Below are 45,330 nucleotides of genomic sequence, written 5' to 3'. Positions count from 1 at the left end.
GCACCTTCACGTCGACCCCGTTCTCGCGCAGCGCGGCGAGCGCCGGCGCGGCCGATTCCTTCGGCGGATCGAGGAAGGTCAGGAAGCCGCGCACGGTGAGATCGCGCTCGTCGGCCGTGCGGTACTGCTCGCGTTCGTCGCCGCGCGGGATCGTGCGGGTGGCGACGACCAGCACGCGGAAGCCGTCCTCGTTGTAGGCGTTCGCCTGCTCGAGCAGGCGCTTGCGCGCGACGAAGTCGAGCGGGCGCACGCCGTTCTCGTCCTGCACATGGGTCGACACCGCGAGCATTTCCTCGACCGCCCCCTTGCAGACGAGGAGATGCTCGCCGCGCACGTCCTCGACGACGACCGACAGGCGGCGGCGCACGAAGTCGAACGGCAGCTCGTCGATCTTCTTGTAGCCTTGCGGCTTCACCCACTCGCCCAGTTCGTTCGCGCGGTTGACGATCGCGATGTCGATCAGGTTCTTCTGGCCGCTCTGGTGATAGCTGTTGAGCCAGCCGAGCCGCAGGATGTCCTCGTTCTTCTGGCCGAGGATGTCGAGATGGTGCTCGAGGATGATCTTGTCCTGGGTGAGCGTGCCCGTCTTGTCGGTGCAGAGCACATCCATCGCGCCGAAGTTCTGCACCGAGTTCAGGCGCTTGACGACGACCTTGCGGCGCGCCATCGCCACCGCGCCGCGCGCGAGGTTCGCGCTTACGATCATCGGCAGCANCCCGTCTTGTCGGTGCAGAGCACATCCATCGCGCCGAAGTTCTGCACCGAGTTCAGGCGCTTGACGACGACCTTGCGGCGCGCCATCGCCACCGCGCCGCGCGCGAGGTTCGCGCTTACGATCATCGGCAGCATTTCCGGCGTGAGGCCGACCGCGACGGCCAGCGCGAAGGTGAGCGCGCTCAGCCAGTCGCCCTTCGTCAGGCCGTTGATCATGAACACGATCGGCACCATCACCAGCATGAAGCGGATCAGCAGCCAGCTGACGCTCGACACGCCGCGGTCGAAGCTCGTCTCGATCCGCTTGTGGCTGACGACGTTCTTCGCGAGCGAGCCGAAGTAGGTGTTCTCGCCGGTGGCGACGACGACCGCGAGCGCGGTGCCGCTGACGACGTTGGTGCCCATGAAGCAGACGTTCGCGAGGTCGAGCAGCGCGCCCTCGCCGTCGTTCGCGGCGGGTTGCGGATGATGCGCGGATTTCTGCGCGACCGAGCCGAGCGTGTCGTACTTCTCGACGGGCAGCGCCTCGCCGGTCAGGACTGCCTGGCTGATGAAGAGATCGCGCGACGACAGCAGCCGCACGTCGGCGGGAATCATGTCGCCCGCCGACAGGTGGACGATGTCGCCGACGACGACTTCGCGCATCGGCACGTCGGTGCGGGCCGGCTCGCTCGCGTCGTTCATGCAGCGCTGCACGGTCGCGGTGGTGCGCACCATCGCCTTCAGCTTCTCGGCGGCGCGCAGGGAACGGAATTCCTGGAAGAACCGCAGCAGCGCGCTGATCGCGACCATCGCCGTCAGGATCGAGATCTTCACGTAATCCTGATCGCCCGGCTCGGCGAAATAGATGTCGGTGAAGTAGCTGATGGCGGTGAGCACCAGCAGCACGTAGATGAACGGATTGTTGAACGATTGCAGCAGCTGGCGGGTCCAGTGCGGCGGCTTGTCGTGCGCGATCTCGTTCGGACCGTCGAGCAGCAGGCGGTCCTCCGCCTGCGAGAAGGTGAGGCCGCGGGTGCTGGTGCGCAAGCTCTTCAGCGTGGCTTCGAGCGGCTGCGCGGCCTCTCGGGCGATGCGCATCGACGGTTCGTCACCGTCGCGATCGCGGCTGCCGTAGCTGAAGAAGCCACGCTGTTTCTTTTTCGAGGAGTGGTGCTGTTGTGACATGGGACGCTCCATGGCCGGGCGGGCCGGCGGGAGACGTCCGTCGCGCTAACGCGGCGCGAGCGTTTCCCGCCGCTTCGCGCCCGGCGCGTTCGGCTGAAATTCGGATTGAACGGGGTCGCTCGCCGGTGCGCATCGGGCAGGAAGGGCGAGCATTCGCTGCGCACCGGCGAGCAGTAATCGGCTACTGTCGTCTTCTTCCATCAGAACTCCTGTCGATTGTTTGCCGGATGCATCGGGCAGCCGGCATGGGGCGCATGGCGCCGGGCGTGCAGGGACATGCACGCGCCGGACGGCATGCGAGCGCGGGCGCACGCAGTGGCGAGACGCTGCGTGACACGAACGAGCGCCGCCGCTCACGCGGACGACATGCGTCGTTCAGAAAGAAAATGTCGCGGGAAGATCGGGCCGGAATGGCCGGAAAGACGCCGCATCCTGCTAACCGGGATGCGGCAGAGTCATGGCGCTCTGCGCGTTGCCTCAGTCAGCAGTTGAGTTGGTGCAGGACCAACTACAACTCGCATCGGTGTTCACAGAACACTCCATGTATTTAGACGGGGGCGATGGTAAAGGGTCGGCGTGCGAAGCGTCAACCCCTTTACGCAATGTTTACCGATTGTCCGATTCGTCACGGCAGTGCAAGTTTGGGCTTTACGCAGCGGCGGCGATATCGATACGCGAAATGCGCATTTGTGGATCGGAAACCGGCCGATATAGTCGCCACTGGTTTGCAATACGCGATGGAGTGCGACGCATGTCTTCCGTGATTCTCGAACCGGCCGCGCGGTCCGCCGCGTCCGCCGTGCCCGCCGGCGCGCCTGCCGTCATCCGCTCGGCTCGGGACGTCGCGCGGCTCGCGAACCAGGGCGCGGCGACGGGCAGCAACGCGCGCGCGGTGATCGCGATCGCGCTAGGCGGCGTGTTCCTCGACGCTTACGATCTGACCTCGCTCGCTTACGGCATCAAGGACATCGCGAAGCAGTTCGCGCTGACGCCGGTCGAGGTGGGGCTGGTGTCGTCGGCGATCACGTTCGGCGCGATCGTCGGTGCATTGTTCGGCGGCTATCTGACCGACCGGATCGGCCGCTACCGGGTGTTCATGGCGGACATGGTGTTCTTCGTGGTCGCGGCGCTCGCGGCCGGGCTCGCGCCGAATGCGTGGGTGCTCGGCATTGCGCGCTTCGTGATGGGTATCGGCGTCGGGCTCGACCTGCCGGTGGCGATGGCGTTTCTCGCGGAGTTCTCGCGCGTGTCCGGCAAGGGTAACAAGGCGGCGAGCATCGCGGCGTGGTGCCCTGCGTGGTACGCGGCGACGAGCGCCTGCTACCTGCTGATCCTCGCGCTGTATGCCGCGCTGCCCGACGCGCAACTGGGCTGGCTGTGGCGGCTCACGCTCGCATTCGGCGCGGTGCCCGCGCTCGCGATCATTTTCGTGCGCAGCCGCTACATCAGCGAATCGCCGGTGTGGGCCGCGAACCAGGGCGATCTCGACGGGGCCGCGCGGATTCTGCGGCGCTCGCACGGCATCGACGCTGTGGTCGCGCCGGACGCGGTGCGCACGGCCGGGCCGCGCAAGGCATCGTGGCGCAGCTATCCCGCGCTGTTCGGCGCACGCTACCGCCGCCGGACGCTGCTCGCGCTCGTGATCGGCGCCGCGTCGTCGTTCGGCTACAACGCGATCGTGTACGGCCTGCCGGTGATTCTTGCCAGCTTCCTGCAGCAGGGACCGCTGACCACGATCGTCGCGGCGCTCGTGCTGAATCTTGCGTTCGCATTCGTCGGCGGGCTGATCGGCGTGCGTACCGCGCACTCGATCGGCGCGTGGAAAATGACGGTCGCGGGCGTCGTGCTGCAGTTCGCGGCGCTGCTCGGCCTCGCGCTGATCGGCAAGCCCAGCGAGGCGGCATTCGTCGCGGCCGCGGTCCTGCTGCTTGGCGCCTATCTGTTCGGGCAGGGCTTCGGCCCGGGATCGCACTCGATGACGTTCGCGTCGCTCAGCTATCCGACCTCGCTGCGCGGTGTCGGCGTCGGCTTCAACCAGACGCTGACGCGCGGCGCGTCGACCGTCTCGCTGTTCCTGTTTCCCGTGCTCGCGGCCGCGCTGGGGCCGCGGGTGTTCTGGGTGATCGCGCTCGCGCCGCTCGCGTCGCTGACGGCGCTGCTGTTGCTGCGCTGGGAGCCGTCCGGCTACGACGTCGACGCGGAAGACTACGCGCCGCAGCCCGCGTCCTGACAGGGGGCGATTCGGCGCCGGCCTGAAAAGGCGTGTCCGGCCGACGGTTTGGACGGTAGCATGGGAGCCCGATGCGGCGCGCGCGGCCGGATGCACGAAGGCCCGCCGCGCGGCCGTCCCGATCCTCGTCGCGGAGACTCCATGCCGAACTTCGCCGCTGCACTGGCCGCCATGTCGCTGGCCGCCGCCGGCTGGGCCCTCGAAGCCCATGCGAAAGACCTCGCCCCCCAAACCATCGCGCTGCCCGGCTTGTCCCGGCCCGCCGAGATCGTCGTCGATCGCTGGGGTGTCGCGCATCTCTATGCGGACAGCGAAAGCGACGGCTTTTTCGTGCAGGGCTTCAACGCCGCGCGCGACCGCCTGTTCCAGATCGATCTGTGGCGCCGCCGCGGACTCGGGCAACTCGCCGAGGTGTTCGGGCCGGCCTATGTCGAGCAGGACAAGGCGGCGCGGCTATTTCTCTACCGCGGCGACATGGCGGCCGAATGGGCCCGCTACGGTCCGCAGGCGAAGGGGGCGGCGACCCGTTTCGCGGCGGGCGTCAACGCGTACATCGACTGGCTCGCCGACCATCCCGATCAGTTGCCCTACGAGTTCCGCCAGGCCGGCTACTGGCCGGCGAAGTGGTCGCCCGACGACGTCGTGCGCATCCGCAGCCACGGACTCACCCGCAACCTGAAAAGCGAGGTCGCGCGCGCGAAGGTCGCGTGCCGCGCGTCGCTCGCCGACGACGCGGTGCGCTTCGCGCTGCAGCCGCCGTGGCAGACCCGCGTGCCGGACGGGCTCGATCCGTGCCTGCCCGACGACGTGCTGAAGGTGTTCGATCTGGCGACGCAGGGCGTGAAGGTGTCGCGCAAGACGTTCCCGCACGCGGACGCCGGCGCGTCATCCGCCGGCACCGAACAGCTCGCGGCCGCAGGCGCCGAGGTGGAGGCGGGCGCGGACGCGGCGACGGAGGGCAGCAACAACTGGGTGATCGCGCCGCGCAAGTCGGCCACCGGCCGCGCGATCATGGCGAACGATCCGCACCGTGCGTTCGCGGCGCCGAGCCTGCGCTACATCGTGCAGATCAGCACGCCGACGCTCGATGTGATCGGCGCCGGGGAACCCTCGGCACCGGGCGTGTCGATCGGACACAACGGCACGATCGCGTTCGGGCTGACGATCTTCAACATCGACCAGGAAGATCTGTACGTGTACCAGACCGATCCGGCGCATCCGGGCGCCTATCGCTATCGCGGCGGCTGGGCGCCGTTCCGGATCGTCCGCGAGACGATCGCCGTGCGCGGCGCGCCGGCCGTGCCGGTCGACCTCGCGTTCACGCGCCACGGTCCGGTGATCTATACGGAAAGCGGCAAGCGGCGCGCGTTCGCGGTGCGCACCGCGTGGCTGTCGCCCGGCATGTCGCCGTATCTGGATTCGATGCGCTATCTGCATGCGAAGAACTATGCGCAATTCAAGGAAGCGCTGACGACCTGGGGCGCGCCGACCGTCAACCAGGTCTATGCGGACGCGAGCGGCAACATCGGCTGGGTGGCGAGCGGGCTCGCGCCGAAGCGGCCGAACTGGGACGGCCTGATGCCGGTGCCGGGCGACGGCCGCTACGAATGGGCGGGGTTCTGGCGCGGCGACGCGCTGCCTTCGGCGTACAACCCGCCCGCCGGCTACATCACGACCTCCAACGAACTGAACCTGCCCGCCGACTATCCGTACGCGGCGCGCAAACTCGGTTTCGAATGGACCAACGGGTCGCGCCACGCGCGCATCGACGAAGTGCTGAAGGGCGATCCGAAAATCTCGCTGGAGGCGTCGGAACGTCTGCAGAACGATGTCGAATCGATTCCCGCGCGGCGGCTCGTCGCGCTCGTCGCCCCGCTCGCGAGCGACGACGCCGATACGCGGGCGGCGCTCGCGCTGCTGAAGGGCTGGGACGGCCGCCTACGGGCCGATTCCGCGCCGGCGGCGCTGGAGGTAGTGTGGTTCAGCCGGCACCTGGGGCCGGCGTACAAGGCGGCCGTGCTGCCGAAGGCGGCGGCCGACGCGATCGGCGCGCCGCCGGACCCGGCCGCGATGCTCGATGCGCTGGAAGCGCCGCAGGCCCGCTTCGGCGACGATGCCGCCCGCAAGCGCGACGCGCTGCTGCTGACGACGCTCGGGCGCGCGTACGCGGAGCTGACGAAGCTGCAGGGCCCGGACGCGCGGCAGTGGCAATGGGGCAAGCTGCACACCAACCTGAACGCTCATCCGTTCGCCGACCTGGTGGACGACGCGCAGCGCGCGAAGCTCAACGTCGGGCCGCTGCCGACGGGCGGCAGCGCATTCACGCCGAATCAGTCGAGCTACCGGATCGCCGATTTCCAGCAGACGATCGGGCCGTCGTTCCGGATCGTCGTCGACGTCGGCAACTGGGACAACTCGCGCGCGGTGAACCTGCCCGGACAATCGGGCGATCCCGACAGCCCGCATTACCGCGATCTCGCGCCGATGTGGCTCGCGGGCGACTACTTCCCGCTGCGCTACACCCGGCAAGCGGTCGACGCCGTCGCCGAGCGCAGGATCCGCCTGGTCCCCGCGCCGCGCTGATGGGGTGCGCGCGCCGCCGGAGTCGGCCGCCTGCCTGCGGCGGGAACGGCGGCGAACCGATACCGCCCCGCCGCCGTTTCCGCGCTTACTTCGATGTCGACGCGGACGCCACGGCTGCCGCGGCGTCGAGGATCCCGGCGCCCGGCGGCAGCGCCGAGCACGACGCGGTGGCCGCTACCGGCGACGGACGGGCGGTCGCCGCGAGCTTCTGCGCGATCTGCGCGGGCGTCAGCAGCGGATTGACCGACAGCATCAGCGAGATCACGCCCGTCACCTGCGGCGCGGCGAGACTCGTGCCGCTGTCGGTCGCGTAGGCGTTCGCGACCGGCGACGTGGTGCCCGTGTTGGTCGTCGACAGGATGCTCGAACCGGGCGCGCTGAGCGTGATTTCCGGGCCGAAATTGCTGTACCACGCGCGCCGGCCGGTGTTGTCGGTGGCCGCGACCGAGACCACGCCCTTGCAGTTGGCGGGGCGGTCCTGCGAGGTCGACAGGCCGTCGTTGCCGGCTGCCACCACGACGCTCACGCCGAGTGCGTTCACGTCGTTGATCGCCTGCTGGAACGTGTCGCCGCACGGCCCGCTGCCGCCGAGGCTGAGGTTGATGACCTTGGCCGGCGTCGGGTTGTTCGGCACGCCCGCGACCGGTATCCCGGCCGCCCAGCGCATCGCGTCGGCGATGTCGCTGGTCGAGCCGCCGCACTTGCCGAGCACGCGCACCGGCAGGATCTTGCTGGACCAGTTGACGCCCGCGATGCCGATGCCGTTGTTCGCGCTGGCGCCGATGATGCCCGCGACCTTGGTGCCGTGCCAGGTGCTGTTGTTCGGTGCTTTTGCGCAGTTGTAGAACGGCCCGCTCGGGTCGCTCAGCTCCTGCTGCGTGACCCAGTCGCCCGGATCGGTCGCGTCGGGGCCCCGGCCGAGACCGGTGTTGCCCGCGCTGATGCTGGAGATGAAGTTGTAGCCCGGCAGCAGGTTGGCGGCGATGTCCGGGTGCGGACGGTAGCCGGTGTCGAGTACGGCGGTCACGAGGTTCGTCGCGCCGGTCGTCACGTTCCATGCATTGGGCAGGTCGATGCCGGCGGCCGGATCGAACAGATCCCATTGCTGCGAGTAGAGCGGATCGGTCGGCGTCGAGCTGACGAACAGCCGGCGATCGGGCTCCGCGTAGGCGACGTCGGCGTCGGCCGCGAAGGCCTGCGCGAGCGCGGCGGCGTCCGACGCGGCCATTTTCCGGCCGAGTGCCAGCAACGCCGCGCCGTCCGACAGGGTGCGCTCGACCTGCACGGCGGGCTGTGCAACGTTTGCGGCGTAGGCACGCGCCTGGCCGCCCTGGGTGCCTTGCGCATTCCACTGCGACATCACGCGCGCGATCACCGCGTTGACCCGGGTCGAATCGCTGCTCGCGGCCATGATGCGCGCGCCGGAGGCGGACGCCGACGCGGTGGCCGTGCCTTGCAGCTTGACGATCAGGTGATCGACCGGGGCGTCCTGGGTGGCGTTGCCGGGCGTCGACGAACTGGAAGCGGAAGACGACGTCTGGTTCGCCGCGCATGACGCGTTCGTGTTCGACGAGGGGACGGAGCCGGTGGGGGTGGGGGTGGTCGGCGCGGGCGCCGGGGCGGCGGTGGACGGCGTGGGCGACGGGCCGTCGCCGCCTCCGCCGCCGCATCCGGCGAGCGGAACCAGCAAGGAAACGGAAAGAATTCCGGCGAGCGTGCGTGCCTGACCGAAGCGTACCTGGGCGGGATTGAAACGTTTGACTTTCATGTTGGCACTCGATCCTATGGTTCGTAACCGCTGTCCCACGGTTAAGGCGGTCGAGACCCGGAGGCATGGAAGGGCCGGAAGCGTCCTCGTACTTAATTGGCATCCCGATACATCCGCCGGGTCTTTCCCGTGTCCCCATCGCGCTTGTCGGTGCTCGATTGGGGCTCTTGGATGTGGGTAACGGCGCCGTTTAACATTTCTTAATAGTTGCGGCGAAAATGATTCGTCGCGGGCCGTCGCACGGGGACGGCGCACGGCCGGCGGCGCCGCCGTTTATGCGGACACTGCATAGAAGGGGGCGGAAAGCGCCGGAACGAACGGAACGGCGGCGGTTCATCCGCGCCGAAACGACCGGAACGGGTGCTTCGCTTGTCCCGATACGCCGCTTTTTTTGACGGGATTACGATCGCTTTTCATTCGATTCATTCATCAGGAGAAAAGCATGCATCGTCGTCTCGGCTGGCTGGTCGCCGCCGCGTTTTGCGTCGCAGCCGGCACCGTCCACGCGCAGGCACTCACGGGCACACTGAAGAAAATCAAGGAAACCGGCGTGGTGGGGCTCGGAATTCGCGAGTCGTCGGTCCCGTTCTCGTACTCGGACAATCAGCAGAAGAACATCGGCTATTCGCGCGACATCGCCGCGAAAATCATCGACGCACTGCGCAAACAGCTGAATGCGCCGGGCCTCGTCGTCAAGGAAATCCCGATCACGTCGCAAAACCGGATTCCGCTGGTGCAGAACGGCACGATCGATTTCGAATGCGGCTCGACGACGAATACGCTCGAACGGCAGCGGCAGGCCGCGTTCTCGAACAGCATCTTCCTGTACGGTATCCGCTTCAGCACGCGCAAGGATTCGGGCGTGAAGGACTTTCCGGACCTGGCGGGCAAGACGGTGTCCACGACCGCCGGCACGTCCGACGAGCGGCTGCTGCGCAAGCTCAACGAAGAAAAGAACATGAACATGACGATCATCAGCGCGAAGGATCACGCCGAGGCGTTCCTGAACGTGACGTCGGGGCGCGCGGCGGCGTTCGTGATGGACGAGCCGCTGCTGTACGGCGAGCTGGCGAAGGAGAAGAACCCCGGCGCCTACACGGTGGCGGGGACGCCGCTCGTGCATGAAAACTACGCGTGCATGCTGCGCAAGGACGATCCGGCGTTCAAGAAGGTGGTGGATTCGGTGATCGCGCAGATGCAGACCTCGGGCGAGGCCGAGACGCTCTACGACAAGTGGTTCACGCAGCCGATTCCGCCGCGCGGCCTCAACCTGAACTACGCGTTGTCGCCGGAAATGCGCGCACTGTTCAGGAATCCGAGCGACAAGGCGCAGTACTGACGCACGGCGCGCGGCGGGGATGACGCTACGCGTCTTCGTGTTCCGTCGGCCGTGCCCGCGAGGCGCAGCGCAACGGCGCCGCGTTTGCCGCGTGGCGCTCGATGAGCGGCAGGCATCCGCGTCGCGGCGGCACGCATCGGTACGGGGTCAACGGGTCCGCTGCGCGCCCGGCGGCACGTCGGGACGAGCCACCGCGCCGCGCACCTCGAACTTCACGGTATCGGCGACCGCGCCCTTCGCATCGAGCAGTTCCAGCACGTGCCGTCCGGGCCACGGCAGCCACGCCAGACGCTCGCCGTGCCCGAGCACCCGACCGTCCAGCCGCCACGTGGAGCGCCCGCCGTCGCCGGCGTCGCGCTCGAACCAGACGCGCTGATGCCGAGGCGGAATGTCGGGGTCCAGCGCGAAGATCGTGCCGTCGGTCGGCGCGCCGATCGCAAGCGGCGCACGGCGGGCACCCGGCGCGGCGCCTGCCGCCGCGGCCAGCCGCACGGTGTCGACCTGCGTGCCGCGCACGAACCATTCGCTGCGCGCGGGCTCGATTCCGCGCTCGAACGACACGCGGGTCTGCACCACGCCCGTGGGCGGCTTCGGCGCGGCGCCGCCCGCGTCGCGCTGCAGGTAACCCACGATCGCGGCCCATACGGGCGCGGCGCCGGTGACGCCCGACACGTCCCACATCGGCGAGCCGTCGGCGTTGCCGACCCAGACGCCGACCGTGTAGCGCGACGTGTAGCCGATCGTCCAGTTGTCGCGCATGTCCTTGCTGGTACCGGTCTTCACCGCCGAAAAGAAGCGCGTCGCGAGCGGGCTGTCGAAGCCGAACGTGCGGGTGCGCGCGTTGTTGTCGGCGAGCATGTCGGTGACGATGAAACTCGCGTCCGGGCTGAACACGCGCGTGCCGGGGGGCGGTGTCGCCGCGCCCGTACCGTTGCGCGCGAGATCGACCGTCGGACGCGCGAGCCCGCCGTTGGCGAGCGCGCGGTACGCATTCGCGAGCGACAGCAACGTGACGTCGGCGCTGCCGAGCGCGAGGCTGAAGCCGTAGTAGTCGCCTTCCTGCGTGAGCGGCAGGCCGAGCGCGGTCAGGGTGCGCGCGAAGCGGTGCGGGGTCACGAGCACCAGCGTGCGCACCGCCGGCACGTTCAGCGACGAGCCGAGCGCGGTGCGCACGCTGACCCAGCCCTTGAAGTTCTTGTCGTAGTTCTGCGGGATGTAGAGGCCGCCGCCCGCCGCGAGATTGACGGGCGAATCGTCGAGCAGGGTGGCGCTCGTCAAGCGCCGCTCGTCGAGCGCCTGCGCATACAGGAACGGCTTGAGCGTCGAGCCGGCCTGCCGCAGCGCGAGCACCGAATCGACGTCGCGCGCGTTCGACAGCGCGCCCGACGATCCGACCCACGCGAGGACGTCTCCGCTGGCGTTGTCGATCACGACGGCGGCGCCGTCCTGCACGTTGCGCCGATGCGCGGGCGCGTTCAGTTCGGTCAGCGAGCGGGTCAGCGTGTCGCGCGCGAAGCGCTGCAGGCCGGCATCGAGCGTCGAGCGGACCCGCGCGCCGGCGGCGGGGTGCGCTTCGGCGGCGATGCGGCGCGCGAAATGCGGCGCGAGCGCATCGGTATCGGCCCAGGCGGCCCCGGCGGGTCGCGCGAACGCGAGCTGCACGAAGCCGTCGAGATTCGTGCAGCTCGCGGCGGCGCGCATGTCGCGCAGGATCCGGCACGCGCGGTCGGTCACCTTCGGATAGGGCGCGTTCGGCGCGCGGACCAGCGCGGCGGCCACCGCGGATTCGCGTTCGTCGAGTCCGGACGGCGCCTTGCCGAACAGCGTCTGCGACAGCGCGGCGAGGCCCACTGTTTCGCCGCGGAACGGCACCAGGTTTAGGTAGGCCTCGAGGATCTGATCCTTGCGCCACGAGCGCTCCAGCCATAGTGCATTGACCGCCTGACCGGCCTTCTGCGGCAGCGAACGCTGGCCCGAGCGGCGCGGCGTGTCGCCGAGCAGGCCCGCGAGCTGCATCGTCACGGTCGACGCGCCGCGGGTGCGCTCGTTCCACAGGTTCGCCCATGCGGCGCCCGCGATGCCGCGCCAGTCGACGCCGCTATGCGCATAGAAGCGCTTGTCCTCCGACACGACGATCGCCTCGCGCAGCGCCGGCGAGATGTCGGCGAGCGCGACCCAGTCGCCGCGCCGCGCCGTGCGGTCGACCCGGACGCGCTGCAGCGGCTCGCCGTCGCGCGCGAGCAGCACCCAGTCGGAGCTGCGCCAGCCGCCGCGCACGTCGTCGTAGCTCGGCACGGCGTGCGCGGCGAGCGGCGCGGCCACGCAGGCCGCGAGCACGGCCCGCAGGACGGCGGCGCCCGGGCGCCGCGAAACCGCGCGCTTCATCGCCCGCTCACGGCTTCGCGGCCGCCGCCGGTTTCACCGTGACGGACGGATTCGGCCACACGCCGTACGTCGACGGCGCATACAGCGCCTCGACGCGGGTCGGCGGCAGCCCGAAGGTGCCGACGTTGTTCAGCCGCATCGTGTACTCGATCGACAGCTTGCCCTTCGGCAGATAGTCGTAGTACGCGCGATACCCGTCGAAATCGCGTTCGATGAAGGCCGGCCAGGTGCCGTCGCGCGACGCGTTCTCGCCCTGCGTCGCGATCTCGGAGTCGCGGCCGAGCCCCGAACCGAGGATGGTCGCACCCGCCGGCACCGGATCGTTGACGGCCACCCAGGTCATGTCGGTCTGCGCATCGATGTCGAGCTTCACGCGCACCACGTCGCCGCGGCTGTAGACGCCCGGTACGGCCGGATCGACCGGCGTGACCGTCTTGACGATCCGGTAGCCGGCCGCGAACGGCGCCTTGAGCGGCACCGCCGCGAGGCTCTCGATCGTCGCCCACGGCTTGCCCGGGCCGTCCTGCGTCAGCAGCAGCGACGCCGGCGCGGTGCGCGCCGCCGGCCACGGCAGCATCAGGCTGCGCACCGCGCCGGTGCGCGCCGCCGGCGTGGCCGATGCGGCGCTCGCGGCTGTGGCGGCGGGCTGGCTCCACGCCACGGTCCTCTCGGTATCGCCGAGCCGGATCTTCGTCTGACCGCCGACCGGGGTGCTCTCGTAGGTGCGCGAGAAGCGTTCGACCGCGAGCGAGCCGAGCGCGTTGGCGGTCGTGGTCTGCCACGCGCCGTTGCGTTGCAGCGCGAGCAGGCCCGCCGTCACGCGCGGCAGTTCGTCCTTCCACGCGGGGTCGCCGGCGAACTCGAGCGCAAGCCGCGCGGCATTGGTCTCGTTGCTCGTCATCAGCCACCACAGATCGTCGTCGCGGGCGCTCGAGAAGGTCAACTGGGTGCCCTGGTAGGTCAGCCGCGCGCGCAGGATCTGCTCGACCTGAGCGCGTTTGTCGTCGCGCTGCGGGATGTCCTTCACGCGGGCGAGGATCGCGTGATAGTCGAGCAGCGCGGAGGTCGGCCACTGGTTCGGCGCCAGTTCGATCGAGCCGAGCATGCGGCCCTGCGCGGCGCCGTGGCGCGACAGCGCCTCGATCGCGGCCAGCTTGCGCAGGTCGAGATCCTTGCGCGGCGCCCAGCCGTCGCGCTGGATCCGACCGTCGACGAAGCGAGCCAGCCCGCCTTCGAGCTGGGTTCGCACGTCGTCGGGCAGCGCGAAGCGCGGATCGAGCCGGGCGGCTTCGTCGGACAGCACGAGCAGGTACGACGATAGCGTCGGGCTGCCGTTGCGGCTGCTGTCGGAGGACGGCGGGAAGTAGTTCGCGAGACCGTCGCGGTCGAGATAGACCGGTATTTTCGCGATCAGCGACTGCCATTGCGCGGGATCGCGCAGGCCGATCGCGCGCGACGCCTGCTGTTCGAGGCAGCGGTACGGATAGCGCTCGAACCAGCGCTGCACGCCGGGCAGGCCGTCGGCGAGCTTCGGCTGCAGCGAGATCGCGATGCCGCCGCGCGGCAGCTTGGATTGCGTGAGCGCGGCGCCCGCCGGCGCATCGACCGGTACCGACAGCGAGCCGTCGATCTGCGCGAGCGTTGCCTGCTGGACGGTGACGGGCAGCGCGGGCGCGACCTTCTGCGTGATCGACAGCGCGTCCGCCGCGCGCGCGCCGCCTTGCTCGGCCGCGCCGACGGACCAGACGAGGGCGCCTGCCGCGTCGGCGAGCCCTTCGGGCACGGCGGCGCTCCAGACGATCTCGCGCGACGTGTCCGCCGGCAGATCGACGGTCTGCGCGGCAAGCGCGAGGCCCGCGACCTTCGGCGTGACGACCACCTTCATCGCGCGCTGCGTGGTGTTGCGCAGCGTGAACTGCGCGTTGAAACCGTCGCCTTCGCGGACCAGCGGCGGCAGCCCGGAAATCAGCTGCAGATCCTGGGTACTGCGGATCGTTGCGCTGCCGGTGCCGAACTTGTCGGCGCCCGCCGAGGCGATCGCGACGATCCGGAAGCGGGTCAGCGAATCGTTGAGCGGCACGTCGAGCGACGCCTCGCCGTTCGCATCGAGCGTAACGCGCGGCTTCCACAGCAGCAGCGTGTCGAACAGCTCGCGGGTGGGCGCCATCCCGCCGCCGCCGCCCGCGGGCACCGCCTTGCGTCCGAAGTGGCGGCGTCCGACGATCTCCATCTGCGCGGTCGATGTCTCGACGCCGTACGCGCGCCGCTGCAGCATCGCGTCCAGCAGATCCCAGCTCTGGTTCGGCATCAGTTCGAGCAGCGCCTCGTCGACGGCGGCCACGGCGATCTGCGTGCCGGCGGGTACCGGCTTGCCGCCGGGCAGCGCGACCTTCAGTTTCACGCGCGCGGTGCCGCGCACCGGGTAGCTGGCCGCATCGGGCGTCACCGTGACGCCGAGGCGGTGCGATGCGGTACCGACCTTGATTTCGGCGAGACCGTAGCGGAACGCCGGTTTCGACAGGTCGACGAGCGGGGTGGGCGCCTCGTAGTGGCGGCCCTCGCGCCAGAACGCGCGCGCCCATTCGATCGGCGTCTTCCAGCCCCACGTGAAGAACGAGTACCACGGCACTTCGCGCAGCCGGCCGCGCAGCGCGAGGACCGACACGTAGACGTTCGGCCCCCACGACTCGCCGACCTTCAGGTCGATGGTCGGGTTCTTGCCGTTCAGCTTGACGACCTGGGTTTCCATCACGCCGCCGCGTTCGACGGCGACGAGCGCCGTCGCATAGCGGAACGGCATCCGCACCTGGAAGCGGGCGGTATCGCCCGGCTCGTACGCGGTTTTCTCGGGAATCACGTCGATGCGGTCGGTATTGTCGCCGCCGAACCAGAGTTCGTCCTCGCGGGTGACCCACACCGAGGTGGTCGCGTTCGCGGTGTTGCCCGCGCCGTCCTTGACGATCGCCACCAGTTGGATGTTGCCCGCCTCGCCGAGCGTCGCGTCGCACGACACGATGCCCTGCGCGTCGGACTTGCCGCTGCACAGCGTGCCGAGATCGCGGGTTTCGTTGCGGTTGTCGTACGCGTAGAAGCCGCCGACCATCCGCTTGCGCGACGTCGTGGTGATCCGCGCATAGCCCTTGATCTCGACCGGCGCGGACGCGCGCGGCTTGCCCTGCAGATCGACCACCAGCGCCTGCACCGGCACCTTGTCGCCCACCGATACCCAGTGGCCGGCCTTGATGCCGGTCGCGAGCGCGGCGGGCCACAGCATCGCGTCGCCGCGCAGCGTCTGGATCTCGCCGTTCGGGTCGGCGAACGTCGCCTCCAGGCCGAGCCGCTTCGGCGCGCTGACCTTCGGCAGCGACTTCAGCACCAGAGACCCCGAGCCGTTGCGGTCGAGCGTCAGCGGCTCCTTGTCGGCGATCAGTTTCGCGGCGTCGGGGTCGGGCGACGCGCTGCTGTCGGCGTCCGCGTCGTCGTCGCCCGTGTCGTCGGCGCCGGAAGCCGCCGTGTCGGCGCGGTACGGCTCGAAGCTGTAGTCGGCCCAGGTGTCGGCGAACGGCGGCGGCGCGCTCTTGACGAGGGCCGACACCTGCACCGGCAGGCTGGATGCGCCGCCGCCCGCGACGTAATCGATCTGCACCGCGAGCGGCGCTTCCTTCGTGGCGATCAGCGGGCTGGTCTTGACGTTGCGCACGCCGATCGACCCCTTGAATACCGGCAGCCGGAACGCCTCGACCCGGAAGCTGCCGCTGTCGTAGCTCATGTGCGGCGAGTCGTCGTCGCCGCTGCCGTCGTCGAGCGACACGTCGTATTCGCCGAGCTTCGCGGCCACCGGCAGCGTGAAGCTCGAATCGGCCGAGTGGTCGGCCGCCCAGGCGAGCGGCAGGTGATAGGTCTGGCCGCTGCCGAGGTGGCGGATCGTCACGCGGGTCGGGTAGCGCGGCGGGAACGCGAGCGTGTCGAGCGTCTCGACCCGCAGGTAATGCTTCATCGACACGGTTTCGCCGGCACGCAGCAGCGTGCGGTCGAATACCGTGTGCGCGCGCTGCGTCGCGTCGCGGCTGGTGTCGGTCGGCACGTTGAAGCGCCACGATTCGATCCCGCGATTCCAGTCCGAGCGCACGAACGCCATGTCGGGACCGGTCTTCGGATTGTCGACCCGGGCCGACACGAAGTAGTCGCCGAAGCCCGCCGAATCGCCGCACGCCCGGCGCGGCGCAAGCGTCTCGTCGATCCGCAGCAGCCCGCGCGCGTCGGTCTTGCCGGCCGCGATCTGCTCGCCGTTGCAGTCGGACACGCGCACGTCGGCGTTCGGCACCGGCTGGCCCTTGTCGAGCGTCGTGACCCACACGACGCTGTTGTCGCGGCCTTGCTTCAGATGCACGCCGAGATTGGTCACCAGCACGGCGGTGCGCACGTACAGGGTGGCGGGCCGCGCGAGCAGCGAACCGCCGAGCGCGGGCGACGCGAGTTCGAGCACGTAGAAGCCCGGCTTGTCGATCGGCACGCCGACCACCTCGAACGGCCGCAATGTGTTCGGATCGGCTTTCGGCAGCGTCAATGCCTGCACGCCCGGTTCGCCCGCGAGCAGCGACAGCGAGCGGATATCGACGATCCGGTTCCCGCCCGTCAGCGCCGGCTCGCCATGCTGGCGCGGCACGAATACCGGGTTCTTCGCGCGGGCCAGCAGGCCGGGGCGCGCCTGGTCGATATCCTTGACCGGCATCGACCAGCCGTCGAAGCGATCGACGAGCCGCATCCATTCGCGGATCTGCGTGTCGTTCTCGACCTTGAGGTTGGCGAATTGCGCGCCGCCCGTGTTGAGGCCGGCGATCTTCAGGTCCGCCTCGACGTTGCGCAGCGTAACCGGTACCAGCGCGGGCGCGCCCGGCTCCGCGAAGCGCTCGATGATGCCGAACGTGCCCGACGAGAACTTCGCGAGCGGCGGCATCGGCGCGGTGCGGGTGGCGAGCGGGAACAGATCGGGGTTGTTGAGCGGGCGTCCGCTCACGTCCTTCAGACCGGCGGGCAGCGCGATCGTCAGATCGGCCTGCGCGGGCAGCGGCGCTGCGAATTCGACGCTCGAGGTCTCGGGATCCTTGTCGTCGGGCTTGAAGGTGGGGGCGATCTTGCCTTGCGGGCCGGCGAGCGTGATCTTCTCGGCATCGGCGCGCGCGATCGGCGCGTTGAAGGCGATGCGCAGCGGCCGCAGCGGCGTGCACGGCGCTTTCGCGTTCTCGCGCTCGCACGAGAAATTCGCGGCGAAGGGCTCGCGCACCGTGTAGTCGAAGCGCCGCTCGGTGTCGTTCGCGATGCCGCTCGGGCTCGCGATGCCCTTGCCGTAGACGAGCTGCATCTTGACGCCGGCCGGCAGCGCTTGCGCGCACGTGACGGTCAGCACGCGGGCGGCATCCTTCTTCCAGCGGAAATGATCGAGCAGCACGGCGCGGGTCGATGCCTCGGCGGCCTTGACCGGAATCCGGTTGCCGATGCCGGCGGCTTCGCACCACATGCCGGCGAGCACCGACGCGTCCGTGGCCGGGCCGTTCAGCTTGAGCACGAAGACCTGCTGTTCCTCGATCTGCTCGTCGTCCGGGCGCACGGTGACCGGGAACGGGCCGCCTGTTTGAAACGAGAAGTGGCGCGGGCCGGCGGCCGCGTGACCCGCGACCGAACTCAATCCCGGGTTCAGTTCCACGGAGCAGCGCACGCCGGGCGGGAGATCGTGCTCGAAATCGTACGCCCAGGTCTTCTCGTCGATCCAGCGGCCCTGGCCGCGTCCCGCTTCCGGGTCGGTGCACGCGACGCGCGCCGGATTCGGCGCCGACGCGGAGCCGAACGCGACCATCGCCTCATCGAACTTGACGACGGTCTGGCGGATCTGCGCGACCGTGCCTTGCGGCGACACGCTGGTCACGCGCGCCGCATCGGCGCGCCATGAGCCCGTCGAGAGCGCCCCCGCTGCCAGCGCGGCGACCGCGCCCCAGAGCCGGATTTTATTTGACGTGTTGTGCTTCATCGATCGATAGCCCTCGGAGGGAAGCTTTTCTGAATGCAGCCGATTCTAACTGACGGCCATGACCGGCCTGTTGCCCGCGACGCGTCGGGCAGGATCGCGACATGATGATTTAACGAATCCGCATGCTGAACTAACAGAATTTCGTACAAATGCAGATTGTGTGGGAATACGGAATATTTAATGGACTATAAAGGGATTGTTCTATCTGTAATGAACGCGTACATTTCGGGTCCACGCCGAAGTTTGCGAAAGATCAAGACTGGTTTTCCCGAATCCGGCGTCTGAGAGAAGGAACGATGAATAACGACTTGACTCCCCACTCGCGTCGCATCGACGACGCTGCCGCGAACGCGGCCTCAGGCATCACCCGGCGTCAGTGGCTGCAAGGCGCGCTTGCGCTGACCGCGGCCGGCCTCGCCGGTTCGCTCGCGCTGAAGGCCCTGGCCGACAGCCCGGGCGGCGCGCCCCTCGATGCTTTCATGACCCTTTCGCAATCGCTGACCGGCAAGACGGGCTTGAGCCGCGCGGTCGGCGAGCGCCTGCTGCAGGCGTTGCAGAAGGGCTCGTTCCAGATCGCCGACAGCCTGCCGCAGCTCGCGGGCGCACTGGCGTCCGGCGGCGCGTTGACGTCCGACCAGGAAGCGCTCGCGTTGCGCATTCTCGAAGCCTGGTACCTCGGCATCGTCGACAACGTCGTGATCACCTACGAGGAAGCGCTGATGTTCGGCGTGGTATCCGACACGCTGGTGATCCGTTCGTACTGCCCCAACAAACCCGGCTTCTGGGCCGACAAACCGATCGAGAGGCAAGCCTGATGGCCGATACACAACAAGCCGACATCGTCGTCGTGGGCTCGGGCGTTGCGGGTGCGATCGTCGCGCACCAGCTCGCGATGGCGGGCAAGTCGGTGATCCTGCTCGAAGCGGGGCCGCGGATGCCGCGCTGGGAAATCGTCGAACGCTTTCGCAACCAGCCGGACAAGATGGATTTCATGGCGCCGTATCCGTCGAGCGCGTGGGCGCCGCATCCGGAGTACGGTCCGCCGAACGATTACCTGATCCTGAAGGGCGAGCACAAGTTCAATTCGCAGTACATCCGCGCGGTCGGCGGCACGACGTGGCACTGGGCCGCGTCCGCGTGGCGCTTCATGCCGAACGACTTCAAGATGAAGACGGTGTACGGCGTCGGCCGCGACTGGCCGATCCAGTACGACGATCTCGAGCATTACTACCAGCGCGCGGAAGAGGAGCTGGGGGTGTGGGGCCCGTCGGCCGAGGAAGATCTCGGTTCGCCGCGCAAGGAACCGTATCCGATGGCGCCGCTGCCGCTGTCGTACAACGAAAAGACGATCAAGGCCGCGCTCAACGGCTACGACCCGACGTTCCACGTGGTGACGGAGCCGGTGGCGCGCAACAGCCGGCCGTACGACGGGCGGCCGACCTGCTGCGGCAACAACAACTGCATGCCGATCTGTCCGATCGGCGCGATGTACAACGGCATCGTGCATGTCGAGAAGGCCGAGCAGGCGGGCGCGAAGCTGATCGACAACGCGGTCGTGTACAAGCTCGAGGTCGGGGCGCAGAAGAAGATCGTCGCGGCGCTCTACAAGGATCCGAAAGGCGTCGAACACCGGGTCGAGGGCAAGTATTTCGTGCTGGCGGCGAACGGGATCGAAACGCCGAAAATCATGCTGATGTCGACCAGCGCCGACTTTCCGAACGGTGTCGGCAACAGTTCGGACATGGTCGGCCGCAACCTGATGGACCACCCGGGCACGGGCGTGTCGTTCTACGCGGACGAGAAGCTGTGGCCGGGGCGGGGCCCGCAGGAGATGACGTCGCTGATCGGCTTTCGCGACGGCGCGTTCCGCGCGACCGAGGCGGCGAAGAAGATCCATTTGTCGAACCTGTCGCGGATCGATCAGGAAACCCAGAAGATCTTCAAGGCGGGCAAGCTGCTCAAGCCGGCCGATCTCGACGCGCAGATCCGCGACCGCTCGGCGCGCTACGTGCAGTTCGACTGTTTCCACGAGATCCTGCCGCAGCCGGAAAACCGCATCGTGCCGAGCAAGACGGCGACCGACGCGATCGGCATCGCGCGTCCCGAGATCACCTATGCGATCGACGACTACGTGAAGCGCGGCGCGGTGCACACGCGCGAGATCTACGCGACGGCGGCGAAGGTGCTGGGCGGCACGGAGGTGGCGTTCAACGACGAATTCGCGCCGAACAACCACATCACCGGCGCGACGATCATGGGCAAGGATGCCCGCGATTCGGTGGTCGACAAGGACTGCCGCACGTTCGACCACCCGAACCTGTTCATCTCGAGCAGCTCGACGATGCCGACGGTCGGCACGGTCAACGTGACGCTCACGATCGCGGCGCTCGCGCTGCGGATGTCCGATCAGATCAAGAAGGAAATCTGACGTGTTGAAACATACTCTCTCCTTCATCCTGGCCGGCTGCCTGGCATTGCCCGGCCTCGCGCGCGCCGCCGACGCGCCCGCGCCCGCGGCTTCCACCCACGATGCGGCGCTCGTCGCGCGCGGCCAGTACCTGGCCGTCGCGGGCGACTGCATGGCTTGTCACACGGCGAAAGGCGGCAAGCCGTTCGCGGGCGGCCTGCCGATGCCGGTGCCGATGCTCGGCACGATCTACACCAGCAACATCACGCCGGATCCGGATACCGGGATCGGCAAGTGGACCTTCGACGACTTCGAGCGCGCGGTGCGTCACGGGGTGTCGAAGGACGGCGACAATCTGTACCCGGCGATGCCGTACGTGTCGTATGCGAAGGTCAGCGACGACGACGTGAAGGCGCTGTATGCGTACTTCATGAGCGGCGTGAAGCCGGTTCAGCAGCCCGCGCCGAAGAACGACATCCCGTGGTATCTGAGCATGCGCTGGCCGCTCAAGATCTGGAACGCGCTGTTCCTGAAGACGGGCCCGTACCAGCCGAAGCCGAGCCAGAGCGTCGAATGGAATCGCGGCGCGTACCTGGTGCAGGGGCTCGCGCACTGCGGCACCTGCCACACGGCGCGCGGCGTCGCGATGCAAGAGAAGTCGCTCGACGAAACCGGCGGCAGCTTCCTGTCGGGTTCGGTGCTGGCGGGCTGGGACGGCTACAACATCACGTCGGACCCGAACGCCGGGATCGGCGCGTGGACGCAGCCGCAGCTCGCCCAGTACCTGCGCACGGGCAGCGTGCCGGGGCTTGCGCAGGCGGCCGGTCCGATGGCCGAGGCGATCCAGCACAGCTTCTCGCTGATGACCGACGCGGACATCGCCGCGATCGCGGCCTACGTCCGCACCGTGCCGGCCGTGAGCGACGGCAGCACGCAGCCGCGCTCGGCGTGGGGCAAGCCGTCGGACGACGGCACCCGGCTGCGCGGCGTGCCGCTGGCCGCGACGGGCATCGATCCCGCGCGCCTGTATCTCGGCAACTGCGCGACGTGCCACCAGATGCAGGGCAAGGGCACGCCGGACGGCTACTACCCGTCGCTCTTCCACAACACGACGGTGGGCGCATCGAACCCGATCAACCTGGTCCAGGTGATCCTGCACGGCGTGCAGCGCAAGGCGGGCAGCGAGGATGTCGGCATGCCGGCGTTCCGCAACGACCTGTCCGATGCGCAGATCGCCGCGCTCGCGAACTATCTGACCGGGCAGTTCGGCAATCCGGCCGCGAAGGTGACCGAGCAGGATGTGGCGAAGCTGCGTTAAGCTCCGTCAGTCGGAGTCGGAGTCGGAGTCGGAGCGGTACGCTCCTCGCGGTCGCTGACCGCCGGGGAGGGCAGGCATCGCACCGGGCAGCGCCCCGGTGGCAGGTTGCGGCAGAACGGGAAGCGGGGGGGGGGCCTACCCCCCCGCCCGGGGGGGTGGGGGGGCAACCCGGGCAGGCGCGCGGCGCTAGCCGGGCCGCGCGCTTCGGATCGGCAACGGCGGTGTGCGGAATTTCGCGTACTGCGCTCAATTTCTATCCAACATGACATCGAGACAATCTTTTCTCGCGTCCCAAAAAGACGTACTTCTTCTCCTTTCCCGCGTCTTCATCGTCATCCTGTTCATCCTGTTCGGCTGGGAAAAACTGCTGAATTTTTCCGGCACGACCCAATACATGGCGAGCACCGGCGCACCGCTGCCCGTCGTCGCGGCGGCGGTCGCGGTCGTCATGGAGTTCTTCGTCGGCATCGCGCTGCTGGTCGGTTTCCACACGCGGCTGCTGGCGCTGCTGCTGGCGCTCTACACGATCGGCACCGCGCTGATCGGTCACCACTACTGGTCGATGCCCGGGCCCGAGCAGATGAACATGATGATTCATTTCTACAAGAACCTGGCGATCACGGGCGGGCTGTTCGCGCTGTGCGCCGCCGGTCCGGGGCGCTATTCGCTCGATCGCGGCTGATCGGCGGGGCGTGTCATTCAACCTGAGAGAAAACAACAGGCAGGAGATATGAACTTGCGTTTGACAATGATCCTGGCGCTCGCGGCGGCCGGACCGGCCGCCGCATTGGCGCAAACGAGCGTGACCCTGTACGGGCGCGTCGACGGCGGCATCGAATACCTGAACCACATCGCGAATCCGTCCGGCGGCAGTTCGACGCGCTGGAGCGCGGAAAGCGGCGATTGGGGCACCAGCATGTTCGGCCTGAAGGGCGTCGAGGATCTGGGCGGCGGCCTGTCGACGATCTTCAACCTGGAGACGGCGTTCCAGGTGATGAACGGCAACACGGGCGGCGGCAAGATGTTCTCGCGGCGCGCGTTCGTCGGCCTGAAGAGCAACGACTGGGGCACGTTCCAGGCCGGCCGCAACCTGTTCATCGACAGCGACGGCGTGTGGGAATTCGATCCGTTCGTGCAGCAGGCGTTCTCGTCGGCGTCGCTCGTGCGCGGACGCAACTGGCAGCAGACCAGCAACAACGTCGAGTATCACAGCCCGGTGTTCGGCGGCTTCGACATCCAGGGGCAGTACGCGTTCGGCAACCAGTCGCGCGGCTTCAACTACGGCGCGCCCGACGATTTCGGCCGGTCCGACGGCATCATGATTTCGTACCACTCGCCGGTGCTCGACGTGCGCGGGATCTACGACGAGCTGCGCGACGCCAACGGGCGCTTCAGCAACGTGTTCACCAGCTCGCGCGAGTACTTCGTCGGCGCGAACGTGAAGGTGCAGAAGTTCAAGATCCAGGGCGCCTATACGCATTACTCGGCGCCGGACACGCCGGCGGGGCTCGCCGATCGCGCCGATCACTTCTGGCTCGGCGCGACCTACCAGGCGGATCCGCAATGGGCGGTGACGGGCGGCGGGTATTACATCCGGGTCGGCAGCGGCGGCGGCGACGCGTCGCACGACCCGTCCGGGCACGCGATGCTGTACGCGCTCGGCACGACCTATAACCTGTCGAAGCGGACCTTCCTGTACGGCACGGTCGCGTACGTACGCAACGGCGGGAACTCGAATTTCTCGCTGCTCGCGACGCCGCGCGACGCCACCTCGGGCACCAGTCCGATGACGGGCGAGTCGCAGACCGGCGCGTACGTCGGGATGATGCACACGTTCTGAGTCCGAGCCGGCAAGCGAGGATGAGCCGGCCCGGGCAGCGGCGTCGCCCGGGCCGTTTTTGCAGGCGGCATGGACGCGGCGGGCGGATGCCGCCGTCTTGATCCGATGGAGTTTCACGATGCGTCTCGACAACGAATCCGAAAGCCAGAACGTGGAAGATCGCCGGGGCGGCGGCGGGTTCGGCGGCCGGCGCGCAACCGTGGGTATCGGCACGATCGTGGTCGCGCTGGCCGTTTCCTATTTCTTCGGCGTCGACCCGCGCGTGGTGATCCAGGGTGCGTCGGTGCTGCAGGGTTCCGCGCATCCGGATCCGGGCGCCCAGCCTTCGGCCCAGCGCGCGCCCGCGGCAGACCCGCAGGCGGTATTCACGCGCAAGGTGCTCGGCAATATCGAACGCACGTGGCAGACCGTCTTCCAGACCCAGCTGCACGCGCAATATGTCCCGCCGAAGCTGGTGCTGTTCACGAATTCCACGCCGACGGCGTGCGGCAACGGGCAGTCGGCGATGGGGCCGTTCTACTGCCCGGTCGATCAGAAGGTCTATATCGATCTCGCGTTCTACAACGAACTGCGCCAGCGCTTCGGCGCCGGCGGCGACTTCGCGCAGGCCTATGTGATCGCGCACGAAGTCGGTCATCACGTGCAGAAGCTGCTCGGCATCTCGGACAAGGTGGACGCGGCGCGCGCCCGCGCCGGCAAGACGCAGGCGAACCAGCTGTCGGTGCGGCTCGAACTGCAGGCCGACTGCTTTGCCGGCGTCTGGGCGAACAACGCGCAGCGCGCCAACCGACAGTTGCTTGAACCCGGCGATATCGAACAGGGGCTGAACGCGGCGGCCGCGATCGGCGATGACCGGCTGCAGCGCCAGAGCCAGGGTTACGTGGTGCCCGAGGCGTTCACGCACGGCACCAGCCAGCAGCGCGTGTATTGGCTGAGGCGCGGCCTCGAAAGCGGCGACGTGCGCCAGTGCGACACGTTCGCGGCGAATCAGGCGCCGCAAGGCTGACGCGCGCTGCGCTCAGGTTCGCGGCGGCGGACCGGCATGAGGACAAGGGTTTCGGCGGTGCGCCGAAGCCCTTTTTTCATGACGCGCGATCGGCCGCGGGACGGCCGCTCATCCGGCATCGACGCGCCGCTGCGGCGACGGCTCCGACATCACGACGCGGCATCGGCCGGCGCGAATTCCCCGACCACCGCGCCGATCAGCGCCTGCACGCGCGCGGTCTTGTACAGGTCGGTATGCGCGACGAGCCAGATGTCGAAACGGTCGCCGCGTTTGGGCATCAGGCGGACCAGCTCCGGCTCCGTATCGGCCCGGAAGCGCGGGAGTTCCGCGACGCCCAGGCCGGCGATCGTCGCCTCGACCAGCATCATCGTCGACGAGGTCTGGAACATCACGCGGCCGCGCGACGTCGGCTCCCCGCATAGCGAATCCCACATCGACGGCACGACCGGCTGCTGGTACATCACCAGGTCGTGTCCGTCGAATGCGGTGCCTTCGGCCGGTTCGCCGCGCGCGGCAAGATACGCGCGCGACGCATAGATGCCCGATTCGAGCTGGCCGAGGCGCCGAACCACGAGGTCCGGCGCCTCCGGGCGCACCGTCCGGATGGCCAGATCCGCCTCGCGGCGGGTCAGGTTCGCGACGCTCTGCGACGTCACGCATACCACGTCGATGCCGGGATGCGTGCGCCGCAGGCGCGCGAGCGCCGGGATCACGAAGCGCTTGCCGAGCGAGTCGGTCGTCGCGATCCGGATCGTGCCGCAGAGCTGGTCGTCGAGGCCCATCACGCGCCGTTCGATCTGCAGCGCCGCGCGCTCCATGGTTTCCGCCGGCTCCCGCAGCGCTTCGCCGGCGGGCGTCATCACGTAGAGCGTCGGCGTGCGCAGGAACAGCCGCGCGGACAGGGCCTCCTCCAGCGCGGCAAGGCGGCGGCCGACGGTCGCCTGGTCGACGTTCAGCTGCGCCGCCGCGGCGCGCAGCGTGCCGGTGCGCGCGATGGCGAGGAAGAAGCGGGCGTTGTCCCAGTTCATGATCGTGCCGAATGTCCCGAGGGCAGAGTAGATGATGCACTTTTGCATCATTGAGATGCAGATTATCTGCTTTCTTGCATTTCAAGGAGTTTATAGACTCTCCGCATGAACCGGGAACCCCTATGACCGAATGCACCCTCGCTCCTCCGAGCGCCGACCCGATGCCCGATGCCGCGGCCGCCGAACGCCGCGCCGCGCGCCGGCGCCGCTTGACGCTTGCGCTGGTCGCGAGCGGGATGTTCATGGGCGTGCTCGACACGACGATCGTCAACATCGCGCTGCCGGCGCTGCATGCCAGCCTGGGCGCGAGCGTGCCGGCGCTGGCGTGGATCGTCGATGCGTATGCGCTGAGCTTCGCCGCGCTGATCCTGATGGGCGGCGTGGCCTCCGACCGGTTCGGCGCGAAGGCCGTCTATCTGGCCGGGCTCGCGCTGTTCGTGGCGGCGTCTGCGGCGTGCGGGGCCGCGCCGACGGTCGCGGTCCTGGTGATCGCGCGGCTCGCGCAGGGCGCGGGCGCGGCGCTCTATCTGCCCGCGTCGCTCGCGATCGTGCGCAGCACGTTCGCGGTGCCCGTCGAACGGGCCCGGGCGATCTCGGCCTGGGCGGGCATCGCGTCGGTGGCGGCCGCGATCGGGCCGGTGGCGGGCGGCCTGCTGGTGGACGGCTTCGGCTGGCGCAGCGCGTTCCTGGTCAACGTGCCGGTGGGCGTGGCGGCGCTGGCCGGCGCGTGGGCGCTCGTGCGCGCATCGAAACCGGCCGGGGCGCGGCCGTTCGATTGGGCCGGACAATTAACGGGGGCGGCGGCGCTCGGCGCGCTGTGTTTCGCGGCAATCGAATTGCCGGCGCGGGGCATCGGCGCGACCGAGGTCTGGGGCGCGGCGCTGATCGCGGCGATCGCGACCGGTTTGCTGGTGGCGATCGAGCGGCGAGTGCGGGATCCGATGGCGCCGCTCGGCTGGTTTCGCAATCGCGTGTTCGTCGCCATGAATCTGGCGGGGAGCCTGGTCTATGTCGGATATTTCGGCCTGCTGTTCGTGCTGAGCCTCTATCTGCACGGCAAGCTAGGCATGAACGCGCGTCAGACCGGGCTGGCGCTGCTGCCGCTGGCGGCGAGCCTGTCGCTCGGCAACCTGCTGTCGGGCAGGCTGCATGGACGGCTGGGTGCGATGCAGATGATGGCGGGCGGACTCGTGCTGGCCGCGCTGGCCGTGCCGGCGGTGGCCGGGCTGCTCGATGCGGGCGCGCCCTGGTTCGCGGTCGATGCGGCGATGGCGGCATTCGGCATCGGCACGGCGCTGTCGGTGCCGCCGATGATCGCGACGGTCCTTGAGCAAGTGCCCGCGAACGCGGCCGGGGTGGCATCAGGCCTGCTCAACGCGCTGCGTCAGGCGGGCAGCCTGCTCGGTGTGGCGATGGCAGGAGCAGCGGCAATGCTGACGCTGCGCTGGTCGGTGGCATTGTGGGCGGTGGCCGCGATCGGGTTCGTCACGTATGCGGCGGCGGTGGGCACCGTGCTGGCCGCGATGAGGGCGCGGCGGTCGGCGCCGGGGTGACGTCGGCGTTTCAGCCCGGTTTGTCGAACTCGCCGGCTTCCAGATCCTGCCCGAAGTACGCCAGCCAGTCGCCTTCGTCGCCCCATGCGTAGTCCTTCGATACGCCGGTCGCGCGGCGGGTGAGGGCGATCATGCCCTTCAGGCCGATGACCTCGTCGCCTTTCGGCTCGGTCGTGTCGGTTTGCCGGAGATCGAAATCGTCCGCGGTATACCCGTTGCGGTGCAGGATCGCGAGGTAATCCCCGTGTTCGGAGGGGTCGATCAGGCGCATGGGGGCTCCTTTGGGCGTGAGTGCAGGATGACGTCGCCGGTCGGCGGGCGGGTATCGGCCGCGCAGGGCGGGGGCCGCTCGGCTCGTACCGCGTGAAAGACGCTTGCCGCGCCAGCTAGCGCTTCGGGCCCTTCATGTTTTCGACCTCCATTGCGGCCTGCCATTCCTCGTTCGCCTCGATGGGATCCATCGCGTCGTCGATCGACGACGTCGCCCGTTCTGCCGCCGCCCGCGTTTCGTCGGGCAGGATGTCGGGTTCGTCCGCATCGTCGCCCGGCGGCTGCATCATGTCGCGCAGCATCGCGGTCAGCTCCGGCGTATCCCACGGCAGGCCGCGCTGGGTCCGGACCTTGATGTAGTGCCGGACTTCCGCATCCTGCTCGGCAGTCAGCGGCAAGCCGCGGAAAGTGGATTCGGGGTCGGGCTGAAGCATGGCGCTCTCCTGCGATGCGTGGCCCCAGTGTAGTCCTCTTGCGGACCGCCAGGTATCCCGGCGCGGTGCTCGGCCCGGCGCCCGCCCGCCATTCCTGTCTCGAAAAGGGCGTCACGGCGGCTCCATGTATTACACCAGCCTTTCGACCGTGGTATGCTCGCGGCTGTCTTTGGGGAGTAGCCGGCTTCCATCTGCGTGGAAGCGCCTGCGTCAACATTCTCGGTCGCACAGACCGTGGCGCAGGTAGCCGTTCGGTTGGCAAGACCATCGACACACCACGCGACCGGTCGGGCGCGGCGGTGTGTCGTGGTTTTCAGCCCGACCTTGAGCGCTTACTCTTATGAATCCCGTCGCCACGCTGTTCCTTGCCTTTGCCATGTCCACCGACGCCTTCGCCGCCGCTATCGGCAAAGGCGCCACGCTCCATCGCCCTCGCTGGAGCGAGGCGATCCGGACCGGGCTGATCTTCGGTGTCATCGAAGCGCTGACGCCCCTGATCGGGTGGTTCCTCGGCAAGGCCGCCGCGCAATACGTCTCCGCGTGGGATCACTGGATCGCCTTCACGCTGCTGTTCGTCCTCGGCGCTCGCATGATCGTCAACGGCCTCACCGCGAAGGAAGAGGACGTGGAGAAACCCGCGACGCATTCGTTCTGGCTGCTGGCAATGACCGGCTTCGCCACGAGCATCGATGCGATGGCGGTCGGCGCGGGTCTCGCGTTCGTCGACGTCAACATCTACTCGACGGCCGCGGCGATCGGTCTTGCCACCATGGTGATGGTGACGATCGGCGTGATGCTCGGGCGCGTCATCGGCCGGGTCGTGGGGCGGCGGGCGGAGATCGCCGGCGGTGTAGTGCTGATCGCGATCGGCGGCACCATTCTCGCCGAGCACCTGCAGATTTTCAGCTGATCGACCGTGCTTACGCCGGGATCACGCCGGTTCAGTCGGGCGCTGCGGTCGAAAAGGGATGCGCGGCTGCCCGGGGGGCGGAGTCCGGCAATGCGCCCGGATTGCGCCATCGAGTGCGGCCTCAACCCGGCCGGGCGGTCGTTTCATGACCCTGTCGCAGGCGCAGGCTTGCAATCGCCGCGAGCAGCAGCGCGGCGGCGAGCAGCGCGAGGCCGTTCTTCGCATTGCCCGTCGTCTGTTCGATGGCGCCGACCACGGTCGGCCCGACGAAACCGCCCAGCAGACCGCAGGTGTTGACGAGCCCGAGCCCGCCCGCGAGCGCGCTGCCGCTCAGACGCGACGACGGAAACGTGAAGACGATCGACTGAACGACGAAGAACATCGCCGCCGCGCCGCACAGGCTCAGCAGGCCGAGCGCGGGCGACGCGTATGCGGCGCCCAGCAGCCCGGCCGCCATGACGCTCAGCCCCGCACACAGCAGGCGCCGGCTGCGGCCCGAATCGGTCGCGTAGCGCGGCAGCATCGCCGCGCCGAGCGCGGCCGCGATCCAGGGCGTCGCGCTCAGCAGACCGATCGTGACGGGGGAGAAGCGCCCCGATGCGCCGACGATGCCGGGCAGAAAAAAGATCACCGTATAGATCGTCAATTGATGGCAGAAGTAGACGAAGATCGCGAGCCAGATCTGACGGTCGCGCAGCGCGCGGCCGAATCCCTGCCCCCCGTGTTCCGGTGCGCCCGCATCCTGCTCCCGCGCGAGCCGCTGCTCGAGCGCCCGCGCGGTGTCGGGCGGCAGCCAGCGCGCGTCGCGCGGCCGGTCGGGCAGGCGGGTCCACACGACCGACGCGAGCAGGATCGCGGGGATTCCCTCGACGATGAACAGCCATTGCCAGCCATGCAGGCCGAGCGCGCCGTCCAGTTCCAGCAGCGCTCCCGCGAGCGGCCCGCCGACGATGTTCGCGATGCACACGCCGAGCAGGAAATAGCCGGTGGCGCGGGCCCGCTCCTCGCGGCCGAACCAGTAGGTCAGGTACAACATCACGCCGGGGAACAGGCCGGCTTCCGCCGCGCCGAGCAGCAGGCGCATCGCGTAGAACGAGGTCTCGCCGCGCACGAACGCCATCGCGACCGACAGCGCGCCCCAGGTGACCATGATCCGCGCGATCCAGAACCGCGCGCCGACCCGGTGCATGATCAGGTTGCTCGGAATCTCGAACAGCGCATAGGTGAGGAAGAACAGGCCGGCGCCGAGGCCGTAGGCGGCCGACGAGATGCCGAGATCGATGCCCATCGAATGCTTGGCGAACGCGATGTTAGTGCGGTCGAGAAAACTGATCACGTAGGCGATCACGAGCAGCGGCAGCAGTTTCCGGAACAGCAGCCGGCGCAGGGCGACGGGCGATTCGGCGAGGCCGGGCTGCAGCGCCTCGGCAGGATGGGTTGACATACGGACGACTCCGGTGGGACGAACCGGCGCGCACCGCAAGCACGGCGCGCCGGTTCGGAAAAGGCCGGGCAGACGCCGTGATGCCGGCGGGCGGCAACAGGAAGCCGCCGGGCGCCGGTCGAGCCGGCGCCGCGCGTCTGCGCTTGCGGGGTCCGGGGCCGGGCGGGCCGGGTCGCCCCGTCGCCCGGCGCGGGGTCAGAAGTTCACGGCGTCGCGGCCCTTGAGATCGAGCATCGCGCGGGCTTCCGCCGGCGTGGCGATCTCCAGGGACAGCCCTTCGAGCACCTGGCGCATTTTCACGACCTGCGCGGCGCTCGATTCGGCGAGCGTGCCGGGCGCGATCCACAGCGAATCCTCGAGGCCCACCCGCACGTTGGCGCCTTGCGCCGCGCCGATCGTCGCGAGCGGAATCTGGTTGCGCCCCGCGCCGAGTATCGACCACACGTAGTCGGACCCGAACAGCCGGTCGGCCGTGCGGCGCATGTGCATCAGGTCGTCCGGATGCGCGCCGATTCCGCCCAGCAGGCCGAACACGCTCTGGATAAAGAACGGCGGCTTCGCCAGCCCGCGTTCGACGAAGTGGGCGAGGTTGTAGAGATGCGAGATGTCGTAGCACTCGAACTCGAAGCGCGTGCCGTTCGCGCCGCAGCTCGTGAGGATGTATTCGATATCCGCGAAGGTGTTCTTGAAGACGAGATCGCGGCTGTTCGCGAGGTGCTCGCGCTCCCATCCGTGCTTGAATTCGGTGAAACGTTCGAGCATCGGATAAAGCCCGAAATTCATCGATCCCATGTTGAGCGACGCGACTTCCGGCTGGAAATGATGGGCCGGACGCAACCGCTCGGCCACGGTCATGTGCGGGCTGCCGCCGGAGGTGAGATTGATGACCGCGTCCGTTTGCGCCTTGATTTGCGGCAGGAATTCGGCGAACACGGCCGGGTCCTGCGTCGGCTTGCCGTCCGACGGGTTGCGCGCGTGCAGGTGGATGATCGCCGCGCCCGCCTGGGCGGCGGCAAGCGCCGCGGTTTCGATTTCCCGCGGCGTCACCGGCAGATACGGCGACATCGACGGCGTGTGGATCGCGCCGGTCGGCGCGCAGGTGATGATGACTTGACGAGCTTTTGCCACGATAACGTCCCTCTCCAGGATGGTTCGAACCTGCGGTCAGAGCACTTCCACGTTGCCGCACACGGAGATCGCCTGCCCCGAGATGCCGCTGCCGCCCGGCGAGCACAGGAACAGCGCGGTGGCGGCGATTTCCTCGGGGTCGGTCATGCGGCGCAGCGAGATCTTCTCCAGATACTGCGCCTCCATCGCTTCGTACGACAGGCCGAGCTGTTCGGCACGGGCGGCGATCACCCGCTGCATGCGCGGGCCGCGCACGATGCCGGGCTGGATCGCGTTCACGCGGATGCCGAGCGGGCCGAGTTCGATGGCCAAGCTCTTGACGAGCCCGACGACCGCCCATTTGGTCGACGCGTACGGCGTGCGATACGCGTAGCCGAGCCGGCCCGCGACCGACGACAGCGCGATGATCGCGCCGCCGTGCGGCGCCCGCCGCAGCAACGGCACCGCGCGGCGGGCGAAATAGAACTGCGCGTTCAGGTTGATCGCGACGGTCTGCTCCCAGGCGGCTTCGTCGAGTTCGTCTACGCCGCCGGTCGGGCCGGCGATGCCCGCGTTGTTGACCAGCACGTCGAGGCCGCCGAGCCGATGTTCGACGTCGGCGAAGACCCGGGCGACGGCATCGCGATCGGCGACGTCGGCGAGCGTGGCGGTGATCGGGCGCGTTGCGTCGTCCGCGGCGAGCGCGGCGAGCGCCGATTCGGATGCGTCGCAGACGTGCACGCGCGCGCCGCATTCGACGAAGGCCCGGGCGACGGCGAGCCCGATGCCCGAGGCGCCGCCCGTGATCAGAACGCGCAAGCCGTCGTGCGGCTTGAGCCATTGCAATGCAGTCATGCCGAGGTGTCTCCTTCCGGTTGGCCGGCCGCCTTCGACGAGGCGGTTCCGGTGCGACGCGTCACGCGCGGGCTAGCCGGCGGCGCGCCTGGATCTGGGTGCTGTTTGCGGCGCGGCGCGCAGGTGCGCGGCGAGATCCCGCGCGGCGCTGCCGATATCGTCGGCGATGCCGGCATGCACGCCCGGCCCGTCGCGGCGAGCCAGTGCCTCGACGATTGCGCGGTGCGCGTTCATCGAACGCTGCATGTGCGGCACGTCGAGCGCCGCCATGTTGAGGAACGGTCCGATGCGCATCCACAGATTCTGGATGGCCGCGAGCGTGCTCTCGCTCGCGCCGTGCGCGTAGATCGCACTGTGGAACGCGAAATTGCTTTGCAGATAGGCGCGCGTCCGGCCGGCTTCCGCCTGGGCGTTCATCACGTCGAAGATCTGCCGCACGTCGTCGATCTGCGCATCGGTCATCCGGGCCGCCGCGCGCGCCGCGACGCAGCCTTCGAGCGCGATGCGCACGTCGCGCAGCTCCTCGAGCATGTCGACCGTCATCGGCGGGACGACCAGCGCGCGGTTCGGGCCGTCCACCAGCGCGCGTTCGGCGCGCAGCCGGATCAGCGCGCCGCGTACCGGCATCGTCGACAGGCCGACCGCCTCGGCGACGCTGCGCAGGCTCAGCGCCTGACCCGGCGCGAAGCGGCCGCTCATCAGTGCCTGGCGCAGTTGTTGATAGACCTTGTCCGCCATCGTTTCCTGTTCGATGGCCTTCAGCGCGGGCGGAACGATGCGTGGCGTCAAACCTGCCTCCTGATCTTTGATCTGAGATATGTGATCACACTCGAATGATGCCAAGTGTTGTCGATGGAGGCGGGATCGTCAAGCGCGCGGCGGATAGGGAAAACGCGAGGTGGCGGGAGGAGGGGGGCGTCGCGGCATGCGCCGGGCGGTCCACGGCGCGCGCGGGCGGCCGCCGGGCGGCGAGGCGGATCGGGCGGTCTGAAACACGCCGCCCGATCCGCCCGCCTTCAAGTGCCCGCGCCCTTCAGCAGTACCGCATCCCCTCGGTAGATCTGCGGGAACATCCGCTTCAGCTCCGCGATCTTCGGCATGTCGTTGAACGCGATGTACGGTTCGTCCGGGTGCCGCTCCAGATAGTTCTGGTGATACGCCTCGGCGGGATAGAAGCCCTTGTAGTCCTCGACCCGCGTCGCGATCGGAGCGCCGAACACGCGGGCCTTGTCGAGCTGCGCGATGTAGGCCCGCGCGATCGTCTTCTGCTCCGCGTTCATCGGAAATACGGCGGACCGGTACTGGGTGCCGTGGTCCGGGCCCTGATAATCGAGTTCGGTCGGATTGTGCGCGACCGAAAAGAAAATCTGCAGCAGGCGCCCGTAGCTGATCTGCGTCGGGTCGTACACGATTCGCACCGATTCCGCATGCCCGGTGTCGCCGCCGCTCACCGTCTCGTACTGCGCGGTGCTCGCCGCGCCGCCGGCATACCCGGCCGCGACCTGCTTCACGCCGCGCACGTGCTCGAATACGCCTTGCACGCCCCAGAAGCACCCGCCCGCGAATACGGCGGTCTCGGCCGGCGTGCCGGCGGCCTTTTCGTCGAGCGCCGGCGCCGGAATGTTCACCGCGGGCTCGGCCGAATTCGCCACGTGCTGCCACGCGAGCGCCGCGACGATCACGGCGGCCGCACTTCCTATCCTGAGACCGGGCGTCCAGGTCCGCGCCGGCTTCTTGTCCGTCGATTTCGGGTTCACGATGGATGACTCCTCAAATAAGTGATCAACGCGCTGTACGGGCGCCTGAGCGCCTTCTTCAACCGAATGTGAATGCATAAGCCTGCACGCCGGGATCGAGAAACTCGATCGAGAACGTGTGATCGGCGACATCGCCGGATTGGCGCACCAACTGGTAAAGCCGCTGCCCGGTGACCGTGCCGTCGCCGGCGGCGGTCGTGTCGGCGCCGTGCGCGCTGCCGGGCGCGGCGCCGTCGATGCTGACGCGATACCGCACCGGCTTGCCGTCCGGTCCGGGGCCGAGCACGAGATGCAGGTCGCGCGCATGGAACCGGTAGACGATCCGTCCGTCGGCCTGCGCGAGCGTCGCATGCTCCGCGCCGACGGTCCAGGCGCCGGCGAGTCCCCAATCGTTGAGGTCGGGGCGCGCCGGTGCCACGTAGGTCCGCAGACGATCGCGCGCGGCGCCGCCCGGTGACGCGAAGTTCTCCGCGCGCTCGTAGCCGACGTAGGTTTCGGGCGAGCGCATGTCCGAGTTGTCGGCGGCCGCCTCCACGCCCTGCGGGCGCGGATCCTGGAGCCCGGTCGAGACGCTTGCCGCGCCGGCATGCCCGGCCTCGACCAGCAGTTGCCGGATCACCTGCTCCGATTCCGCGTAGTTGCCTTCGCCGAAGTGGTGGTAGCGAACCCGGCCCTGCGCGTCGATGAAGTAGTGCGCCGGCCAGTACTGATTGTCGAATGCGCGCCAGATCGCGTAGTTGTTGTCGATCGCGACCGGGTAATCGACGCCGAGATCGCGGGTCGCCTTCTTCACGTTGTCGATATTGCGCTCGAACGCGAACTCGGGCGCGTGCACGCCGATCACGACGAGCCCCTGATCCTTGTACTTCTGCGCCCAGGCTTTCACATACGGGAGCGTGCGCAGGCAGTTGATGCACGAATAGGTCCAGAAATCGATCAGCACGACCTTGCCGCGCAGGCTCCGAGCCGTCAGCGGCGGCGAATTCAGCCACTGTACCGCGCCGTCGAGCGCGGGCAACTGGCCCTCGACCGGCAGCGGGGCCGGGTTGGCGGCCATGCTGTCCTGCGATACCCGCATCATCGCGCCGCCGGCATCGGCGGGCGCAGGCGCCGCCTTCATCATCGCGCCGCCCGGACCCGCATCATGCGCCGCCGCCGCGCGCATCGCGCCGCCCGGCGACAGCCGGTCGACCAGCGCCTGTTCGAGTCCGCCCGTCGCGACGGTGGAGACGCGGGCGAGCACGCCGGTATCGAGGCCGAGTGCAATCGCGACGACGCCGCCCAGCATCGCGGCGCCGATTCCGCGCCGGATCCATTCGCCCGCGCCGAGCGAGCGTTTCATCGCGGCGAACACCTTGCCGCCGATCAGCAGCGCGACGGCGAGCGAGGTCGCCGCGCCGGCCGCGTACGCGACCAGCAGCAGCGTCGTGCCGACACTCGCGCCGCGCAGCGCCGCGCCGGTGAGCACGAGTCCGAGGATCGGCCCGGCGCACGGCGCCCACAGCAGGCCCGTGGCGATGCCGAGCAAGAACGAGGCGCCGGCGCCGGCCGGCCGGTCGTCGCGCTGCGCGAGCGCGGACAGGCGGTTGCCCGCCTCGACGAGCGGCCGGGTCAGGCGTTCGGCGAAGCGCGGCAGCAGCAGCGTGACGCCGAACACGGCGAGCAGCGCGATCGCGAGCCAGCGCCCGTACTGGTTCGCCTGCGCGACCCAGCCGCCGCCGACCGCGGCGAGCGTCGCGACGAGCGCGAAGGTGAGCGCCATGCCGGCGAGCAGCGGCAGGCCGCTGCGCACGAACGGCTGGTCGGCGCGCGCGAACACGAACGGCAGCACGGGCAGGATGCACGGGCTCAGGATCGTGAGGACGCCGCCCAGGTAGGTGAGAACGATCAGCAGCATGATGGAGGCTCCGGTTTGGAAATCGGGTTCAGACGGCTGCCGGGCGGAACGCCATCGCGAGGCCGTTCATGCAGTAGCGCAAGCCGGTCGGCTTCGGGCCGTCGTCGAACACGTGGCCGAGGTGCCCGCCGCAGCGCCGGCAGTGCACTTCGGTGCGCAGCATGCCGAACGAGCCGTCCTCGCGGGTCGCGACCGCGTGGTCGAGCGGCGCCCAGAAGCTCGGCCAGCCCGTGTGGCTGTCGAATTTGGTGCGTGACGAAAACAGATCGAGCTTGCACCCCGCGCACGAGAAAAGGCCGGCGCGATGTTCGTCGTTCAGCGGGTTGCTGTACGGCGGTTCGGTGCCTTCCTCGCGCAGCACGGTGTACTGTGCGGGCGTCAGGATCTGGCGCCATTGGGCGTCGGTGCGGGTGAATTCGAAGCCGGGTGCGGCCATCCGGCCGCCGTCGGCGGCGCCGGCGGCCCAGGCCGGCCAGCGGCTCGCGGCGGCGAGCGCGGTCAGGGCGGTGCCGCCCAGGAACAGGAAGCGTCGGCGATTCGGCATGATGGTCTCCTTGCGGCGTGGCGATTCAGCGGAAAGTGCGCCCATCGTAGAAAGAAGCCGGTGTCGAAGTCCTCACGGAAACTTAAATTAAATGTGATAACTCGCCGCCCGGAAATTTTGCACAATGACGCACGGACGGCGCGGTTGCCGCCCCTTTTTCACGCATGCGCGCCGCTGCGCGCTCAAGAACCCGCCATGGACCCATCGAAGCGCGTACTGATCGTCGAAGACGACGTCGACATCGCCAATGTGCTGAGCCTGCATCTGCGCGACGAGCGCTATGAAGTCGTGCACAGCGCCGACGGCAACGAAGGGCTGCGCCTGCTGGAGCAGGGCGGCTGGGACGCATTGATTCTCGACCTGATGCTGCCCGGCGTCGACGGGCTGGAAATCTGCCGGCGCGCCCGCGCGATGACGCGCTATACGCCGATCATCATCACGAGCGCGCGGTCAAGCGAGGTGCACCGGATTCTCGGCCTCGAACTCGGCGCGGACGACTACCTCGCGAAGCCGTTCTCGGTGCTGGAACTGGTCGCGCGCGTGAAGGCATTGCTGCGGCGCGTCGACGCGCTCGCGCGGGATTCGCGGATCGATGCGGGCAGTCTCGAGCTGGCCGGGCTGTCGATCGACCCGCTGACCCGCGAGGCAACCGTCGACGGCACGCGCATCGAGCTGACGCCGCGCGAATTCGACCTGCTGTACTTCTTCGCGCAGCACCCGGGCAAGGTGTTTTCCCGGATGGATCTGCTGAACGCCGTGTGGGGCTACCAGCACGAGGGCTACGAGCACACGGTCAATACCCACATCAACCGGCTGCGCGCGAAGATCGAGCCCGATCCGGCGCAGCCGGCGCGCATCCTGACGGTCTGGGGCCACGGCTACAAGCTGGCGGTGCCGGGCGCCGAGGCGAAGGAGCCGGGATGAGACTCACGCTGACCCAGCGCCTGTCGCTGGTGTTCTCGGTGCTGCTGCTCGCCTGCTGCGGCGCGTCGGCCTGGCTGCAGATCCGTTCGAGCGACATGCACGAGAAGGAAGTCGTGCAGGGGCTGTCGCGCGATCTGGCCGAGCATATCGCGCACAGCGCGCCGCTGATGGACGCGAACGGACTGCGGCCCGACGCCGTGCGGCAGCTGTTCGGCCAGTTGATGGGCGTGAACCCGAGCGTCGAGGTGTATCTCCTCGACAACCAGGGGCGCATCAAGGGCGACGACGCGCCGGCTGGCCACGTGAAGCGCGAGCAGGTGAACCTGGCGCCCGTGCGCCGCTTCATCGCGGGTGAGCCGCTGCCGATCCTCGGCGACGATCCGCGCAGCGCCGACGCGCGCAAGGTGTTTAGCGCCGCGCCGCTGCAGTTGAGCGGCCAGGCGCCGTCCGGCTATATCTACGTGGTGCTGCTCGGCGAAGCGCACGACGAACTGGCCGCGCGGGTGGCGGCCAGTTCCGTGCTGCGCACGACGTTGTGGTCGATGGCGCTCGTCGCGCTGCTCGGGCTGATCGCCGGCCTCGCGGCGTTCGGCTGGATCACCCGGCCGCTGCGGCGGTTGACCGAGGCGATGCGCCGCTTCGACGCGAACGGCGTGCCGGACACGCAGCCGAAAGTGCCGCGCTCGTCGGCCGCCGACCGGCGCGACGAGATCGCGGTGCTCGAAACCACCTTCGCGCAGATGGCCGACCGCATCGGCGACCAGTGGCGCGCGCTGACCCGGCAGGATCAGCAGCGGCGCGAGCTGGTCGCGAACATCTCGCACGACCTGCGCACGCCGCTGACCTCGCTGCACGGCTACCTCGAGACGCTGTCGCTGAAGGCCGACACGCTCGACGACGCGGAGCGCCGCCGCTATCTGGCGATCGCGCTCGCGCAGAGCGCGAAGGTCGGACGGCTCGCGCAGTCGCTGTTCGAGCTGGCGCGGCTCGAATCGGGGCTGGTGCAGCCCGCGTTCGAGGATTTCTCGCTGATCGATCTGGTGCAGGACGTGTTCCAGAAGTTCGAGCTGTCCGCGAAGGCGCGGGGCGTGCAATTGCGCGCCGGCATCCCGCCTCGGTTGCCGAACGTCGGCGCGGATCTGGGGATGATCGAACGGGTGCTGACGAATCTGCTCGACAACGCGATCCGGCATACGCCGGCGGGCGGCTGGATCGACGTCGATCTCGCGCCGCGCGACGGCAAGGTGACGGTGACGATCGCCGACACCGGTCCGGGCATTCCCGCCGAGTTGCGGGAAGGGCTGTTCCAGCGTTCGTTCAGCGCGGGCGGCGCGCATCGCGGCGGCGGGCTGGGCCTGCTGATCGTCCATCGGATGCTGCAGTTGAACGGCAGCGAGGTGCGGCTGGTTGACGAGGCGGGCAGAGGGGCTGTATTCGTGTTCGATCTGCCGGCGGCGCGAGGGGCGGCGGGGTGACGAGGCGATGGGCCCTTTCGGGCCCGGATCGGCCGGAACCCGAGCCGGGTGAGCGGGCGGCGAGGGCGCGCGCGGATTGCGTCCGGGGGCTCGAGCGAATCCGCCCGGGCTATCGAAATTCAGCGATCGTGCGGACGCCGCGGCTCCGATGGCACGCGCGCCGAGCCGAACGGCCCGGCGCGCGTGCCCCGGGAGGGGCTCGCGTTCACTCTCCGCCGACCGTCCATTCCACGTTCGCGCCCACCGAGCGCAGGTTCTCGACGAAATGCGGATGCGCGCGGCGGATCGGCAGCGCGTTGAGGATTTCCGAGCGCCCTTCGATGCTGGCCGCGACCATCAGTAGCGCGATCGCCACGCGGATGATGTAAGGACTCTCGACGCGAGCCGGCGTGAGCGGCAGTCCGCCGAACGTGATCAGCCGGTGCGGATCGGACTGGAACACGTGGGCGCCGAACTTCGACAGTTCGCCGGTCCACCCCATCGCGCCGTCGTAGACCTTGTTCCAGAACATCGCGCTGCCTTCCGCCTTCACGCCGAGGGCGATGAAGATCGGCAGCAGGTCGACCGGCAGATAGGGCCAGGGCGCCGCTTCGATCTTGGTGAGGATGTTCTGCGTGAACGGGCGGCGCACCTTCATCGGGCCTTCGCGGACCGCGTGCGACCAGCCTTGCTCGTGCGTCACCTGCACGCCGAACTTCGCGAACGTCCGGTCGATCAGGGGGAACTGCTCGGGCGCGGAATTGCGCACGGCGATGTCGCCGCCCGTGATCGCGCCGAGTGCGAGGAAGGTGGCGATTTCGTGGAAATCCTCGCTGAAGCGGTATTCGCCGCCAGCCAGCCAGCGGCCGCCCTGCACGGCGAGATGCGAGGTGCCGATCCCGTCGATCGGTACGCCGAGCATCGCGAGAAACCGGCAGAACTCCTGCACGTGCGGCTCCGACGCCGCGTTCACGAGCGTCGACGCGCCGCCGGCCGCCGCCGCGCACAGCACGAAATTCTCGGTGGTGGTCACCGACGCGTAGTCGAGCCAATGCTGGTTCGATGTCAGCGGGCCGTCGGCGCGCACGATCAGCGAATCGACGGTGCGTTCGATTCGTGCGCCGAAGCGCTCGAACACCTCGACGTGCGGATCGATTTCCCGCACGCCGAGCGTGCAGCCCTTGACGTCGTTCTCGAGCCGCGCAACACCGAAACGGGCAAGCAGCGGCGGCACCAGCATGATCGACGAACGCATTTCCTCCGGCAGCCGGTGCACGGCCGGATCGAACGCGGTCGCGCGGTGATGCAGGTCGAGCACGCCGGTGCCGAAATCCATCGCGACATCGCTGCCGAGGGTGCGGAAGATGTCGAGGATCTTCCGCACGTCGGTGATGTCCGGCACGCCGACGAGCCGGAGCGGCTGATCGGTCAGCAGCGTGGCGCACAGAATGGGGAGGACTGCGTTCTTGTTGGCGGACGGGGTGATTTCACCGCGTAGCGGGGAGCCGCCGTGGACGATCAGGTTCGACATGTGCAAGCCGGTGGATGAAGGGGGCGCAAGGTCGATATGATGCCACGGCCGGCCGGTTCGCACGTGGCGCGGCGCGAGCCGGCTTGCGGCGCGTGCCGGGCCGGGCAGCGGCTCCGGCTATGGCGTGGGCGGCGGCCGCTCCGGCTCGTCCAGCGCGTGGCGGGCCGGCGGCGGGCCTCGTCCGCGGCCGCTCAATCCAGCGCCCGCCCGGCCTTCTCGTCCATGCACAGCAGCGCGGCGAGCGTCAGCGTCCCGCAGCCGATCGCATACCAGGCGGGCGCATTCGCGTTGCCGGTCATCGCGATGAGCCAGGTCACGAAGAACTGCGCGAAGCCGCCGAAGATCGCGACGCCGATGCTGTAAACCAGCGCGCCCCCCGTCGCCCGCACCTGCCGGGGGAACAATTCGCCAAGCATCGCGCTGGTCGCGCCGATGTTGATCGAATGCACGCACGCCAGCGCCGCGATGATCGACAGCAGCGAAAACGCGCCCGGCCAGCGGTTGAGCGCGACGAAAGCCGGATAGATCGCGATCATCAGCACGATCCGCGTCCACCAGACGATCCGGTTGCGGCCGAACAGATCGGACAGATAGCCGCCGAGCGGCGTGACGAACGTCAGGATCGCGCCGGCGACGCAGCCGGCGGTCATCGACAGCCACACCGGCAGGTGCAGCACCTGCACGCCGTAGATCGCCATGTAGAACACGATGATGTAGTGGATCGACGTGCCGCCGATCGTGATTCCCAGCCCGGCGAACACGGCCTTGCCGTGATGGCGCAGCACTTCCAGCAGCGGTGGCCGCGCCGTTTCATCCTGCTCCGCGCGGACCGGATGCGCGGCCGGCACCTCCTCGACGGTGCGGCGCAGCCAATAGCCGAGCGGGACGAACAGCGTGCCGATGATGAACGGCACGCGCCAGCCCCAGCTCTCGAGTTGCGCGGGAGAGAGCATGGACGTCAGCGCGACGCCGGTGAGGGCGCCCGCGAGCGCGGCGAGCCCCTGGCTCGAGAACTGGAACGACGCGTACAGGCCGCGCCGGTTCTGCGGCGCCTGTTCGAGCAGCAGCGTGGTGGACGCGCCCACTTCGCCGCCCGACGCGAACCCCTGCAGCAGTCGCGCGGCGACCAGGATGAGCGGCGCCGCGAGGCCGATCTGCGCATAGGTCGGCGTAACCGCGATCATCGCGGTGCCGAGCGCCATCAGCAGCAGCGTGACGATCATCGCGCGCTTGCGGCCGACGCGATCCGCGTATATGCCGATCACGAGCCCGCCGATCGGCCGCGTGACGAAACCCACGCCGAAGCTCGCGACCGCGAGCATCAACTGGCCGAACGAGGTGTGCACGGGGAAGAACAGCTTGCCGATCAGGATCGCGAAAAAGCTGTAGACGGTGAAGTCGTAGAACTCGAGCGCATTGCCGACCGCGGCGGCGGCGATCAGGCGCCGCTTGCGGCGACGGGCGGGGGCGGCCGGTGCGGCGGCGGCATTCAGGGTGGACGTGTCCATCGAATCCTCGTGGTGCGGACGTGATGCCGCCCGGTGTCGCGCGCGGCCGGCCATCCGGCGCCGCGCGAACGGCCAAGGCGGCGCAGGGGCAAAGCGGCCGGCGCGGCCTCCGGCTCAAGCGACGAGCCACGCCTCGGTGAGCCGGACCCAGAAGCTCGCGCCGATCGCGAGGATCTCGTCGTTGAAGTCGTAACCGGGGTTGTGCACCATGCAGCCGCCCCGGCTGCCCGTCCCGTTGCCGATCAGCGCGTAGCAGCCGGGACGGGCCTCGAGCATGTAGGCGAAGTCCTCGCTGCCCATCAGCGGCGCCGCGTCCGCCTCGACGCGGCCGGCGCCCAGCATCCGGCGCGCGACGTCGGTCGCGAAGGCCGTCGGTTCCGGGTGATTGACGAGCACCGGATAGCCGTAGTCGTAGTCGACCTCGGCCGTCACGCCGAAGCTGGCTGCCTGGCCCTGCGCGAGTTCCGCGATGCGCTTCGCGAGCAGCGCGCGCACGTCGGCGTCGAGTGCGCGCACCGACAGCTTCATCACGACGGTTTCGGGAATCACGTTGAAGGTCTCGCCCGCCTTCACGCTGCCGACCGTGATCACGGCCGCCTGCTGCGCATTCACTTCGCGGGCGACGATAGTCTGCAGGCCGACCATGATGCTGCCTGCCGCCGACATCGGATCGCGCGCGAAGTGCGGCATCGCGCCGTGGCCGCCCACCCCCCGCAGCGTGATCGTCACGCGATCCGACGACGCCATCGTCGGGCCGGTGCGGAACGCCATGTCGCCGGCCGCGCGGCCGGGCATGTTGTGCATCGCGAAAATCGCATCGCAGGGGAATCGCTCGAACAGGCCGTCGTCCATCATCGCCTTCGCGCCGCCGAAATTCTCCTCGGCGGGCTGGAAGATCAGATTGAGCGTGCCCGAGAACGGGCGGGTGGCCGCCAGGTGGCGCGCCGCGCACAACAGCATCGCCGTGTGGCCGTCGTGGCCGCACGCGTGCATCCGGTTGGCGTGCCGGCTCGCGTACGGCAGGCCGGTGGCTTCGCTGATCGGCAGCGCATCCATGTCGGCCCGCAGCCCGAGCGTGCGGGCGCCGCTACCTTCGCGCAGCACGCCGACCAGCCCGGTCTTGCCGAGGCCGCGATGCACGTCGTAGCCCCAACGGGCGAGCAGGTCGGCGACGAGGTCGCTCGTCAGCGTCTCTTCGAACGCCAACTCGGGATGCGCATGAATGCGACGGCGCACCTCGATCAGCTCGGGGGTGATATCGGCGATGCCGGGGACCACGGGGTTGACGGACAGCATGCTTGTCTCCTTGTTGTCGGCTCGGGTGGGATCCCAGCGCGTATCGACGAAGCATATGAATTTATTTCGCGCACCATAAGCTGATAAATTGCTTCGGTGGCAACTACGGGTTGCCAGCCTCCGGATCGGCCCGCCTGAGGCCGTCTCCGTGCATTCGGGCCGTAGCGGAGCGGTTGCGCGATGAAATATCATCAGTTGAAAGCGTTCGTATCGGTCGCCGACGAAGGCAGCATCCGGGCGGCGGCACGCAGCCTCAACCTGTCGCCGGCCGCGCTGACCAAATCGATCAAGGAACTGGAGCAGGCGCTCGGCGTGTCGCTCGTGGTGCGCACCGCGCGGGGCGTTCAACTGACCGGGTTCGGACAGCAGTTGCAGGTGCGCGCGCGCCTGATCGTGGCCGAGATGCAGCGCGCCCGCGACGACATCGACCAAGCCCAGGGCGCCGCCACGGGCGCGGTGGCCGCCGCGATCACCCCGGCGGCGGCGCTGTCGATCCTGCCCGATGCCTACCAGGCGTTTCGCCGCCGCTTTCCGCTGGCGCGCGTCAGCTTCCTCGAAGGATTTCCCGGCGTCGCCCTGCCGCGGCTGCACGACGGCACGCTCGATTTCGCGATCGCGGTGGTGGTGCCCGAGCGGCTCGCCGCCGAATTCGATCACGCGGAACTGTATGCGAGCCGGTTGCGGATCGTCGCTCGCGCGACTCATCCGCTCGCGCGCAGCACGTCGCTCGCCGAGCTGGTCGACGCCGACTGGCTGCTCAATCCCTCCCCCGAGAGTTCGTCGCAAATGTTGTGCAATTGCTTCGAGCAGCACGGCTTGGCCGTGCCGAAGCGGGTCGTCGAATGCCCGAGTTATGCCGTGGCACAGAGCCTGCTGCTCGGCGCCGATCTGGTCGCCGCCGTGCCGGAGCAGTTGCTCGACGTCGACTGGGCCGGCGGCAGGCTTGCCGTGCTGCCGATCCGGGAAGCCATTCCGCAGTTGTCGGTGCAGGTGGTGACGCGCCGCGACAGTCCGCTCACGCCTGCCGCGTCGATGCTGCTCGACTGCCTGCGCGACGCGGCACGGCGGCACGGCTTGGCGTAAACGGCGTGACGCTCGCGGCCGCCGGCCGCACGCACGACAGGAACGCATCGATCAGCCGCGAATGGCGGCGCGCGTCGAGGCAGTACAGGTATTCGTGCAGCACCGGCGCGGACTGGGTGAAAGGCACCGCGCGCAGCGCCGGATCGCCGGGCACTTCGCCGCGCGGCAGGATGCTGACGCCGAGATTGAGGCGGACCGCCTCGTAGATCGCCTCGCGGCTGCCGATGACCGTATGCGGGGGCATGTCCAATCCCGCGCGGTCGAGCGCGGTTTCGAACGCATGGCGCGTCATCGAGCCGGCTTCGCGCATCAACAGATCGCAGTCGACGAGTTGCGCGAGATCGACCGACGCCTGCCGCGCGAGCGGATGCTCGGGATGCATGACGGCGACGATCGGATCGGACGCGACCAGCAGCCGCGTCACGCGCGCATCTTCCTCCAGCCGCGACGACACCGCGATGTCGATCCGGTATTCGAACAGCGCCTGCAGGATCTGTTGCGAATTGCCGATTTCGAGGCTCAGCTCGACGGCCGGAAAGCGTTCGCGAAACGCCGCGATGCTGCGCAGGATGTAGTACGGACCCGTCGCGCCAACCCGCAGGTTGCCGCTCTGCAGGTTGCCGGCATTGCGCAGCATGAAGTCGACTTCGCTGCCTTGCTGGACCAGCCGCTCCGCGTGCGGCATCAGCGCGACGCCGACGTCGCTCAGTTCGAGCCGGCTGCCGCGACGGTGGAACAGCTCGACGCCGTAGGATTCCTCCAACTGCCGGATGCGGCCGGTGACGGTCGGCTGGCTGAGCTTCAACTGGCGGGCGGCGGTCGTCACGCTGCCCTGGCGCGCCACCGCGAAGAATGTGATCAACAGGTCGCCGAGCATGGGCGGTCGCAGCCTCGTTCACGGATAAACCTTCAGTGTGCCGATGCTTTGTGACACGCAACGACGCGCGGCGGCC

At 68.9% G+C, this 45,330-nt stretch carries 32 protein-coding genes, 2 pseudogenes and 1 riboswitch; of the genes and pseudogenes, 14 read left to right on the top strand and 20 right to left on the bottom strand.

Annotated elements, in window-relative coordinates; translation table 11 throughout:
• The 3 genes and pseudogenes from RZR99_RS14215 to RZR99_RS14205 all read right to left on the bottom strand — a co-directional run.
• Positions 1-712: pseudogene (locus tag RZR99_RS14215) on the bottom strand (magnesium-translocating P-type ATPase); the annotation flags it as partial.
• A gap of 17 nt (positions 713-729) precedes the next feature.
• Positions 730-1,881: pseudogene (locus tag RZR99_RS14210) on the bottom strand (P-type ATPase); the annotation flags it as partial.
• A 45-nt stretch (positions 1,882-1,926) separates the two neighbouring features.
• Positions 1,927-2,082 carry a hypothetical protein gene (locus RZR99_RS14205; protein ID WP_323120406.1) on the bottom strand — a complete coding sequence of 52 codons (156 nt, stop codon included), beginning with the start codon at positions 2,080-2,082 and terminating at the stop codon, positions 1,927-1,929.
• 550 nt (positions 2,083-2,632) lie between these two features.
• Here RZR99_RS14205 and RZR99_RS14200 point away from each other — a divergent pair.
• Positions 2,633-4,111 carry an MFS transporter gene (locus tag RZR99_RS14200; protein ID WP_323120405.1) on the top strand — a complete coding sequence of 493 codons (1,479 nt, stop codon included), beginning with the start codon at positions 2,633-2,635 and terminating at the stop codon, positions 4,109-4,111.
• A 141-nt stretch (positions 4,112-4,252) separates the two neighbouring features.
• Positions 4,253-6,694, top strand: a complete 2,442-nt coding sequence (locus tag RZR99_RS14195) for a penicillin acylase family protein (RefSeq protein ID WP_407655445.1) — start codon at positions 4,253-4,255, stop codon at positions 6,692-6,694.
• 85 nt (positions 6,695-6,779) lie between these two features.
• Here RZR99_RS14195 and RZR99_RS14190 read toward each other — a convergent pair whose 3' ends face one another.
• Positions 6,780-8,462, bottom strand: a complete 1,683-nt coding sequence (locus tag RZR99_RS14190) for a S8 family peptidase (protein ID WP_323120404.1) — start codon at positions 8,460-8,462, stop codon at positions 6,780-6,782.
• 442 nt (positions 8,463-8,904) lie between these two features.
• Here RZR99_RS14190 and RZR99_RS14185 point away from each other — a divergent pair, with 442 nt between their 5' ends.
• Complete coding sequence (locus RZR99_RS14185; RefSeq protein ID WP_323120403.1) at positions 8,905-9,801, top strand: glutamate/aspartate ABC transporter substrate-binding protein; 897 nt, start codon at positions 8,905-8,907, stop codon at positions 9,799-9,801.
• A gap of 147 nt (positions 9,802-9,948) precedes the next feature.
• Here RZR99_RS14185 and pbpC read toward each other — a convergent pair whose 3' ends face one another.
• Positions 9,949-12,186 carry a penicillin-binding protein 1C gene (pbpC, locus tag RZR99_RS14180; RefSeq protein WP_323120402.1) on the bottom strand — a complete coding sequence of 746 codons (2,238 nt, stop codon included), beginning with the start codon at positions 12,184-12,186 and terminating at the stop codon, positions 9,949-9,951.
• Between the two features lie 7 nt (positions 12,187-12,193).
• Positions 12,194-18,211: an alpha-2-macroglobulin family protein gene (locus RZR99_RS14175; protein ID WP_323120401.1), complete on the bottom strand. Its 6,018-nt coding sequence runs from the start codon at positions 18,209-18,211 to the stop codon at positions 12,194-12,196.
• A 296-nt stretch (positions 18,212-18,507) separates the two neighbouring features.
• Here RZR99_RS14175 and RZR99_RS14170 point away from each other — a divergent pair, with 296 nt between their 5' ends.
• From RZR99_RS14170 to ypfJ, 6 genes are all read left to right on the top strand, one after another.
• Positions 18,508-19,026 (top strand): sugar dehydrogenase complex small subunit, encoded by a 519-nt coding sequence (locus tag RZR99_RS14170; RefSeq protein WP_323120400.1) that lies wholly within the window; start codon positions 18,508-18,510, stop codon positions 19,024-19,026.
• Positions 19,026-20,639 carry a GMC family oxidoreductase gene (locus RZR99_RS14165; protein ID WP_323120399.1) on the top strand — a complete coding sequence of 538 codons (1,614 nt, stop codon included), beginning with the start codon at positions 19,026-19,028 and terminating at the stop codon, positions 20,637-20,639. Before RZR99_RS14170 ends, RZR99_RS14165 begins: the two co-directional genes overlap by 1 nt.
• A gap of 1 nt (position 20,640) precedes the next feature.
• Complete coding sequence (locus RZR99_RS14160) at positions 20,641-21,936, top strand: cytochrome c (RefSeq protein ID WP_323120398.1); 1,296 nt, start codon at positions 20,641-20,643, stop codon at positions 21,934-21,936.
• Between the two features lie 262 nt (positions 21,937-22,198).
• Positions 22,199-22,618: a DoxX family protein gene (locus RZR99_RS14155; protein ID WP_323120397.1), complete on the top strand. Its 420-nt coding sequence runs from the start codon at positions 22,199-22,201 to the stop codon at positions 22,616-22,618.
• 66 nt (positions 22,619-22,684) lie between these two features.
• Positions 22,685-23,776 (top strand): porin, encoded by a 1,092-nt coding sequence (locus RZR99_RS14150; RefSeq protein ID WP_323120416.1) that lies wholly within the window; start codon positions 22,685-22,687, stop codon positions 23,774-23,776.
• A 118-nt stretch (positions 23,777-23,894) separates the two neighbouring features.
• Entirely contained in the window at positions 23,895-24,782 is an 888-nt protein-coding gene (ypfJ, locus tag RZR99_RS14145; protein WP_323120396.1) for a KPN_02809 family neutral zinc metallopeptidase, read from the top strand.
• 149 nt (positions 24,783-24,931) lie between these two features.
• Here ypfJ and RZR99_RS14140 read toward each other — a convergent pair whose 3' ends face one another.
• Positions 24,932-25,810: a LysR family transcriptional regulator gene (locus RZR99_RS14140; protein WP_323120395.1), complete on the bottom strand. Its 879-nt coding sequence runs from the start codon at positions 25,808-25,810 to the stop codon at positions 24,932-24,934.
• A gap of 161 nt (positions 25,811-25,971) precedes the next feature.
• Between RZR99_RS14140 and RZR99_RS14135 the strand changes: the two genes are divergently transcribed.
• Complete coding sequence (locus RZR99_RS14135; RefSeq protein ID WP_323120415.1) at positions 25,972-27,363, top strand: MFS transporter; 1,392 nt, start codon at positions 25,972-25,974, stop codon at positions 27,361-27,363.
• A gap of 10 nt (positions 27,364-27,373) precedes the next feature.
• Here RZR99_RS14135 and RZR99_RS14130 read toward each other — a convergent pair whose 3' ends face one another.
• Positions 27,374-27,634 carry a transcriptional regulator gene (locus RZR99_RS14130; RefSeq protein WP_323120394.1) on the bottom strand — a complete coding sequence of 87 codons (261 nt, stop codon included), beginning with the start codon at positions 27,632-27,634 and terminating at the stop codon, positions 27,374-27,376.
• Between the two features lie 115 nt (positions 27,635-27,749).
• A complete protein-coding gene (locus RZR99_RS14125; RefSeq protein ID WP_323120393.1) occupies positions 27,750-28,067 on the bottom strand; it encodes a hypothetical protein in 318 nt (105 codons plus the stop codon).
• 159 nt (positions 28,068-28,226) lie between these two features.
• Positions 28,227-28,401: riboswitch (yybP-ykoY riboswitch) on the top strand.
• 6 nt (positions 28,402-28,407) lie between these two features.
• Here RZR99_RS14125 and mntP point away from each other — a divergent pair.
• Positions 28,408-28,977, top strand: coding sequence for a manganese efflux pump MntP (mntP, locus tag RZR99_RS14120; RefSeq protein WP_323120392.1), 570 nt, complete (start codon positions 28,408-28,410; stop codon positions 28,975-28,977).
• Between the two features lie 121 nt (positions 28,978-29,098).
• Here the strand turns inward: mntP and RZR99_RS14115 are convergent, their stop codons facing one another.
• The 7 genes from RZR99_RS14115 to msrB form a co-directional block, all read right to left on the bottom strand.
• On the bottom strand, positions 29,099-30,421 hold the full coding sequence (locus RZR99_RS14115) for an MFS transporter (protein WP_323120391.1): 1,323 nt from the start codon (positions 30,419-30,421) through the stop codon (positions 29,099-29,101).
• Positions 30,422-30,616: 195 nt separating this feature from the next.
• Positions 30,617-31,549 (bottom strand): BKACE family enzyme, encoded by a 933-nt coding sequence (locus RZR99_RS14110; RefSeq protein ID WP_323120390.1) that lies wholly within the window; start codon positions 31,547-31,549, stop codon positions 30,617-30,619.
• 36 nt (positions 31,550-31,585) lie between these two features.
• Complete coding sequence (locus RZR99_RS14105) at positions 31,586-32,383, bottom strand: SDR family oxidoreductase (protein WP_323120389.1); 798 nt, start codon at positions 32,381-32,383, stop codon at positions 31,586-31,588.
• Positions 32,384-32,455: 72 nt separating this feature from the next.
• Positions 32,456-33,172: a GntR family transcriptional regulator gene (locus RZR99_RS14100; protein WP_323120388.1), complete on the bottom strand. Its 717-nt coding sequence runs from the start codon at positions 33,170-33,172 to the stop codon at positions 32,456-32,458.
• A gap of 227 nt (positions 33,173-33,399) precedes the next feature.
• Positions 33,400-34,083 carry a peptide-methionine (S)-S-oxide reductase MsrA gene (msrA, locus tag RZR99_RS14095; protein ID WP_323120414.1) on the bottom strand — a complete coding sequence of 228 codons (684 nt, stop codon included), beginning with the start codon at positions 34,081-34,083 and terminating at the stop codon, positions 33,400-33,402.
• Positions 34,084-34,198: 115 nt separating this feature from the next.
• Complete coding sequence (locus tag RZR99_RS14090; RefSeq protein WP_323120387.1) at positions 34,199-36,037, bottom strand: cytochrome c biogenesis protein DipZ; 1,839 nt, start codon at positions 36,035-36,037, stop codon at positions 34,199-34,201.
• Between the two features lie 28 nt (positions 36,038-36,065).
• Positions 36,066-36,581 carry a peptide-methionine (R)-S-oxide reductase MsrB gene (msrB, locus tag RZR99_RS14085; protein WP_323120386.1) on the bottom strand — a complete coding sequence of 172 codons (516 nt, stop codon included), beginning with the start codon at positions 36,579-36,581 and terminating at the stop codon, positions 36,066-36,068.
• Positions 36,582-36,776: 195 nt separating this feature from the next.
• Here msrB and RZR99_RS14080 point away from each other — a divergent pair, with 195 nt between their 5' ends.
• The gene (locus RZR99_RS14080; protein ID WP_323120385.1) at positions 36,777-37,505 is read left to right on the top strand and encodes a response regulator transcription factor; all 729 of its coding nucleotides are present in this window, start codon (positions 36,777-36,779) and stop codon (positions 37,503-37,505) included.
• On the top strand, positions 37,502-38,980 hold the full coding sequence (locus tag RZR99_RS14075) for a sensor histidine kinase (protein ID WP_323120384.1): 1,479 nt from the start codon (positions 37,502-37,504) through the stop codon (positions 38,978-38,980). Before RZR99_RS14080 ends, RZR99_RS14075 begins: the two co-directional genes overlap by 4 nt.
• A gap of 205 nt (positions 38,981-39,185) precedes the next feature.
• On the opposite strand, the gene RZR99_RS14070 is transcribed toward RZR99_RS14075, so the two are convergent.
• From RZR99_RS14070 to RZR99_RS14060, 3 genes are all read right to left on the bottom strand, one after another.
• Positions 39,186-40,490 (bottom strand): UDP-N-acetylglucosamine 1-carboxyvinyltransferase, encoded by a 1,305-nt coding sequence (locus tag RZR99_RS14070; RefSeq protein WP_323120383.1) that lies wholly within the window; start codon positions 40,488-40,490, stop codon positions 39,186-39,188.
• Between the two features lie 191 nt (positions 40,491-40,681).
• Positions 40,682-41,998, bottom strand: coding sequence for an MFS transporter (locus tag RZR99_RS14065; RefSeq protein ID WP_323120382.1), 1,317 nt, complete (start codon positions 41,996-41,998; stop codon positions 40,682-40,684).
• A 114-nt stretch (positions 41,999-42,112) separates the two neighbouring features.
• Positions 42,113-43,294 (bottom strand): M20 aminoacylase family protein, encoded by a 1,182-nt coding sequence (locus RZR99_RS14060; protein WP_323120381.1) that lies wholly within the window; start codon positions 43,292-43,294, stop codon positions 42,113-42,115.
• 180 nt (positions 43,295-43,474) lie between these two features.
• Between RZR99_RS14060 and RZR99_RS14055 the strand changes: the two genes are divergently transcribed.
• Positions 43,475-44,377 carry a LysR substrate-binding domain-containing protein gene (locus tag RZR99_RS14055; protein ID WP_323120380.1) on the top strand — a complete coding sequence of 301 codons (903 nt, stop codon included), beginning with the start codon at positions 43,475-43,477 and terminating at the stop codon, positions 44,375-44,377.
• On the opposite strand, the gene RZR99_RS14050 is transcribed toward RZR99_RS14055, so the two are convergent.
• Positions 44,310-45,254 (bottom strand): LysR substrate-binding domain-containing protein, encoded by a 945-nt coding sequence (locus RZR99_RS14050; protein WP_323120379.1) that lies wholly within the window; start codon positions 45,252-45,254, stop codon positions 44,310-44,312. The genes RZR99_RS14055 and RZR99_RS14050 overlap by 68 nt on opposite strands.
• Positions 45,255-45,330: the final 76 nt, after the last annotated feature.

This window comes from Burkholderia alba (genome assembly GCF_034721475.1).
Lineage (GTDB): Bacteria > Pseudomonadota > Gammaproteobacteria > Burkholderiales > Burkholderiaceae > Burkholderia > Burkholderia alba.
Note: the sequence above shows the minus strand (reverse complement) of the source record. Positions and strands in the feature narration are given on the sequence as shown.

Bases quoted from the DNA above. Each gene is read 5' to 3' on its own strand.
- mntP (WP_323120392.1), top strand. From the start codon at position 28,408: ATGAATCCCGTCGCCACGCTGTTCCTTGCCTTTGCCATGTCCACCGAC.
- RZR99_RS14195 (WP_407655445.1), top strand. From the start codon at position 4,253: ATGCCGAACTTCGCCGCTGCACTGGCCGCCATGTCGCTGGCCGCCGCC.
- RZR99_RS14155 (WP_323120397.1), top strand. From the start codon at position 22,199: ATGACATCGAGACAATCTTTTCTCGCGTCCCAAAAAGACGTACTTCTT.
- RZR99_RS14115 (WP_323120391.1), bottom strand. From the start codon at position 30,421: ATGTCAACCCATCCTGCCGAGGCGCTGCAGCCCGGCCTCGCCGAATCG.
- RZR99_RS14075 (WP_323120384.1), top strand. From the start codon at position 37,502: ATGAGACTCACGCTGACCCAGCGCCTGTCGCTGGTGTTCTCGGTGCTG.
- RZR99_RS14060 (WP_323120381.1), bottom strand. From the start codon at position 43,294: ATGCTGTCCGTCAACCCCGTGGTCCCCGGCATCGCCGATATCACCCCC.
- RZR99_RS14055 (WP_323120380.1), top strand. From the start codon at position 43,475: ATGAAATATCATCAGTTGAAAGCGTTCGTATCGGTCGCCGACGAAGGC.
- ypfJ (WP_323120396.1), top strand. From the start codon at position 23,895: ATGCGTCTCGACAACGAATCCGAAAGCCAGAACGTGGAAGATCGCCGG.
- RZR99_RS14065 (WP_323120382.1), bottom strand. From the start codon at position 41,998: ATGGACACGTCCACCCTGAATGCCGCCGCCGCACCGGCCGCCCCCGCC.
- RZR99_RS14165 (WP_323120399.1), top strand. From the start codon at position 19,026: ATGGCCGATACACAACAAGCCGACATCGTCGTCGTGGGCTCGGGCGTT.
- pbpC (WP_323120402.1), bottom strand. From the start codon at position 12,186: ATGAAGCGCGCGGTTTCGCGGCGCCCGGGCGCCGCCGTCCTGCGGGCC.
- RZR99_RS14140 (WP_323120395.1), bottom strand. From the start codon at position 25,810: ATGAACTGGGACAACGCCCGCTTCTTCCTCGCCATCGCGCGCACCGGC.
- RZR99_RS14200 (WP_323120405.1), top strand. From the start codon at position 2,633: ATGTCTTCCGTGATTCTCGAACCGGCCGCGCGGTCCGCCGCGTCCGCC.
- RZR99_RS14050 (WP_323120379.1), bottom strand. From the start codon at position 45,254: ATGCTCGGCGACCTGTTGATCACATTCTTCGCGGTGGCGCGCCAGGGC.
- RZR99_RS14205 (WP_323120406.1), bottom strand. From the start codon at position 2,082: ATGGAAGAAGACGACAGTAGCCGATTACTGCTCGCCGGTGCGCAGCGA.
- RZR99_RS14080 (WP_323120385.1), top strand. From the start codon at position 36,777: ATGGACCCATCGAAGCGCGTACTGATCGTCGAAGACGACGTCGACATC.
- msrB (WP_323120386.1), bottom strand. From the start codon at position 36,581: ATGCCGAATCGCCGACGCTTCCTGTTCCTGGGCGGCACCGCCCTGACC.
- RZR99_RS14105 (WP_323120389.1), bottom strand. From the start codon at position 32,383: ATGACTGCATTGCAATGGCTCAAGCCGCACGACGGCTTGCGCGTTCTG.
- RZR99_RS14170 (WP_323120400.1), top strand. From the start codon at position 18,508: ATGAATAACGACTTGACTCCCCACTCGCGTCGCATCGACGACGCTGCC.
- RZR99_RS14185 (WP_323120403.1), top strand. From the start codon at position 8,905: ATGCATCGTCGTCTCGGCTGGCTGGTCGCCGCCGCGTTTTGCGTCGCA.
- RZR99_RS14175 (WP_323120401.1), bottom strand. From the start codon at position 18,211: ATGAAGCACAACACGTCAAATAAAATCCGGCTCTGGGGCGCGGTCGCC.
- RZR99_RS14090 (WP_323120387.1), bottom strand. From the start codon at position 36,037: ATGCTGCTGATCGTTCTCACCTACCTGGGCGGCGTCCTCACGATCCTG.
- RZR99_RS14125 (WP_323120393.1), bottom strand. From the start codon at position 28,067: ATGCTTCAGCCCGACCCCGAATCCACTTTCCGCGGCTTGCCGCTGACT.
- RZR99_RS14070 (WP_323120383.1), bottom strand. From the start codon at position 40,490: ATGTCGAACCTGATCGTCCACGGCGGCTCCCCGCTACGCGGTGAAATC.
- RZR99_RS14135 (WP_323120415.1), top strand. From the start codon at position 25,972: ATGCCCGATGCCGCGGCCGCCGAACGCCGCGCCGCGCGCCGGCGCCGC.
- RZR99_RS14130 (WP_323120394.1), bottom strand. From the start codon at position 27,634: ATGCGCCTGATCGACCCCTCCGAACACGGGGATTACCTCGCGATCCTG.
- RZR99_RS14150 (WP_323120416.1), top strand. From the start codon at position 22,685: ATGATCCTGGCGCTCGCGGCGGCCGGACCGGCCGCCGCATTGGCGCAA.
- RZR99_RS14190 (WP_323120404.1), bottom strand. From the start codon at position 8,462: ATGAAAGTCAAACGTTTCAATCCCGCCCAGGTACGCTTCGGTCAGGCA.